The organism is Methylocystis sp. IM3, from assembly GCF_038070105.1.
In the GTDB taxonomy this organism is placed as follows: domain Bacteria; phylum Pseudomonadota; class Alphaproteobacteria; order Rhizobiales; family Beijerinckiaceae; genus Methylocystis.
The window spans coordinates 2772501-2828835 of the sequence record NZ_JBBPBZ010000002.1 but is presented as its reverse complement, the minus strand read 5'-3'; the positions used below and the strand labels follow the sequence as shown (position 1 = coordinate 2828835).

The 56335-nt window shown below is 62.4% G+C and carries 53 protein-coding genes, 1 tRNA gene, 1 pseudogene and 1 riboswitch (2 of these 56 only partly in view); of the genes and pseudogenes, 23 read left to right on the top strand and 32 right to left on the bottom strand.

The window, feature by feature from the left end:
- A protein-coding gene (locus tag WOC76_RS15720; protein WP_341431488.1) for an oxidoreductase crosses the window boundary here: on the bottom strand, window positions 1-474 show its 5' portion. It extends 1560 nt beyond the left edge of the window; the window shows 474 of its 2034 coding nt (coding positions 1-474); its start codon is at window positions 472-474; the stop codon falls past the left edge of the window.
- 439 nt (window positions 475-913) lie between these two features.
- On the opposite strand from WOC76_RS15720, the gene WOC76_RS15715 reads away from it, so the two are divergent.
- The gene (locus WOC76_RS15715; protein ID WP_341105545.1) at window positions 914-2167 is read left to right on the top strand and encodes a 3-hydroxyacyl-CoA dehydrogenase NAD-binding domain-containing protein; all 1254 of its coding nucleotides are present in this window, start codon (window positions 914-916) and stop codon (window positions 2165-2167) included.
- Between the two features lie 240 nt (window positions 2168-2407).
- Here the strand turns inward: WOC76_RS15715 and WOC76_RS15710 are convergent, their stop codons facing one another.
- Together WOC76_RS15710 and WOC76_RS15705 are read right to left on the bottom strand one after the other, a co-directional pair.
- Window positions 2408-2839: a DUF1269 domain-containing protein gene (locus tag WOC76_RS15710; RefSeq protein ID WP_341105546.1), complete on the bottom strand. Its 432-nt coding sequence runs from the start codon at window positions 2837-2839 to the stop codon at window positions 2408-2410.
- A gap of 215 nt (window positions 2840-3054) precedes the next feature.
- Entirely contained in the window at window positions 3055-4707 is a 1653-nt protein-coding gene (locus WOC76_RS15705; RefSeq protein ID WP_341431487.1) for a carbohydrate porin, read from the bottom strand.
- Between the two features lie 518 nt (window positions 4708-5225).
- On the opposite strand from WOC76_RS15705, the gene WOC76_RS15700 reads away from it, so the two are divergent.
- Window positions 5226-6449: a hypothetical protein gene (locus tag WOC76_RS15700; RefSeq protein WP_341388946.1), complete on the top strand. Its 1224-nt coding sequence runs from the start codon at window positions 5226-5228 to the stop codon at window positions 6447-6449.
- 446 nt (window positions 6450-6895) lie between these two features.
- Here the strand turns inward: WOC76_RS15700 and WOC76_RS15695 are convergent, their stop codons facing one another.
- Window positions 6896-7231: a hypothetical protein gene (locus WOC76_RS15695; protein ID WP_341105550.1), complete on the bottom strand. Its 336-nt coding sequence runs from the start codon at window positions 7229-7231 to the stop codon at window positions 6896-6898.
- A gap of 285 nt (window positions 7232-7516) precedes the next feature.
- On the opposite strand from WOC76_RS15695, the gene WOC76_RS15690 reads away from it, so the two are divergent.
- Complete coding sequence (locus tag WOC76_RS15690) at window positions 7517-8176, top strand: hypothetical protein (protein WP_341105552.1); 660 nt, start codon at window positions 7517-7519, stop codon at window positions 8174-8176.
- Window positions 8177-8200: 24 nt separating this feature from the next.
- Here WOC76_RS15690 and WOC76_RS15685 read toward each other — a convergent pair whose 3' ends face one another.
- Both WOC76_RS15685 and WOC76_RS15680 read right to left on the bottom strand, forming a co-directional pair.
- Window positions 8201-8359 (bottom strand): hypothetical protein, encoded by a 159-nt coding sequence (locus tag WOC76_RS15685; RefSeq protein WP_341105553.1) that lies wholly within the window; start codon window positions 8357-8359, stop codon window positions 8201-8203.
- 48 nt (window positions 8360-8407) lie between these two features.
- Entirely contained in the window at window positions 8408-8548 is a 141-nt protein-coding gene (locus tag WOC76_RS15680; RefSeq protein WP_341105554.1) for a hypothetical protein, read from the bottom strand.
- 52 nt (window positions 8549-8600) lie between these two features.
- On the opposite strand from WOC76_RS15680, the gene WOC76_RS15675 reads away from it, so the two are divergent.
- Window positions 8601-8813, top strand: coding sequence for a hypothetical protein (locus tag WOC76_RS15675; protein ID WP_341105555.1), 213 nt, complete (start codon window positions 8601-8603; stop codon window positions 8811-8813).
- 38 nt (window positions 8814-8851) lie between these two features.
- On the opposite strand, the gene WOC76_RS15670 is transcribed toward WOC76_RS15675, so the two are convergent.
- Window positions 8852-11248 (bottom strand): TonB-dependent receptor, encoded by a 2397-nt coding sequence (locus WOC76_RS15670; RefSeq protein ID WP_341105557.1) that lies wholly within the window; start codon window positions 11246-11248, stop codon window positions 8852-8854.
- Window positions 11249-12020: 772 nt separating this feature from the next.
- A complete protein-coding gene (locus tag WOC76_RS15665; protein WP_341105559.1) occupies window positions 12021-12230 on the bottom strand; it encodes a hypothetical protein in 210 nt (69 codons plus the stop codon).
- 266 nt (window positions 12231-12496) lie between these two features.
- Between WOC76_RS15665 and WOC76_RS15660 the strand changes: the two genes are divergently transcribed.
- Complete coding sequence (locus WOC76_RS15660) at window positions 12497-13906, top strand: MFS transporter (protein ID WP_341105560.1); 1410 nt, start codon at window positions 12497-12499, stop codon at window positions 13904-13906.
- A 71-nt stretch (window positions 13907-13977) separates the two neighbouring features.
- Here the strand turns inward: WOC76_RS15660 and WOC76_RS15655 are convergent, their stop codons facing one another.
- The 7 genes from WOC76_RS15655 to yajC all read right to left on the bottom strand — a co-directional run bounded on the left by WOC76_RS15655 (window position 13978) and on the right by yajC (window position 20492).
- On the bottom strand, window positions 13978-14580 hold the full coding sequence (locus WOC76_RS15655; RefSeq protein WP_341105562.1) for an ActR/PrrA/RegA family redox response regulator transcription factor: 603 nt from the start codon (window positions 14578-14580) through the stop codon (window positions 13978-13980).
- A 73-nt stretch (window positions 14581-14653) separates the two neighbouring features.
- Window positions 14654-15976: an ActS/PrrB/RegB family redox-sensitive histidine kinase gene (locus tag WOC76_RS15650; protein WP_341105563.1), complete on the bottom strand. Its 1323-nt coding sequence runs from the start codon at window positions 15974-15976 to the stop codon at window positions 14654-14656.
- A 26-nt stretch (window positions 15977-16002) separates the two neighbouring features.
- Entirely contained in the window at window positions 16003-16821 is an 819-nt protein-coding gene (locus WOC76_RS15645; protein ID WP_341105564.1) for a phytoene/squalene synthase family protein, read from the bottom strand.
- The gene (locus tag WOC76_RS15640) at window positions 16821-17195 is read right to left on the bottom strand and encodes an Mth938-like domain-containing protein (RefSeq protein ID WP_341105565.1); all 375 of its coding nucleotides are present in this window, start codon (window positions 17193-17195) and stop codon (window positions 16821-16823) included. Before WOC76_RS15640 ends, WOC76_RS15645 begins: the two co-directional genes overlap by 1 nt.
- A gap of 16 nt (window positions 17196-17211) precedes the next feature.
- Window positions 17212-18306 carry a protein translocase subunit SecF gene (secF, locus tag WOC76_RS15635; protein WP_341105566.1) on the bottom strand — a complete coding sequence of 365 codons (1095 nt, stop codon included), beginning with the start codon at window positions 18304-18306 and terminating at the stop codon, window positions 17212-17214.
- Between the two features lie 15 nt (window positions 18307-18321).
- Window positions 18322-19911: a protein translocase subunit SecD gene (gene secD / locus WOC76_RS15630; RefSeq protein ID WP_341105569.1), complete on the bottom strand. Its 1590-nt coding sequence runs from the start codon at window positions 19909-19911 to the stop codon at window positions 18322-18324.
- Window positions 19912-19967: 56 nt separating this feature from the next.
- Window positions 19968-20492 (bottom strand): preprotein translocase subunit YajC, encoded by a 525-nt coding sequence (yajC, locus tag WOC76_RS15625; protein WP_341105571.1) that lies wholly within the window; start codon window positions 20490-20492, stop codon window positions 19968-19970.
- A gap of 243 nt (window positions 20493-20735) precedes the next feature.
- On the opposite strand from yajC, the gene WOC76_RS15620 reads away from it, so the two are divergent.
- Together WOC76_RS15620 and WOC76_RS15615 are read left to right on the top strand one after the other, a co-directional pair.
- Complete coding sequence (locus WOC76_RS15620) at window positions 20736-20999, top strand: hypothetical protein (RefSeq protein ID WP_341105573.1); 264 nt, start codon at window positions 20736-20738, stop codon at window positions 20997-20999.
- A gap of 37 nt (window positions 21000-21036) precedes the next feature.
- Window positions 21037-21492: a hypothetical protein gene (locus WOC76_RS15615; RefSeq protein WP_341105574.1), complete on the top strand. Its 456-nt coding sequence runs from the start codon at window positions 21037-21039 to the stop codon at window positions 21490-21492.
- 22 nt (window positions 21493-21514) lie between these two features.
- On the opposite strand, the gene argE is transcribed toward WOC76_RS15615, so the two are convergent.
- Both argE and apaG read right to left on the bottom strand, forming a co-directional pair.
- Window positions 21515-22672 (bottom strand): acetylornithine deacetylase, encoded by a 1158-nt coding sequence (gene argE, locus WOC76_RS15610; RefSeq protein ID WP_341105576.1) that lies wholly within the window; start codon window positions 22670-22672, stop codon window positions 21515-21517.
- Window positions 22672-23064: a Co2+/Mg2+ efflux protein ApaG gene (gene apaG / locus WOC76_RS15605; RefSeq protein ID WP_341105577.1), complete on the bottom strand. Its 393-nt coding sequence runs from the start codon at window positions 23062-23064 to the stop codon at window positions 22672-22674. Before apaG ends, argE begins: the two co-directional genes overlap by 1 nt.
- Before the next feature lie 185 nt (window positions 23065-23249).
- On the opposite strand from apaG, the gene WOC76_RS15600 reads away from it, so the two are divergent.
- The 5 genes from WOC76_RS15600 to WOC76_RS15580 all read left to right on the top strand — a co-directional run bounded on the left by WOC76_RS15600 (window position 23250) and on the right by WOC76_RS15580 (window position 27552).
- Entirely contained in the window at window positions 23250-23618 is a 369-nt protein-coding gene (locus WOC76_RS15600; protein WP_341105578.1) for a hypothetical protein, read from the top strand.
- Between the two features lie 153 nt (window positions 23619-23771).
- Window positions 23772-26207 carry a TonB-dependent receptor family protein gene (locus WOC76_RS15595; RefSeq protein ID WP_341105579.1) on the top strand — a complete coding sequence of 812 codons (2436 nt, stop codon included), beginning with the start codon at window positions 23772-23774 and terminating at the stop codon, window positions 26205-26207.
- 147 nt (window positions 26208-26354) lie between these two features.
- Entirely contained in the window at window positions 26355-26711 is a 357-nt protein-coding gene (locus tag WOC76_RS15590) for a DUF2946 family protein (protein WP_341105580.1), read from the top strand.
- A gap of 112 nt (window positions 26712-26823) precedes the next feature.
- Complete coding sequence (locus WOC76_RS15585; protein WP_341105581.1) at window positions 26824-27033, top strand: hypothetical protein; 210 nt, start codon at window positions 26824-26826, stop codon at window positions 27031-27033.
- Window positions 27034-27045: 12 nt separating this feature from the next.
- Entirely contained in the window at window positions 27046-27552 is a 507-nt protein-coding gene (locus WOC76_RS15580) for a hypothetical protein (RefSeq protein ID WP_341105582.1), read from the top strand.
- Between the two features lie 98 nt (window positions 27553-27650).
- Here WOC76_RS15580 and WOC76_RS15575 read toward each other — a convergent pair whose 3' ends face one another.
- Entirely contained in the window at window positions 27651-28844 is a 1194-nt protein-coding gene (locus tag WOC76_RS15575; RefSeq protein WP_341105584.1) for an O-succinylhomoserine sulfhydrylase, read from the bottom strand.
- Between the two features lie 88 nt (window positions 28845-28932).
- Window positions 28933-29012, bottom strand: a riboswitch (SAM riboswitch).
- A gap of 122 nt (window positions 29013-29134) precedes the next feature.
- Between WOC76_RS15575 and WOC76_RS15570 the strand changes: the two genes are divergently transcribed.
- Window positions 29135-30268, top strand: a complete 1134-nt coding sequence (locus WOC76_RS15570; protein ID WP_341105585.1) for a 2'-deoxycytidine 5'-triphosphate deaminase — start codon at window positions 29135-29137, stop codon at window positions 30266-30268.
- Window positions 30269-30319: 51 nt separating this feature from the next.
- Window positions 30320-31744, top strand: a complete 1425-nt coding sequence (locus tag WOC76_RS15565) for a sensor histidine kinase (RefSeq protein WP_341105586.1) — start codon at window positions 30320-30322, stop codon at window positions 31742-31744.
- A 32-nt stretch (window positions 31745-31776) separates the two neighbouring features.
- Here WOC76_RS15565 and WOC76_RS15560 read toward each other — a convergent pair whose 3' ends face one another.
- Together WOC76_RS15560 and WOC76_RS15555 are read right to left on the bottom strand one after the other, a co-directional pair.
- Window positions 31777-32160 (bottom strand): hypothetical protein, encoded by a 384-nt coding sequence (locus WOC76_RS15560; protein ID WP_341105587.1) that lies wholly within the window; start codon window positions 32158-32160, stop codon window positions 31777-31779.
- A 99-nt stretch (window positions 32161-32259) separates the two neighbouring features.
- Entirely contained in the window at window positions 32260-33972 is a 1713-nt protein-coding gene (locus tag WOC76_RS15555) for an APC family permease (RefSeq protein ID WP_341431486.1), read from the bottom strand.
- A 221-nt stretch (window positions 33973-34193) separates the two neighbouring features.
- On the opposite strand from WOC76_RS15555, the gene WOC76_RS15550 reads away from it, so the two are divergent.
- The 4 genes from WOC76_RS15550 (at window position 34194) to WOC76_RS15535 (ending at window position 39496) form a co-directional block, all read left to right on the top strand.
- Window positions 34194-35864 carry a hypothetical protein gene (locus WOC76_RS15550; protein ID WP_341105591.1) on the top strand — a complete coding sequence of 557 codons (1671 nt, stop codon included), beginning with the start codon at window positions 34194-34196 and terminating at the stop codon, window positions 35862-35864.
- Window positions 35865-36155: 291 nt separating this feature from the next.
- Window positions 36156-37439, top strand: a complete 1284-nt coding sequence (locus tag WOC76_RS15545; RefSeq protein ID WP_341105594.1) for an ABC transporter permease — start codon at window positions 36156-36158, stop codon at window positions 37437-37439.
- The gene (locus WOC76_RS15540; RefSeq protein ID WP_341105595.1) at window positions 37436-38845 is read left to right on the top strand and encodes an ABC transporter ATP-binding protein; all 1410 of its coding nucleotides are present in this window, start codon (window positions 37436-37438) and stop codon (window positions 38843-38845) included. The genes WOC76_RS15545 and WOC76_RS15540 overlap by 4 nt, the downstream gene beginning before the upstream one ends.
- A gap of 576 nt (window positions 38846-39421) precedes the next feature.
- Window positions 39422-39496: transfer RNA gene (locus WOC76_RS15535), tRNA-Gly, on the top strand.
- A gap of 78 nt (window positions 39497-39574) precedes the next feature.
- Here the strand turns inward: WOC76_RS15535 and WOC76_RS15530 are convergent.
- From WOC76_RS15530 to WOC76_RS15495, 9 genes and pseudogenes are all read right to left on the bottom strand, one after another.
- A complete protein-coding gene (locus WOC76_RS15530; protein ID WP_341105597.1) occupies window positions 39575-40795 on the bottom strand; it encodes an integrase in 1221 nt (406 codons plus the stop codon).
- A 549-nt stretch (window positions 40796-41344) separates the two neighbouring features.
- Window positions 41345-42496 (bottom strand): phage major capsid protein, encoded by a 1152-nt coding sequence (locus WOC76_RS15525; RefSeq protein ID WP_341431485.1) that lies wholly within the window; start codon window positions 42494-42496, stop codon window positions 41345-41347.
- Window positions 42497-42721: 225 nt separating this feature from the next.
- Window positions 42722-43177 (bottom strand): annotated as a pseudogene (locus WOC76_RS24370) (HK97 family phage prohead protease); the annotation flags it as partial.
- Window positions 43178-43187: 10 nt separating this feature from the next.
- Window positions 43188-44690 (bottom strand): phage portal protein, encoded by a 1503-nt coding sequence (locus WOC76_RS15520; RefSeq protein WP_341388923.1) that lies wholly within the window; start codon window positions 44688-44690, stop codon window positions 43188-43190.
- 1 nt (window position 44691) lies between these two features.
- Window positions 44692-45414, bottom strand: a complete 723-nt coding sequence (locus WOC76_RS15515; protein WP_341105604.1) for a hypothetical protein — start codon at window positions 45412-45414, stop codon at window positions 44692-44694.
- Window positions 45415-45522: 108 nt separating this feature from the next.
- The gene (locus WOC76_RS15510) at window positions 45523-45732 is read right to left on the bottom strand and encodes a hypothetical protein (RefSeq protein WP_341105606.1); all 210 of its coding nucleotides are present in this window, start codon (window positions 45730-45732) and stop codon (window positions 45523-45525) included.
- On the bottom strand, window positions 45729-46070 hold the full coding sequence (locus tag WOC76_RS15505; protein WP_341105608.1) for a hypothetical protein: 342 nt from the start codon (window positions 46068-46070) through the stop codon (window positions 45729-45731). The genes WOC76_RS15510 and WOC76_RS15505 overlap by 4 nt, the downstream gene beginning before the upstream one ends.
- Window positions 46067-46285: a hypothetical protein gene (locus WOC76_RS15500; RefSeq protein WP_341105609.1), complete on the bottom strand. Its 219-nt coding sequence runs from the start codon at window positions 46283-46285 to the stop codon at window positions 46067-46069. Before WOC76_RS15500 ends, WOC76_RS15505 begins: the two co-directional genes overlap by 4 nt.
- Window positions 46278-46511, bottom strand: a complete 234-nt coding sequence (locus tag WOC76_RS15495; protein WP_341388919.1) for a hypothetical protein — start codon at window positions 46509-46511, stop codon at window positions 46278-46280. The genes WOC76_RS15500 and WOC76_RS15495 overlap by 8 nt, the downstream gene beginning before the upstream one ends.
- A gap of 250 nt (window positions 46512-46761) precedes the next feature.
- Between WOC76_RS15495 and WOC76_RS15490 the strand changes: the two genes are divergently transcribed.
- Window positions 46762-46986, top strand: coding sequence for a helix-turn-helix transcriptional regulator (locus tag WOC76_RS15490; RefSeq protein ID WP_341105613.1), 225 nt, complete (start codon window positions 46762-46764; stop codon window positions 46984-46986).
- Window positions 46987-47842: 856 nt separating this feature from the next.
- On the opposite strand, the gene WOC76_RS15485 is transcribed toward WOC76_RS15490, so the two are convergent.
- Both WOC76_RS15485 and WOC76_RS15480 read right to left on the bottom strand, forming a co-directional pair.
- Window positions 47843-49447: a DNA primase family protein gene (locus WOC76_RS15485; RefSeq protein WP_341105615.1), complete on the bottom strand. Its 1605-nt coding sequence runs from the start codon at window positions 49445-49447 to the stop codon at window positions 47843-47845.
- A gap of 193 nt (window positions 49448-49640) precedes the next feature.
- Entirely contained in the window at window positions 49641-50006 is a 366-nt protein-coding gene (locus WOC76_RS15480) for a hypothetical protein (RefSeq protein ID WP_341105616.1), read from the bottom strand.
- Between the two features lie 181 nt (window positions 50007-50187).
- Between WOC76_RS15480 and aroA the strand changes: the two genes are divergently transcribed.
- The 4 genes from aroA (at window position 50188) to WOC76_RS15460 (ending at window position 54362) form a co-directional block, all read left to right on the top strand.
- The gene (gene aroA, locus WOC76_RS15475) at window positions 50188-51525 is read left to right on the top strand and encodes a 3-phosphoshikimate 1-carboxyvinyltransferase (protein ID WP_341431484.1); all 1338 of its coding nucleotides are present in this window, start codon (window positions 50188-50190) and stop codon (window positions 51523-51525) included.
- Window positions 51522-52154, top strand: coding sequence for a (d)CMP kinase (cmk, locus tag WOC76_RS15470; RefSeq protein ID WP_341105618.1), 633 nt, complete (start codon window positions 51522-51524; stop codon window positions 52152-52154). The genes aroA and cmk overlap by 4 nt, the downstream gene beginning before the upstream one ends.
- 92 nt (window positions 52155-52246) lie before the next feature.
- Window positions 52247-53137 (top strand): tRNA glutamyl-Q(34) synthetase GluQRS, encoded by an 891-nt coding sequence (gluQRS, locus tag WOC76_RS15465; protein WP_341105620.1) that lies wholly within the window; start codon window positions 52247-52249, stop codon window positions 53135-53137.
- Between the two features lie 130 nt (window positions 53138-53267).
- Window positions 53268-54362: an acyltransferase family protein gene (locus WOC76_RS15460; protein WP_341105621.1), complete on the top strand. Its 1095-nt coding sequence runs from the start codon at window positions 53268-53270 to the stop codon at window positions 54360-54362.
- A 19-nt stretch (window positions 54363-54381) separates the two neighbouring features.
- On the opposite strand, the gene WOC76_RS15455 is transcribed toward WOC76_RS15460, so the two are convergent.
- Window positions 54382-56335 carry the 3' portion of a M23 family metallopeptidase gene (locus tag WOC76_RS15455; protein ID WP_445730616.1) on the bottom strand. Its footprint extends 98 nt past the window's final position, so 1954 of the gene's 2052 nt are visible here — the last part of the coding sequence; its start codon lies beyond the right edge, outside the window; its stop codon occupies window positions 54382-54384.

Here is a 56335-nt window from a genome sequence, read left to right as displayed (position 1 = left end):
GTCAGCCCCGGCTTGTTGTGCGACCATTGCGCCAATCACGAAGGCTTGTCTGATTTTCTCGATCTCGGGGATCGTAAGAGCGCGGGGCGCTGGACCACCGCCGATGCGCTCAACCGCTGAAGCGGAGACAGCCTGCTCGCTTCCTAACGCGCGACCAGGATGCTGGAGCTGCAGGAACATCTTGGCGCCGTATTTGTGCACCGTGTCCATCAGCCTCGCGAGCCCGACGACATCATCACGGCCCCTTGCGGCGAGCTGGCAACACTCGCTCGCGCCCGCTCCATCCATGACGCGGCAGACGCCACTGATGATCAGTCCGACGCCGCCGCGCGCGCGCGCCTCATAGAAGGCAATAATGTCGTCATTAACGCCTCCGCCCCTAGCTGCGAGCTCGACGCCCATAGCTGTCATCGCAACGCGGTTCTTGATTTCAAGGCGCCCGATGCGCACCGGGCTGAAGAGCTTTTCATACATTTCTCTTCCTCACATGAACTGAAAGAAAGCACTCGTGGGATTAACCTACTGTAAAATCAAGCATGGCGACTCCTACTGCAGATGTCCGCTGAATTGAGTCTTCTTTAGCCATTACCGTCTGACCGGGTTCTGCACCTAAAAATATAAGTTATGGTGCCACGCGCTGCAGCCCTATACGAAAAGAAACGAGAAACAGCGACCTTTCGCCGCATAGTAAAGCGCGGCTCCGTTGCATCAAAGTGCTTCTCACTTTTGCAAGTCGTTCGCTGCCCGTCTCGCTTTTTGCTCCCGCCGCTTTTTTGTCGCGGCGCGCCTGCAACTCTCGTCGACACGATCGCTTTTTTTGGCAGACAGCAGAGTTGGCGACCCTCTGCAACACAGAGTCGAAGCCATTTGAGAGCCCGCACAGCCTACTAACTGGGAGAAATCGGAGAGCGTCATGAACATCGATGATATTCGTCACGTATTTGTCATTGGCTCCGGCACGATGGGGCGACAAATCGCGCTGCGTTGCGCCTCGGATGGCTATCAAGTAACCGTCTATGATATCTCGCCGGAGGCTTTGCAAAAGGCTGCCGAACAATTGCGGAAGGATGCTGCCGAGGCAGTAGAAGAAAAATGGCTAACCGCGGATCGTTCGGCGGCCGCCCTCTCCCGCATCCGTTTCACGAACAATCCGCAAGATGCCGCGAACGCCGATCTTGTAAGCGAGTCCGTTCCCGAAGATCCCGAGGTGAAGACGAAGGTGTTCGCGCAATTTGCGCAGATTTGTCCGCCCCGTACGATCTTCACCACCAACACGTCCACATTAGCCCCGTCTCTCTATGCGAGCGTCACCGGTCGGCCTGATCGCTTCGCCGCAATGCACTTCTATAACGTGTGGATGGCGAGGCTTTTGGACATCATGCCACACCCTGGAACGAGTCACGAAACGATTGAATTGCTTCGGGTCTTTGCCAAGAAGATCGGCCAAGCCCCCATGGTCTTTAAGACCGAATTCCCCGGCTACGTCGGCAACAACTTCATGGGGGCGTTTAGCGGCGCGGCAAACAGGCTTGTTCTACAGCGGGGCGTCGCGTTTGAAGACGTCGATCGCGCAGCAATGGGCATCCTGGGAATGAGGATGGGACCATTCGGAATTTTCGATTTCGACGCCTTGGATTTCATATTACACCAAATGGAAAATGCGGCCCAAGCCGGCGATTCGCTCTCTCGCGCCGCCGCAGACTGGCTCAAGAGGGAATACGTCGACAAAGGGCTGCTCGGCAAAAAGAGCGGAAAGGGATTTTACACCTATCCGAACCCAGCTTTTAAGCAGCCTGGATTTCTGGATTTCGATAAGGAGCGCCTTCGCGGTGTCGCAGATGCGTTGATAACGCCTATGAAAGAAGTCGCTCTCAAGGTCGTCAACCGCGGCATAGCGTCCGTTGAAGACACTGATCGCGCGGTGATGATCTTCTTTAACATGCCGATGGGCTGCTTTGGGCTTTTCGACCGCGACGGCCTCGATTCCCTCCAGCGGGATCTTCAAGCCAAAGCCGAGATGACCGGCGAGTCGGAAGACCAGGCCATCGCTCGCTGGCTGAAAAAAGACTTTGTCGACAAGGGGCTGCTGGGCAAGAAGAGCGGGCGCGGGTTCTATACCTATCCTAATCCGGCTTTCTCCCGACCGGATTTCTTGACCGGCGATTGAGAAGCCGACAAGGCGCAAGGCGCGGCGTGTTTTCCAACTACCGCGCCATTTCGCCGCGGTCGTCGAGGTGCGAGCCAAGGCTTCCGTTCGCACCGCGTCTCGCTCGGAGTGGGGGCGGCGTTTTATCTCAAGCCGCTCAATGGGGGCGCTGGCGAAAGACGGCAGACCTGAGATTCTCTTCTCAGGTCGAAGGGCAGCGTCGCCAGCGTCAACTCGCACGCGCTCTGTTGGATGCGAAGGTTATCCCGCGAGATCCACCCGGATTGTGTTGTCGTCTGGTTTGCTGAATGAGCTCGCGACCAACGACCCACCCGTGCCTCTAAGGATCGGAAGGAACTTGTCGAGCTTTGTTTGCTTGACCAGGACGAAGATAACCGCGCTTCCTGCTGGAAGCTCGGTGATAACTTGATTCAAAGCGTTCTCGTCAAACTCGACATTCTGCCATGCTACGGAGAGCTGAGTGAACCAGTTTGGAGCTGGGTAGCCCATCACAGATGTCAACAAATGCCACATTCTCCCAGGTTCAAACAAGTGAATAAGTTTCAGTGTGCCATCAGATCTTTTGGCGACGATCAGCGCGTCTGACAGAGTTATGGCGTGTTCGCCGGGGAGTTGTAGCATTTTATCGCGAACGCCTTCCGCCTGTTCTTCCGTGGCGAAACGAATTACCAAGAAGTTTCTTTAACGTCCTTTGTTGCTAGCATGTAGGGATGCGATGATACGCGAAACTTGAAGACACCAACAGACGACTGGCGCCAACCTGCCTGCTAGAGGGATCTCCGGGCAGTTCCTGATACGGATTAATGCCTAGCGGAGGCGTTCCAAGAGGATGGCAGGAATTTAGACGAAACTCCGCGAAGAAGGTCGCGCCTCTGAGTGCTACTGTGTCAGAAGACCACAAATGACCTGAGCGTGACGGCGTTCGCCCAAGGAATGTTCGGGCGGTAGCCCGGATTTGGAATGGCCGTGTAACCGGCGTCGAATACGATCTTTCCTGGGATCAGAACGAACCGGTAGGTGATCTGGTACATCCGCTCCGTCGAATTCAGGCGCGTCTGCGATACATAAGGAGAAATCGGCCAACCCCACGGAGCAGGGAGGGGTGAGGCGAAAACCGTACCGGCAATCGCACCTTGGTTCAGTCGGCTCCAGGCGAAGCCGAAACTGATCGTGTCCTGGGGCCTGATCGGGACGAGACCGAGCGCCGTGACGCCGCCTCCGAGATAGTGTTGCACCGCGCTGGTCTGAGACGGGGAATATCCAAAATTCGCCCAGCCGACGAGGCCTCTCGGATCCGTGTCGTTAAGATACCAAAGCCGTTGGTTAGCGACCGCAAAAAATCCCCTGGCGCCGTGCTCCAACAGGACCCCTCCTTTAATTGGGTCCAGCATGCCCGTAGCCATTAATCCCGATTGCTTCCAGAAGCCCCCCGAAATGCGCCCCGCCTTTCGTTCCTCGCCGAGCTCCCAGGAGAGGCTGGCCTCGGCGATTTGAAAGGTGTTCTCGTTGAGGTTCGGACCAATTCTAGGACCCGTCTCGTAGCGGATGCCATTTCCGTCGAAGAAGCCGTACTTTGCATAAATGGCGGGCGTGGGCTGGACCGTCACGATCGCGCCCCAGGCCGTGTTCGCATATGTGGGGAGCTTGCCCTGGAAGATCGGGAGGTAGCCAACTGGGACAAAGAAGAGATCACTGATCGTCCATGCCATCCTGCTTGGATCTTGGGGGATCGTAGGAGGATAGTTCGGCTGGGCGAATTCCGCGGCGCCCATGATCTTGCCGACCTTGATAATTAGTCTGTCGTCGAGCAGCCTCTGCCGCCAGTAAACCTCGTAAAGCTCGAGACGATGTCGTCCGTATTTCTCGCTCCAAGCATTGACGGAATCGTACCCCTGGATTGAGCCCGCGTATTGCGAAGCTTTGCCGCCTTCGTATTGAATCATCGAGCTGAAAAGCTCTCCTCCGGGGATCGGGGCGAACGGGAAGAGCCGTTCCATGTCGAGCGCGGCGTTGAAACCAAACACCCGCTCGCCGGAACTCGTATTCGGCTTGAGCCCCCCTGATGTAAGCCTGTTGCCGATAAAACTAGCTATTCCACCAATTTGAAGCGGCGCGTCGGCGGGTAATCCGAGGGACTTCTGCAGAACGCCGGACGATACAAGGCCAGAAATCGTATTCAGATTGGCAGGGACGTTAAGTGCCGGCTTTGGCAGCGCGGCTTCCTCAGTCCTTTGTGCGCCGCCAGCGTGCTTGCCGCCAGATGCGGGCTGGCAACCTGGTTGTGGTTCATGGAAAGTCTTGGGATCAAGGAACCACCTGCAGCTCTCATGCGGCGGGCTCGTCGGCGCTGAGGAGTCAACAACGGCGCCTCGCTCTTGGGAGTCCTGACCCGCATTCGCCTCCTCGGCAAATGCACTTGAACCATTCAGCCCCAAATACGGAGCGATGACAAATGCAGAGATCACAAAGCGCGATAACGTTTGTAATGCGCCTCTTGGTTTCACGCTTTGCAAGGCGCGCAGAGGAATCGAAATGCCCATCGGGTTGCCTCAAATGCTACGCGCAAAATCAGTAATCCGACAATCATTTTCATAAGCTTCAAGGCTAGTAAAGGGCGCTGGTTGCGTAAGTTCTCATCACGCATCTAGGCAGATGCAACGATGCGAACGTTTCAAACCGCCTAAGCCGCTAATATCCTTAGCCGGTTTTCAATGGACCCCCAAAGTCCCCAGAAATCTGGGAGGAAGGACAACGGGCGGAGGTGTGTCGGAGATGCAACAAGGTGCGGCTCAAACGTAGGGAAAAACTTGCTTAAAAAGAAGCGTACTCAACCGTCTGAAGAGCAAGGGTTCCGGAAAAAGAGCCACATTGAAGCCGACGCATGCTTCGACTGGGAGTAGATGTGTCGGTGCGTGTTTTCGCCGCACACGCACGCGGCGGCGCGGCGCTTGTCTTTTATGAGAACACGCATAGCCTTACTTATAATTTCGAGATGGAAGAACCGTTACCATACACAGGTAAAGTAGCTGCTAGCCGGCGCTTTTTTTGAGGCCAAAAAATGCAACAGGAATCAGACGTTTCAGTAGACGTCGCTATACTGCTCGTTCTGGGAATCTTCAGTCTCGTTCTGGGGGCGCGCATTTTTTCCACGAGTTCATGGCCTCCGCAAAGTGCATATGGGCTTTTTATTGTAGTTTCCGCCACCCATTCATTGACTTTAGGCAAAACCCCGTTTGGGGATCTGCGACGCTCCTGGAGCCTGATAACTTTAAGTTTTCTTGTGGCGGCCTATGGAATGTACGTTGCCTGGGTGCCGGCCAATCCAGATTTCGTGCGGAGAGTCGTTGGGGCGATTCTCTTTATCGGGGGATCGGTCCGTCTCGTCGGGCTATTCGTGGATAGGGCCGCCGCCAGGAATTGGCTTTCAATTGGGGGGGTCCTAATCTCGCTCACAATTGCCTGCTCGATCGTCTACGCTTTGACCGCAATTCTGGGAGCCTTGACACTCTTGGGGATCTTAGCTCCGACGACAACAGCGATCCTCCTTCTTCTTTTTACCATGAGTCTCTTTTACGTCGCCCACTGCCTGGAACAGGTCGATCGGCTCTATCCGATGGATGAAGGTAGAGAAACCGCAACTGGCGACTTTGGTTGGGTCAGGCAAGCAACTCTCTCAAACTCTCAGGCGTTCAGTTTTCTCATGGGAACGTTCTTCCTATGTCTAGGATTTCTTCTTTCATTGGTGTCGGTAGGGTTGCTGCCATTTTCCCCAGACGGCCAAATAGCGACGATACTCACCGTCGTCGCTGTTCAGATTATGTCGACGAGGGACGCAAGACATCCGGACGCCAAGCAGTCTGGCAGTGTGCTAATAATAGGAGTAGTTCTCGCGGGATTAGGGGCCGTCTCAGCAACATTCCCCGGCGCACTCACCGGCGTCCTTTCAGCTTTATTTGCGATCGCGAACTTGATTAGTGGAGCGATTGGGCTTGCGGCTGGATTCCGCTCTGGAGCAGAAGCGGAGCGCTCTGTCGTGGCCTCTGAGTTGCGGCGCGTGCACGCAATTCAGACAGTTACTAGCTTCCTTATGTTGTTGCTTGGCCTGAGTTTCCTAGCTAAAATCGTATGGCCATCTGTTTTTGGTCATCCATTGCTGTCGTTGGCAGCGGCCGGGATTCTCATGGTTACCGGCTTTCTATATTTTGCGCGAACAGTGCTTCTGATGCGCGTCGAACGACATCAGTCCCGCCGTGTTGCAGAAGCCCAGTTGGCTCAGGCGTAACACATATATTCTTGAGCCCAGGCTATTCGCCGTCGAACCGGCCGCCGGAATATCGCGCAGGGATTTCTAATGCACTGGGGTTATCGAGTTGAATCTTCGCCGCATGCAAAAAGTAAACCCTGGCACTTATCCCAAGCGTAATAATGCTGAGCGGAACCCCTCACACGAGTGACAAAATCTGACGCTTGAAGTGCTGTTTCGGATTCCCTGTTTCTGATTTGCGTGCGAGTCTGGCGCATGCGCACGGGAATTTTCATCAAGGTTTCGGCCGCTGATAGCAAGCGTCTGCAGGCTATCGTCAAAGACCGCAATGCTGCGCAAAAGCATGCGTAGCAAGCCAAGATGGTCTTGTTGTCCGCTGCCTAACAAGGACCGAAGCGTCGCCGAATTCGCCGTAGTGCTGCTTGTAGACGACCCACACTTCACCCTTGGGCGCATACGGCTAACTAATGGTGGCAATCATGCCGCGCGTTCGCGAGCGCAGGCTGAAGAGCCGCGAGAATTTCTCTGTCGGGGTTCGCAAGGCTGTCGGATCGCCAATAGGCAACCTCGTCGCAAATCGCAGCAATCACAGTCCCACTGCGAACCGTGCGGAAATTGGCAGGGCGGACCTCGATCGTCACGCGCGTCGAGAGGGTGATCGAGTCCTGTGTCAGCCCCACAGCAAGCTTTTTGACGGAATGCTCGACTTTGCAGCGACATTTTCGAGCCTGCGACGAATAGCGTCGCTGTCGTAACGCTTGCCACCATGCAGGACCGGACAGCATGGCGTCGGTCAGCACATCAAGCCGTGCGGTGGTCTGCTCTGCTTCAACGACATATTACAGCGAAGCGTCACGTTGATGAGAAGCGCGGGCAAGCGGGGGGCGAATTCTTCGGCCGGTCGCCAAATTTTCTTGTTTCAATTCCGAAGTTTGTGCGACCTTTTAGTTGAGGTCGGCTTTATATGTCCGAGCTTCTGTAAGCAGTTGCACAACATTAATTGCTAGACTGCCTCTGAGACATTGTCTAGAATGTATCAAGTTGTGTATTGATCCTAACCTTGGCTGTATTTTACGGAGGCGACTATGGCGTCTTCACGACTGGTTTGTGCATTAGCTATTGCTTCTGCTTTTATCAATCCACCCCGCGCCGCGGAAGCAACTGATCTTCCCACGTTCGGCGGCAATGGAGGGTCGCCGTTCCGCGCCGTATGTCCAGGCAACAGTTTTCTGGCTGGATTTGACGGCCACGTTGGCGCCTTCATCGATCACTTGCGGCTTGTATGCGTACGGTGGGACCGTTTCACCAGCAGATTGGGACGACCCGGCGTATATCCGCCTCAGATCGGCCTTTCCAACGGAGGCGCTTCCCAGCAGGGTGTGTGCAATTACAATAGTGGATACGTTGTCGTCGGAATGAGCGTCAGCACTTTGGCCTCTGACAATCGTCTGGCGCAGATGCTGGCGCTGCGATGTGATTATTTCAATCCGCCGATCCGTGCGCAGTTCGTTGCCGGCTTTGCGGACGCCAGCTTCGGCACATTGGGTCCCGCGCCCCCTTTGTTTCAGGAGTCGGCAGGCATGCAGGACTACATGCGGCTATGCCCAAATGGACAAGTCGCCAAGGGCGTCTATGGACGGTCTGGCCTTTTCATTGATCGGATTGGTCTGGTTTGTGCGTCGACGGATAGCGCATGGCCACAGTTTGGCTCGACAAGAAATAGAGCGTCGATTTATCCGCGATGAATGGAGCCGTGGCGTCATTGCTGATCACCGGCAATGCTCCCGCCGCAGCTGTTTGATCGACGCCAGCCCGATCTCTCCGGTGCGGTTGGAGACCGCCGTGAGTCGCGAGGAGCCGTTCTCCAGCCATGCTGGCCCATCCTTTTGATGGCGCGCCAGGGCGCGCTCCCCAAACTTGGCCGCCATCGCCGCTATCTGGATCATCGGCCTTCAAAGCCGCGTCCTCATATGCGATCATTCAAGATGATCATTCGAAGCGAAATCAGTTACGCCATCATGCTGTCTGTGCTCGTCGCGGCGCTCGCGATCGTCCTTTGGTTGGGCGGCGGCTGAGAAATTGCCGATCGGGCTGCGCCAGGCGGTCTTCCACTTCACGGATCAAAAAGCCCTCCCAAATGACATGGGCGGCTGAGTGGGGGAGGAAGCCATGCGCAAGATCATGTTTCTCATCGTGGCGCTACCGCTCGCGTCGAGCCCTCAGGCAATGGCGCAGACTTACCGCAGCCAGGGCGATGAACAGGACGTGGGCGGCCATTACCGGCATATGCATCGGGATTGGAGCCAACAGAAAGGCCGGCACGCTCACAACGTCTGTTGGGAGTGGGATCCAGGACGCGGCTGGGTTTGGGCCTGTCGCTGACGTCAGGCGTTCTGCGCCCGAGCTTCGTTTCCGGTCCATCAGAACGGCCTCAACAGCGCGCTCTCCAGAACAGCCATGGGTCCGCTCAGCGTCACGCGTACAGACGGCGGGTCGAGCGGTTTGAAGTGTCGGTCCATGATGCCGACGCTGCCGCCGGGGTAGCCCGGAAAGCCCAAGAAATCCGACCGGGCAAACGACCCGTAGCCATATGAAATGGCGTCGCCGCGATTGTTGGTGACGTTGAAGGCGTCAATCTGGAACTTCCACCCGCCGTCGAAGCGGTAGCCGACGCGTGCGTTCAGCGTGCCGGCCCCGATCGACCTGATCTGGCCATCCTCCGTCAATGGTCGCGGTCCGAAATAGCGATATTTCAGCGCGCCGAACCAGCCCAGGGCTTCGCCGATCTCGACTGTGCCGGTCGCCACGACAGTCGGCGCATTGATCAGATAATTGCCCGGCGAATTCCCAGGAACATTCAACGGGTACAAGGGATCGTTGAGGCCGGTCGTCAGAATGCTCTGGTAAGCGGCGGCCTGAACCAGGTCGGAGCCTCTGAAACGGGCATGGGTCGCAGAAACGTCGCCTTCGAAGAGCGCCCAGCTCGTCGGCGTATATTTGTTCGTCAGTTCGAATCCATAGCGCCGGCTGGGCCGCCCGAAGACCGTCGTGCCGCTGTCGCCCTCGAAAAGATTCTCCGCGTCGAAATCCTGCCACCACAGCGACAGGCTCTGATCCAGACCGTCGAGGATCGCCTTGCTGCGAACGCCAGTCTCTGCGCCGCGGGTTTTGACCAGCAGCGGGACGGGGAGGATGAGCCCGGTGTCTGTAAAGCGAGAGCCGTCGGCGGGGTTGAGATAGGCGACCGTTCCACGGGCGTCGCTGCTTTGCAGACCCTCGCCGAAGTTGAGGAAGAACTCCGTGTTGTTGAAGGGGCCGAGGACGAGGCCGGCCTTGGGGCTGCCCATGGTCTGCGCTCTCGTGCCTGTGTTGAACGTCCCTGTGTAGGCGAAGCCGTTGAAATTGCCGTCATCGTCCAAAACGAGCGGCGTGACCCAGGGATTCTGTGGATTTTTTACGGTTGCGTTCCAATAATCGAAGCGCGCGCCCAGCGTCGTGCGGAACCAGGGCGTCCATCGCACCGTCGTATCGGTCCAGAGCCCGATGCTACCTTCCTTGATGTAGTTATCCTGGATCGAGTCGTAGGTTTGCCGGAAGATGGAGTCGCCGAAACCGTTTCGAATAAGATCGTAGCGGCCCTGCAATCCGACGCGCGTTTCGGCAGGATGACCGAGCAGGTCGTAAAGCAGCGCGTGCTTGGCGTTCAGCCCGAAGATCGAGCGATGGTCGTATTGATGGGCCTGATCGCCTGTGATCGGATTATCCAGAAAGAAAGTGTAATTGTTGTAGAGATTGAGGTCGTTGCGGATAATGAAGCCTTCAACGCGGGAGGCGCTGTTCGTGTCCGCCTGGCTCCAGCGCGCCGAAAGGCTGTAGCGCGCGGCGTTGCCGCCGTCGGAGGGGTCTTCCGTGCCCCAGCGCGAGAGGAGGCCCTGCTGCACGGCGCGCGCCGGAATCTGGTCGGTAGCCCACCAATGGTTCGAATAGGCCATGGCGGTGATGGAGGCGCCGTTCTCTTGCGTGCCTCGGCTCCAGCGCATGAACCCGTTTATCTTCTTGGCGTCGTCTGGTCTGATCCAAGGCCCGTTGTAGTGATTGAGTTCGAGCGCGGCGATGAGCGTGCCGCCTGCAACGTCCCACGATCGGGCGCCGAGCGTCCGCACCCAGCCAAAGGCGCCCGCTGAGCCCAGAAGAAGACCGCCCTTGAGGCTGTCCACATATTGCATGTTGATCTGACCGGCGGACGCAAAGGCGCCGCCATCCGCGAAGTAAGGTCCCTTGCGAACCTCTACCCCGCTCAACAGCTCAGGGATCAGCATGTTTGCGTCGGCGTATCCCTGGCCGTGCACATGCGAGGGCATATTGAGGGGCATGCCGTCGAGCCAGAGCGCGAGATCGTTGCCGTGATCGAGTGCGAAGCCTCGGAGAAAATACTGGTTGGCTTTGCCCGCGCCGCTGTGCTGCGTCACGACGAGGCCGGGCGTGATTTCGAGCGCCTCGGCCGGTTGCGCAAAGGGAACGGCGTTGACTTGTGCGCCCGTGAAGGTTCTCGTGCTCGACGCCGTGTCGGGCGCCTTCGGCTGCGTCAAAGGCCCGCTCGCCTGCACGGATCCGACAGGCGCCGGTGAGGCTTCTCCCGCCGTTGTCGCGGCCGGCGCAGCTCTCGCGGCGCGAGCCCCTCCCACCGCCTTGTTGGAGACGCGGTGCCTCGCGCCTCCGATGTCAATGGTGGGGAGGCGTTGCTGAGCGTTGGAGGGGCTGACGGCAAGCGTAAAGGCGAGGACGCCCACGCCCGTCGCAAGATGGCGGATGCGCATAAATTTTGCTCGTTTCAAACGGGTGGGAACGCGGGCCTCCCGCGAGGGCGGCGCGATGAAAACCTTGGATGCACGGCGACTCGCCGCAGCCTTACCGCAAAGGGAGATTGCCGCTTTACGCTGCGGATGGCGGCGCCCGGGCTCTTCGCCCTTCGGCAGAGCAATAAGCCGATGGCGGCAGTGAACTAAAAAACCAATGACTTCGCTCGCGCTCGGCCGGGAGCGCTTTTACATATGCGCAATCATCCGGGAGGGGCCCCATGGATGGCGTGCAAAGCTGGCAGATCGAACAGTCTTTACCGTGTCCGTTGTGATGATCCGGCGCGCCATGATGCGCGACGCCGCCGAGCGGCGCGCAATAAAGCGGCGCCTCAGCCGGGCCGGAAACCAAAGGTTCGGCAAAGCCCCGGCCCGCAACAATCATTGCGAGCGCCAAAAGGGCGAATGAAAGCCTTTGAACCAAGCGGCGCATGGAAAATCTCTACGGTCCCGCTTCGAAAGCAGGGCAATGGATGATCCTGATTCAAATGAAGGCGGTCAAATTATAAAAGCTAATTCCAAACATAATAGAGAGGGCCATCTTGCAAGTGTGACCCGGCGGACACGATTTTTCTGTCTGGCTCACATCGGCTTTTCTGTATTATTTCATTGGTCCCGCTTTATTTTTCTGGAACATTTCCGGCAAAGTCCCGGCGGGACTGGAGCGAAGCAAAACGCCTCGCGCCGGTTATGGCGTGAGGCGCGTTCTTGTCGCCGGCTGTTTGGTTGGGCGTCAGTGCTTTGTCACGACAGCGAAGCCCTCGTCCTGAAGGTCCTCGGTCAAGGCCCCAGCGGTGAGGTAGTCGACCGCAAAGCGTTCACCCTGCCACAGCCACTCATCGAAGTTCAGCTTCTCGCGAACGAACCGCTGCGCAGCTTCGGTAAGGGGCTCGAACAACCATACGCTCGCCTGATCCGTGATGATGAAATCCTGCGTCGCCATTGCTCTCCCCTTTCTGTCGCCTCCTTGGTGTGTTTGTCGCCGCTCGCGGCGCAAGCGACGGATTGAGGCTAATATAAGCGCAAAGCTTCGCAAGCCCGCATATCGCCGCATTAGGCATACAGCCAGCCGCCAGGCGGTCGTGCGGCGCCGTGGCGCTTATGAGAGAGCAAGACCAAAATGAACCGAACGAGGCTCGCCGCCGCGCGTTCGGACTTGGCTCGCGTTTCGATCCGCGCGTATCCGGAACAAGCGAAAAGGCCGAGCGTATGGACGAGAGGGCGATCAAGCGTTCCTTGCCCTGGGTCGTTGCAACGGCGCTTTTCATGGAGCAGCTCGACGCGACCATTGTGAACACGGCTGTTCCGGCAATGGCCGCCAGTCTGCAGGTCACGCCCTTGAGCCTAAAGGCCGTCGCCGCGAGCTACATTCTCAGCCTCGCGGTGGGCATTCCGGTGAGCGGCTGGATTGCCGATCGCTATGGTTCGCGGCGGGTCTTCACGCTCGCCATCGCCGTCTTCACGCTCGCCTCGGTCTGTTGCGGTCTGGCGCAGAGCGCGGGCCAGATGGTCGCGGCGCGCATCCTTCAGGGCGCGGGGGCGGCGCTGATGACGCCGGTGGGGCGCATGAGCGTCGTGCGCACCTTCGAGAAGTCGGAGCTTCTGCGCGCCATGAACTTCGTCATCATTCCCGCGCTGATCGGGCCGTTGCTCGGCCCGACCGTCGGCGGATTGATCGTCAACTGGCTTTCCTGGCGCTTCATCTTCTTCGTCAACGCGCCGGTCGGGCTCGTCGCGCAATGGCTGGCGTATCGCTACATGCCCGACTACCGCGAAGAAACGCGCCGCCCGTTCGACTGGATCGGTCTCCTGCTTTTTGGCTCTGGCGCCGTGCTTTTGTCCTGGCTACTGGAAATTTTCGGGGAGCATCGGATCGATCTCCAGGCAGGGGCGGGGCTTCTTCTCATCGCGCTCGCGCTGCTCGGCGCTTATGGGCTGCATGCCCGCCATACGCCTTTTCCTTTGCTCCAGCTGAGGCTTTTCCAAACGCGAACATTCCGCGTGTCGATTGTCGGCGGTTTCATCACACGGCTGGGGGTCGGCGGCCTGCCGTTTCTGACCCCGTTGCTCTTCCAGGTTGGCCTGGGGCTGCCGGCCTGGCAGTCCGGGCTGCTCATGATGCCGACGGCGGCCGCCGCCATGGGGATGAAATTCGTCTCGGCGCCCATTCTAGCGCGATTTGGCTACAAGAGCGTGCTGGTGACGAACACCCTGATGATTGGCGCGACGATCTGCCTTTATGCGCTGGTTTCGGACAGAACTTCCTATTTCGTCATGGTCTCGATCGGCCTGACGCTGGGCTTTTTCAATTCCCTCCAATTCACGAGCGTCAACAGCATGGCTTATGCAGACGTCGAGACAGGCGATTCCAGCATGGCCGCGACGATTGCAAGTTCGTTTCAGCAAATTTCGATGAGTTTTGGACTGGCGGCGGGTTCGCTCGTCGCCGGTTGGTTTCTCGGCGACGCGCCGCAAACCGACCGCGTCGCCATTACGACAGCCTTGCATCGAGCCTATTTGACGCTCGGCTGCTTGACGGCCGTGTCTTCGATCGCCTTCTGGACTTTGCGCGCCCGCGACGGCGCGAATGTCAGCGGGACGGGAGCGGCGCCGACGTGACCGGCGTGCAAAGTCGCTCCATCACTCTTAGCGTCGCGGATGAAACCCCACGTCAAAGATGGGCGCCGATTTCAGCGCGGCGCGCGCTTGGCGAGAATGCGCTGGAGGGTGCGGCGATGCATGTTGAGGCGGCGGGCCGTCTCGGAGACATTGCGATCGCAGGACTCGAACACGCGCTGGATGTGCTCCCAGCGCACGCGGTCCGCGGACATCGGATTTTCCTGCGCATCCGGCCGGTCGACCGCCGTCGCCATCAGCGCATGATAGATTTCATCCGCGTCCGCCGGCTTGGCGAGATAGTCGAAGGCGCCGAGTTTGACGGCGGTGACAGCGGTGGCGATATTGCCATAGCCGGTGAGAATGATGCCGCGCGCGTCGGGACGCGCTTCCTTCAGTTTCTGGATGACATCGAGGCCGTTTCCGTCGCCGAGCCGCATGTCGATGATCGCGAAGGCGGGGGGCGCGCTGGCGAGCGCCTCCAGACCCTCGGCGACCGTCTCACATTGCGTGACCAGGAAGCCGCGAGACTCCATGGCGCGCGCGAGTCGATGCAGGAATGGCTTGTCGTCGTCGAGAATCAGGAGCGAGCGGTCTTCCGGGAGCGCGGAAGCCGTCTGAGAGTCCGGGTGCGACTGCGCCGCATCCTCGGATTGCACGTTCTCTTCCGGGTTCATCCGCCTGCGCTCCCCTTGGTGATTTTAGTCAAAAATAGCCCAAGGTTCTGCGCCAGTCGAGCTTCTATGCTTCCTATGACGCGAGCTTCGCCATTGGCATTTCGACCGCCGCGCGTGGCCATGTCACCTTGACCACGGCGCCCGTGCGGGGCGGCGAGACATTGAAGGTCTCAACCGTCGCCCCCGAGCGTTCGAGCAGAGTCTTGGCGATGAAGAGACCGAGGCCGAGGCCGGACTGGCTGTCGTTTTTGGTGCGGCGCTCGGTGGGCCGTCCGCGAAGATAGGGGTCGCCCAGCTTGTCGAGAATTGCGGGCGAGAAACCGGGACCGTCGTCTTCGATGGAGATGGTCACGAGATCGCGCGACCACCAGGCGTCGATGCGCACGCGCGAATCGGCGAAGTCGATCGCATTCTCGACCAGATTGCCGAGCCCGTAGAGGATGCCGGGATTGCGCTCGAGCGCCGGCGGCGCCGCATTGCCGTTGGCGCGCTTGGAAATCTCGAGCTTCACGCCGAACTCGCGTTGCGGGCAAACCACTTCCTCGATGAGCGTGTCGATCGAGAGAACATTCATCATCGTTCCCTGGTCGGCGCCGAGCGAGGCGAGCTTGCCGAGGATTTCCCGGCAGCGCCCCGTTTCCTGCGCCAGCAGATCGAGGTCGTCCTTCAACCCCTCGGCCGTGTGCTTCTGCGACTTCTGCAATTCGCGGATGATGAGCGTGATCGTCGCGAGCGGCGTGCCGAGTTCATGGGCGGCGGCCGCGGCGAGTCCGTCGAGCTGCGAGAGATGCTGCTCGCGCTCCAGCACCAGCTCCGTCGCGGCGAGCGCGGTGGCGAGCAGACGTCCTTCGTCCGAGACGCGCGCGGCGTAGATTGCGATGAAGGCGGCCGAAAGCGCCAGAGACGCCCAGATGCTCGCGCGATAGAGCAGGGGAAACTTCAGCGATTCGTTCTCGTACCAGGGCAGCGGCTCGAATTCCATGCACAGGAAGGTCGCGGCCACCAGCATGACGATGCCGAGGAAGAGCGTCAGATTGCGCGGGAGCGAGACCGCCGAGATCGTCACGGGAGCGAGGAGCAGCATGACGAAGGGATTGGTGACGCCGCCCGTCAGATAGAGAAGAAAGCTGAGCTGCACGAGATCGTAGCACAGCAGCACCACCGCCTCGAGGTCACTGAGTCGGAAGGTGCCCGACGTGCCGAAGCGCAGGCCGAGATTGAGCGTGGCGGAGGCGACGATGAAGACGAAGCAGAGACCGACCGGGAAATCGAACTCGAGAAAGAAATAGACGAAGAGACAGGCGAGGCTCTGGCCGACGATCGCGATCCAGCGCAGGAAGATGAGCGTGCCGACGCGAAGGCGGCGGCTGTCCTCGTCGTAAACGTCGGGTTTCATTTTTGTCCTGCCCTTGGTCGCGGGGCTTAGAGGCCGGCGCCGCGCGCGGCGCGCCACAGCCGCCATTGTCGACGCAGTGGCGAAAGCTCTCTCGCGCCGCGCAGAGGATCGTAATCCGCGCCACTCATCCGCGCCACATAAAGAGGAACGGTCGCGGCCGGCAGCAGGGCCTCGCGGCCCTTGCGGAGCGTCTGCGCCGTGCGGCGGGCCGCCTCGTAATGCCGGAGCGCCTCCCGGCGCAGTTCGGCATGGGCCGCCCGCAGGCCGGGCGAATCGGCGTGAATGTCGGCCTCGTGCCGCGTCAGGAGATCGAGAGGGATGAAGGCGCCGGCGGGGGCGCGCAGGATGCGCATGAGCCCAAGCGCCAGGCCCGCCTCCTCGAAAGCCGGGGAGGGGTCCGCGCCCAATATCCGCGCCGCCCAGCGCATTGGCCCGGCGCTGGTCAGGCGGCAGTAGTGCTCGAGCGTGACGAGGTCGGGCGTCTGATCGTCGTAGAGATCGGCCACATGGGCGTCGGCGAGGGCGGTGAGTTCGTCTCGCGGCAGGTCGAAACGCGCCACGGTGTCGAGCAGCGCGTCGGCGACCGGATGCGCGCGCATTCCCTCGGTGTCGCCGCTCGTGAGCGCGTCGCTCCACCAGCGCAGCCGCATTTCGCCCAGGAGCGGCTGCGAGACCCGCGCGCGCACATCGGCGGCCTCGATCGCATAGGCGTAAACGGCGTGAATGTGCCGGCGCGCGGGCTGCGGCGCGAAGAGACAGGCAAGCCACAGATCGCGGTCGCGCTCGCGCAGCAGCGTCTCGCAATGAGCGTAATGTTCGTCGCTGGCGGGGGAGGGGTCTGCCATCAGACGGCGATCAGCAGCGCGGCGACGCGGCGCCCCTCGTCGACCAGCATGTTGTAGGTGCGCACGGCGGCGCCCGTCGACATGATCTCGCTGCCGACGCCCGCCGCGCGAAGTCTGGCGCGCAGCGCGGAGGCGACCGGCATGAGGTCCTTGCCCGTGCCGAAAATCAAGAGATCGAGGTCGCCCCCCTCGGCAAGCGCGAGATCCACGCACGCGGCGTCGATCTCGTTCCAGGCAGCTGGCGGAATGGCCCTGATGCCGGTAGGGAGGGCGAGGATCGAGCCGCGATGCGACATGTCGGCGAAGCGAAAGCCGCCCCCGCCGTAATCGTCGATCCTGTGGCGGCCCGGGACATAGCCTTGCTGGGCAGTCATCTGATGCGCCCCGCGATTACCTTGGCCTGCGGCGCGCGCTCGATTTGGACCTCGCGGCCGGCTTCTGCGTGGGGCGCTTTTGCGCCGGCGCGGCGGGGACCGGCGTGTCGCCGACATCGTCGTACATGGAGGCGAAGGCCGCCGGCTCGGAGTGATCGTCGGTATCGGTTGCGACGTCCGACTCCGGCTGCTCCGTCTCCGTCTTGCGGCCCTGCTCGTCGTTGCGCAGGCCGAGATAGATCAGCATGGGCGAGCAGATGAAGATCGACGAATAGGTCGCCACGAAAATGCCCCAGATCATCGCCAGCGAGAAGGAGCGGATCACCTGTCCGCCAAAGGCGACCAGGGCGATGAGGGCGAGCATCACCGTCGTCGCGGTCATGATCGTGCGCGGGAGGACGGCGTTGATCGACATGTCGATCATCTGGGCTGTCGCCATCTTCTTGTATTTGCGCATGTTTTCGCGGATTCGGTCGAGCACCACGACTGTTTCGTTGAGCGAGTAGCCAACGATCGTCAGGATCGCCGCGATCGAGGTGGTGTTGAATTCGAGCTGCGTGATCGAGAAGAAGCCGACCGTCAGCAGCAGATCGTGCATAGTCGCGATCACCGCGCCGATGGCGAATTGCCATTCGAAGCGGAACCACAGATAGGTCAGGACCGCGATGATCGAGAGAACCACGCCGAGCGTGCCGGACTGAACGAGTTCGTTCGAGACGCGCGGACCCACGACCTCGACGCGGCGCAGGTCATATTGGGCGCCAACGGCGCCGCGAACCCGCTCGACGGCGTCCTGCTGCGCCTTGTCCCCGCCGGGCTGGAGGCCGAAACGCAGCGTGGCGTCCGCGGGATTTCCGAAGGCCTGCACCTCGATGTCGCCGAGCTTGAGGCTCTCGCCGAGCGTGCGCAGCGAGCCCACCTCGGCCGCGCCGGACTTGGCGCGCAGTTCGATCACCGTGCCGCCGGCGAAGTCGATGCCGAAATTCATGCCCTTGAAGATGAACAGGGCGACGGCGATGAGCGACAGCAGCGCCGAGAAGGGGTAGCTCACGCGCCGGAAGCGCATGAAGGGGAATTTCGTGTTCTCCGGAGCGAGGCGCAGGAGTTTCATCGGTCTTTTCGCCTCTTAGATCGGCAGCTTGGTCGGGCGCGCATAGTGATACCAGACCGCAATCATCATGCGGGTCATGGTCACGGCGGTGACGATGGTCGTGAGGATGCCGAGCGCCAGCGACACGGCGAAGCCGCGCACGGGGCCGGACCCCAGGAAATAGAGAATCGCCGCGGCGACGAACATCGTCACATTGGAGTCGACGATGGTCGCGAAGGCGCGGTTGAAGCCCGCGTCGAGCGACGCGATTATCGAGCGCCCGGCATGGTTTTCCTCGCGAATGCGCTCATAGATCAGCACGTTGGAGTCCACCGCCATGCCGATGGTGAGCACGATTCCGGCGATGCCCGGCAGCGTCAGCGTCGAGCCGAGGAGGACCAGGCCCGCGAAGATGAAGGCGATATGGACGAACAAGGCGAGATTGGCGAAGACGCCGAAGACGCCGTAGGTGATCAGCATGTAGATCACGACGAGCCCGGCGCCGACATAGGCGGCGCGCTTGCCGGCGTCGATCGAGTCCTGGCCGAGGCCGGGGCCGACGGTGCGCTCCTCGACGATGTTGAGCTTGGCGGGCAGGGCGCCCGCGCGCAGCAGGATCGAGAGATTATTCGCCTGCTCGACCGTGAAATGGCCGGAAATCTGGCCCGAGCCGCCGGTGATCGGCGTCAGGATGCGCGGCGCCGAGATGACCTTGTTGTCGAGCACGATGGCGAAGAGGCGGCCGACGTTCTTCGAGGTCACGTCGCCGAATTTCTGCGCGCCGCGAATGTTGAAGCGGAAGTTCACGACCGGCTCGCCGCTGCGCTGCTGGTCGAAGCCGGGCTGGGCGTCGGTCAAATCCTCGCCCTGAACCATGACCTGCTTCTCGATCGGCAGTTTGCCCTCGCCCTCGACCTGCTCCAGCTCCTCGACTTCCGAAGGGTTCTGGCCGGGCTCGGCCACGAGGCGGAATTCGAGCTTGGCGGTCTGGCCGAGAATCTCCTTGAGCGTCTGCGGGTCCTGAAGGCCCGGAACCTGAACCAGCACGCGGTCGTCGCCCTGGCGCTGGATCGACGGCTCGCGCGTGCCGAGCGCGTCGACGCGGCGGCGGATGACTTCGATGGACTGCTCCACGGCCTTGCGCGACTTGTCGCGCACGCCCGCATCGGTGACGGTGACGCGGATCAGCCCCTCGGGAGTCGATTCGACCTCGAGGGGCGGCTGGCCGCCGAGATTGTTGCTGAAACTGTTGCGCAGCAACCGCAGCTTGGGAAGGATCTTCTCGCGATCCGCGGCGTCGGCGACGCGCAGCTGCACGCCGCGCGGCGTCGCGCCGATGCCGCCCGTGATCGCCACCTTCTCCTCGCGAAGAATGCGGCGCACGTCGTCGCGCAGATTCTTGACCTGGGTGGACACGAGGTCCGCCTGATCCACCTCGAGCATGACGTGCGAGCCGCCCTGGAGGTCGAGGCCGAGCACGATGGTCGGCGGCACGAGCCAGGACGGCAGCCGGGCCTTCAGCGCTTCGTAATGCGCGGGCGACAGCATGCTCGGCGCCACCACGAGGACGGCGGCGAGCGTCATCGCCACGATCGCAAAGAATTTCCAGGTCGAGAATCGCAGCATCGTGTCGCTATTTCGTCTCTAGGGGGGCAGGCGAAAGGCCGGAGAGCTCCGGCCGATCAGGATTTCGCCTTGGCGTCGGGCTTCGGAGCCGACTTGGCGGGCGCCTTGGATTCGTTGGCGGGCTTCGCCGGCGCGGCCGGCTGTTCCTTCACCGGCTCGCCCTTGGCGCGCACTTCGGCGATCGCCGTGCGCAACAGGCGGATGCGGGTGTTGGCGGCGATCTCCAGCTCGACCTCATTGTCGTCGATGGATTTCGTCACCTTGCCGACAAGGCCGCCGGTCGTCACGATGGTGTCGCCGCGGCGCACGTTGCGCAGGGCGGCGAGCTGCTCCTTCTCGCGGCGGGCGCGCGGGCGGATGACGAGGATGTAGACAATGCCCATCACCACGAAGATCGGGACGAGCTGGGCGACAAGATCGGAGATCGACGGAGGCTGAGACGCCGCGTCCGGCGCGCCGCTGGCCGCCGTCCCCGTCTGGGTCGTCTGCGCGGGCGTGCTCGGCGCCGGCGTGGCGGGCGCGGGGGGCGTGACGGCGGCCGGCTGTTCGGTTTGCGCCAGGGCGTCCGGGATCAGTTTCATCGCAGCGTCTCTGTTTGGCGGCGCGGCGCGCGCATTCGCGCGTCGGGCGGGCTCGGAATGGGCGCGGACTATAGCCGCTCGACTTACGAAAGCAATGCCGATAGCGCGTTTGGCGGGCGGGAGCGGGCCGCCGTCGACAGGCAAGCCGGTTCGCCCACAATCCGCCGCGGAGGCGGGTCAAGACGGGAACGGCGCAGCTGGCGTATGCTCGCTCACGCGCCGGGCGCTTTGCGTGGAGAAACGATGATCAGAAAGATTTTGTTGGGCGCGCTCGTCGCCGGCGCGCTGCTCTCGCCGCCGCCGGCCCTCGCCTGGCGCGGCTGGGGCGACGGCGATTGGCATGGAGATCGGGGCAGGCATGGCCGCTATTGGGGCGGCCGTGGGGCCTGGCATGGCGGCTACGGCTGGCAGGGAAGCGGCTACTATACACCGCCCTACGGCTGGCCTGCCGGACATGGCGGCGCCTGTTGGCGCTGGTGGTATGGTCAGTGGGTCTGGTCCTGCTGAGCGGATCCCTCACGCTCGCGAAAAAGGAAGGGTGACGATGATCGGGGTTTGGAAAATGGCTCGGGCGGCCGCGCTCGGGGGCGCGCTCGTCCTGCCGGCGGCGGCGTCGGCGCAGGGCTGGAGCGACGGCGATCGCGGCTATGTCGGTCGCGGCGATAATGACGGCGGCCGGGGCGGGTACGGCCAGGATAGCGGCGGAAACTGGGAGCGTCGCGGGGACCGCGACCGCGACGGCGGAGGCGGCTGGAGCGACGGCCGCCGCGGCGACGGCGATCGTCGCGGCTATGACGATCGCGGCCGCAACTGGGACGGCCGGCGCGGCGATTATGACCGTCGTGGCTGGGACTACGACCGGCGCCGGGGATGGGGCGGCGGCTATGGCCCCGGACCCGGCGGACAGCGTTGGTGGAACGGCCGCTGGTGGGGCTACGGCGTCGGGCCGTGCTGGCGCTGGAGCCAGTGGCGCCAGAACTGGAAGTGGGTCTGCGACTGACGGGAAAGGAGCCGGAGGCCGCTCAGGCCTCCAGTTCGCGCGCCAGCGCCCGCATGAAATCGACGCAGGCCGCCAGCTCCGAGACCTCGATATATTCATCGGGTTGGTGCGCCTGATCGATTCGACCCGGCCCGCAGACGACTGTCGGCGCGCCCGCCCGCTGGAAGTGTCCGGCCTCGGTCGCGTAGGGCACGGCGATGGTGCTGTTGCGTCGCGCCAGACGCAAAGCCAGCGTCTCGGCGCTGGAGCCGGGCTCGGGCGCAAGGCCCGGCACTTTCACCAGCGTGTCGATGTCGATTCCGCATTGCGGGAAGCCGGCGAAGACGGTCTTGCCGAGTTCCGCCGCATAGGCCGCGAGCCGGTCGTGGGCGAACAGGGGATCGGAGTTCGGCAGGCCGCGAAACTCCCATTCGAACTGGCAGTCCCTGGCGACGATGTTGCGCGCCGTGCCGCCCTTGATGACGCCGACGTGAATGGTCGAATAGGGCGGATCGAAACGCCCGGAGGGATCGCCGGCGCCGCGCAGCTCCTCGGCGATCCGCTCCAGCTCCACGACGAGCCGGCAGGCGACATGCACGGCGCTGACGCCGCGATGCAGATTGGCCGAGTGAATCTCGAACCCCCTGACGCGGGTCAGATGCGTTGTGACGCTCTTGTGCGCGTCGGCGACCTGCATGGAGGTGGGCTCGCCGACGATCACGGCATTGGGCCGGGGCAGATCGACGCCGAGCCGCGCGATCACCTCGAGCGGGCCGAGACAGGTCGTCTCCTCGTCGTAGCTCAGCAAGATATGGATGGGCCGCGACAGCGCCGCTTTCCGGAATTCCGGGATCATCGCCAGCGCGACGGCGCCGAACCCCTTCATGTCCACGGCGCCGCGGCCGTAGAGGCGGCCGTTCTCCCGGCGCAGGGTGAAGGGGTCCGCGCTCCATTCCTGCCCCTCCACGGGCACGACGTCGGTATGGCCAGAGAGCACCACGCCGCCCGGCGCCATCGGCCCGATGGTGGCGAAGATCGCCGCTTTGTCCCCGGCGGCGTTGGGCGCGCGTACGAAGGAGACGCCCTGTTCGCGCAGATAGGCTTCGACGAAGTCGATGAGCGGCAGATTCGACCGGGAGCTTTCCGTGTCGAAGGCGACGAGCCGCGCCGTCATGTCGATTGCGCGTTCGAGTGCGTCCATCAGTTCAACGTGGGGTTGGAGAGGGGGCTGTCGAGTGAAAAGGCGGGGATTTCCACATCGAACGCCTCGCCGGCGTCGGTCACCATCCGATAGCTGCCCTGCATCATGCCCGAAGGGGTCATCAGCGGACAGCCAGAGGCGTAGCGAAATGTTTCGCCCGGCTCCAGCACCGGCTGTTCGCCGATGACGCCAGGCCCGCGCACTTCCTCGCGGCGGCCGTTGGCGTCGATGATGATCCAGTGCCGCGACAGAAGCTGCACGCGCGTACGACCGAGATTGGCGATCTCGATCGTATAGGACCAGAAGTAGCGCCCCTGGTCGGGGTCCGAACGGTCCGGCAGGAAATCCGGCAGGGCCGTGACCTGTATGTCGTTGGTGATGGCGATATACATGGCGTGGAATCTTAGAACGCTCGTCGCGAAAGGGGAATGTCTTTCTCGCCTGACCGGATATGCGTTGCGCAAGCGGATGTGGCAAATAAAGCACAGCTTCGAATTTTGAGCCCAAACTCGGCGCAGGCGCTTGCTCACACACGGCAGGCTGCGCAATTGTCGTCCGAAATAGTTCGGAAACACCGATGAGTCCGTCCTCGCTTCGCGCGCTGCTTCTCGCACTTGCTCTGGCCATACAGACGATTGCCGGCGGGGTCGGGGTTGCGCGCGCGACGTCAGCGGAACTTGCGTTGAAGGCGCACTGCGCCGCAATGACCGGTCAGTCCGAGGGTGCGGCCGATAGCCGTCAGGATGGCCGCCATCAACATTGCGACTCCTGCTTCCTGTGCGCGGGGCCGCCGGCTGTCTCACTCGCGGCGTTCAGTTCCTTTCCGATTGCGCCGCGAGCCATGCGCGTCGCTGGCCATATCGCCAATGAAACCGGCAGGATTCCGTCGCGCCTGGCGCAATCCCGATTTGCGCGCGGTCCGCCGCCTGGCTTCGACCGCGCCTGACGCCCGACCGGGCGAACGTTTCCGTCCAGATAACAAGGGCTCGCGGTCTCGCCCGCGCCCTGTCTCCGCTTGTTCCGCGATCCTGCGGCCGTTTGCGCGCGACCCCGCGCGCGGCGCCGGGGCCGCATGCAAAAATCCCAGAAAGCCAGGCACATGTCCCGTCATCATCTCATGGGCGCCGCCTCGATCCAGGCGCTCGCCCTTCTCGTCGCCTCTTCCGCCGTCGCGCAGCAATCGCTTCCCACGATCGAGGTCGGCGGCGCGCGGGCCTCCGCCGCCCGGCGCGGCCCTGCGACGGCCGCCCGCGTCAATTCGGCGCCGCGTGTGACGACTCCGGCCGGGTCTCTCTCCACCTCGGCGAATCCCGATCTCGCCGCGGCGCCCGGCTTCAGCCCGGAGAAGCTGAACCTCCCGGTCTATCGGCAGCCGACCGGCCAGACCTTCACGACGGTGCGGGGGACCGACTTCAAGAATCAGCCGCTCGTGACCGTCCGCGAGATGTTGCAATACAGCCCCGGCGTCTCGTTCAAGCAGGGCAACGGCCTGCGCGACGTCGTGATCTCGATTCGCGGCTCCTCCGCCCGCAACGGCTTCGGCGTGCGCAACATCGTCATGCTCGAGGACGGCTTCTCGGTGACGCAGCCCGACGGCCTGTCGCGCACCGATCTGACCGATCCGCACGCCTATGCGGGCGTCGACGTCTATCGCGGCCCCTCTTCGGCGCTCTTCGGCAATTACGCCAATGGCGGCGCGATCAATTGGCGCACCCGAACCGGCGCCGAGATCGACGGCGTCGATTATGGCGTCGAAACCGGCTCCTATGGCTATCTCAACAATTTCGTCGCGGTCGGCAAGAAGCGGGACAATTTCGACATCGCCGTTTTCGCCAGCGACGTGCGCCAGCAGGGCTTCACGCTCCATACGCGCGGCGATACGCAGACCGTGAACGCCACCGCCAGATGGCAGGTGACGCCCGACGACCTTCTGACCTTCAAGTTCATTCACAATCAGCTCTACAGCGATCTTTCGGGCCGGCTGTCGCTCAACCAGTACTATCTCAACCCCTATCAGTATGGCTGTTACGCCGCGCCGCAGGCGGGCGCCGCGACGACGTTCTTCACCAACCTCTGCGCCACGGCGCAGGTGCCGATCGACGGCCTCAACGCCCGGACCGGCCAGATCAATTACCGCACCACGGCCTGGCTCGCGGGCTTCAACCGCAACGACCGGCGCGACATCGTCGGCCTGCGCTGGGAGCATGATTTCGACGTCAACACCAAATGGCGCACCCAGGTCATCTACGACGACAAGAACATCATCCAGCCGACGGGCGCCCAGGCGGCCCTGCAGGACGAGCCGTCCGTCAACGCCACGACCGATGTGACGAAGGTCGGATCGCTGCTCGGCTACGAGGCGCGGCATTTCGCGGGCCTCTATTTCAACCGCACGCGCTACACGAGCTATACGAACAACACGCTCCCGGTCGGCGTCGGCGCGACGGGCGCGCTTCAGGCGCAGCAGAACGCCATGATGCAGAATCTCGGCGGCCGCGGGCGCGAGGAGGTGGCGCTCTCCAAGGACGTGACGATGGTGCTCGGCCTCGCCGCCGAAATGACCAAGATCGCCGCGCTCCAGCAGCAATACACCTATTTCCAGAGGGGCGTGCAGATCGGGCAAATCTCGTCCTATCAGGACGTTGGCGTCAACAAGACCTATTGGAACTTCGGGCCCGAGGCGTCGGTGACCTGGCGCGCCATGCCCGACCTTCTGACGCATTTCCGCGCCTCGAGCGGCTATGGCACGCCCAATCCCGGTCAGCTCTTCGTCAATCAGCAGGGCAGGCCCGGCGCCAACACCGACCTGAAAACGCAGCGCAATACGGGCATCGACATGGGCTTCGACTGGAAGCCGCACGAGACGGTGCTGCTCAGCCTCACCGGCTTCTACGAGTGGTATCAAAACGAGCAACTGACCCAGTCGCCTGGCGTGGGGCTCCTGAATTACACCTTCAATGCGCCGGGCTCCGTCCATCGCGGCGTCGAGGCGCTCCTCGACTGGCGCCCGCTCGAAGGCGTGCGCGTCATGGCGAATTACACCTACAACAACCAGATCTTCACCGAATTTGTGGAGCAGATCGGCACGGCGGCCCGGACCGGCTATTTCGACCGCGCGGGTTACAAGATCCCGGGCGTCGCGCCCCATAACGCAACCGGGCGTCTCGCCTATGACGTGCCGTTCGGCGATTTCAGGGGGCTCGGCGCTTTCGTCGAATATACCTATCAAAGCTCCTATTACATCGATAATGGCAATGTTCTGACGATTCCCAGCTATGGCCTCGTCAGCGCCAACGTCCATCTCGACAGGGACGTGGACTTTCTCTGGCTGAAGCACTTTTCAGCCTATTTCGAGGTGCGCAACATCTTCGATCGGAACTGGATCGCTTCGGCGAACAATATCCAGAACCAGGCTGGCCTCGTGAACGGGCAGGTCGTTCAGGCCGGCTATACGACGCTTGCGCAGAACGCGACGGGGTCGATCTACGCCGGCAATCCGCGCCTGTTCCAGGGCGGCGTGCGGTTCAAATTCTGAGGAACGGGCCTCTTCCCCGCGCCGAGAGTCCGGCGCGGGGTTACTCCAATAATTGAGCCGCCAATTGATGTGATCGCTTGCGGCTGACTGCTTATTTTGCTTCTATAACGACGTTCGCGTTTCCGGGTTCGAGATCAAGGCGCCTTCATGCCGCGGTGGCTAACAGTTGCTCTCTTCGCTCTGGCGCTGGCCGTTCAGGCCATCGCGCCGGTCGCGAATGGCGTCGCCGCCGCGCATGACGCGACTGGGCTCTTTGAATTCTGCCAGAAGGCGACCGACGCCGCGCCGCAACAGTCGCCGGGTCACACGCATCGCCATCATCAGGACTGCGCGCTTTGCCAGGCCTTTTGCGATGGCGTCGCGCCTGTCGCGGGCCGACCCGTCGCGCTCGCCTTCGCGTCTCTCCATTGGTCGCGGCTCGCATGGGCGGCGGTCGACTTTGCGCCGCTGGCGACGGCGCGCGATGTCTCCCGTCAGGCCCGCGCCCCGCCACGTTTCGCCTGATCTTCACACGCTGATGGCAACACTGCGCCGATCGCCCGTCTTCGGGCGTGCGCATACGCTTGACCACACGCAATAGAAGGCCGCGCGAAGCGGCGATCGGGAGAATAATGCGATGGGCATCGAGAAACCGCCGAGCGGGCGGCGTTGCGCCTTGGCGCAGGCCGCGCTCGCAAAGCTGAAAACGCGCGAGAAGCAGGAAAAGGACCATGCGACCGCGGCCGCGACGCTCGCCTCGCTGGGGCTCTGGCGCGACATGCACGGCCAGGCCATCCGACTGATCGATCTCGAACGACGCGCGCGCTTTCCGCGCGTCGCCTCCTAGTCGGATGCGGATGTGACGCGTCTGGTCTCCCTATCGTCCCTGCGCGCCGGCGCGGCGGGCCTGTTCGGCCGTGTCCTTGGACAAGCGGTCGGGCATGTCCTGCTGATGGCGGCCGCGCTGCTGGCGAGCGCGCCTTTCGCGGCGCCGCTCGCGGCGCGCGTCGCCGCGGGACGGACGGAGACGTTCGCGTCCTTCTTTATTTGTTTCGCATCGGGCGCGCCCCTGTCCGATGCGCAGAAGGGGCGGCCGGGCCCCGCCAACGATCGCGGCATCGACTGCGTCCTCTGTCAGACGCTCTGCCGCGGCGCCGCACCCCCAGCGGCGTGGCCCGGTCACGCCGGCATGGCGCCCATCCAGCCTGCTAACCTCCCCTGGATGGTGGCGGACCACGCCGCGCCGGCGCCTCGGCCCCGGCTGTCGAACCGGGCCCGCGCGCCGCCGGCGTTTTTCTCCGCAGCTCACGCAAACGCCCGCGTCGACGCCGATTGCCTCCTTGCGGCGACGACGCGGGAAGTCTGAAGCGATTTCCTCCGAAGTGGGAACCGGCTCGGCGGTAGAAAGCGCGACAAAACAAGACGCTGGCGCCTCGATCCGATTTCCTCGGATCAAACCAGGCTTCAACGCCGGGCGGCCGCCAGGCCTTCGGCGAGATCCTCGATCAGATCGTCCACATCTTCGAGGCCGACCGAGAGGCGCAACATGCCGTCGGTGATGCCGAGCGTGGCGCGCGCCTCCGGGGTGAGACGCTGATGCGTCGTCGTCGCCGGATGGGTGACGAGGCTCTTGGCGTCGCCGAGATTGTTGGAAATCTTGATGATCTGGAGCGCGTTGGCGAGCCGGAACGCCTGTTCCTTGCTCTCGAGATAAAAGCTCACCAGCGTGCCGCCGCCGCGCATCTGCCTGCGGGCGAGCGCCGCCTGCGGATGGTCGGCGCGGAAGGGGTAGAGCACTTTGGCCACGCCCTTCTGCTCGGCGAGGAAATCCGCGATCCGCCCCGCGCTCGCCGTCTGCTGGCCGACGCGCAGGGAAAGCGTCTCCAGTCCCTTGAGCATGACCCAGGCGTTGAAGGGCGACATCGCCGGGCCGGTCTGGCGCAAGAAGTTATGAATGCTTTCCTCGATGATCGCCTGCGAGGACAGAATGATCCCGCCGAGGCAGCGGCCCTGGCCGTCGATGTGTTTCGTCGCTGAATAAACGACGACGTCGGCGCCGAGCTCCAGGGGCTTCTGCAAGAGGGGCGTCGCGAAGACATTGTCGACGACGAGGCGGGCGCCCGCCTCATGGGCGAGGTCGGCGATGGCTTTCAGATCATAGACCTCGAGGCCCGGATTGGTGGGGCTTTCCAGAAAGAAGAGCTTGGTTTCCGGGCGAATGGCGGCCTTCCACTGAGAAAGATCGGCGCCGTCGACGAGCGTCGAGGCGACCCCGAGCCGGGGCAGGAGATCCTCCACGACATAAAGACAGGACCCGAAGAGGGCGCGCGCCGCGACCACATGGTCGCCGGCCTTAACCTGCGCGAGCAGGCTCGCCGTGACGGCGGCCATGCCGCTCGCCGTGGCGCGGGCGGCTTCCGCGCCTTCGAGCAGCGTCATGCGCTGTTCGAACATGGCGACGGTCGGATTGGAGAAGCGCGAATAGATGAAGCCCGGATCATCGCCCTTGAAGCGCGCCTCGGCCGCCTCCATCGTCGGATAGGCGAAGCTTTGCGTCAGAAAAAGCGCCTCCGACATTTCGCCGAAGGGGGAGCGCGTCGTCCCGCCATGGACGAGCTGGGTGGCCGGCCTGAGCTTGCGCGGGGCGTCTTTGGACATTCTTCTCTCCCTCGGGGCGCGCGCGTGGCGCGCGCCGATCATGCAGCGGCCTCTAAAAGCGCGCCGCGGTTGGCAAAAAACGGGTTTCCGAGCGGGAGACCCGGCCTTTTAGCCCTTTGGTTTAACGTGGCGGCAAGCCGGCCGGCTCAAATAACCACGACTCAGTAATCCGAAAAGCGGGCGGGCGTGTCAATCGCATCCTGACGCCGGGCGGCGCGCGATTTGCCCTTTTCGGGGCCGGGCGCTATCCCGTCTGGAGAGCTTTATCGGCACCGGAGTTGTGGCGCGGCATGACGCCTTTGGAACATTCGCAGGCCGGCGTGCTCTCCAGCCGGCAGATCGCGGCCATGGCCGAGGCGGGGGAGATCCGCGTGGCCGCGCCGCTGGCCAAAGGCCAGATACAGCCCGCGAGCCTCGATCTTCGGCTCGGCCCGACGGCCTATCGCGTGCGCGCGAGCTTCCTGCCCGGCAAGGATCGCGGCGTCAAGGACATCCTCTCGGCGCTCGCCTATGACGAGATGTCGCTCGAAGGCGGCGGTGCGATACTAGAGCGCGGCTGCGTCTATGTCGTGCCGCTGATGGAGCGCCTCACGCTGCCCGAAAACGTCTCGGGCGCCGCCAATCCCAAGAGCTCGACGGGACGGCTCGACATCTTCACCCGCCTCATCACAGACCGGGGCGAGCGTTTCGATGAGGTCGCGCCCGGCTATCAGGGGCCGCTCTACGCCGAGGTTTCGCCGCGCAGCTTCTCCATCCGGGCGCGCATGGGCTCGCGGCTCAACCAGCTTCGCTTTCGCGCCCGTGGGGGACAGGGACACGGGCAAGGGCAGGGGGCGCTGGCGCTCTCCGACGCCGCGCTGGCCGAACTGCATGCGCGCCTTCCGCTCGTCGACGGCCCGCTCAACCTGCGCGACGGCATGGTGCTGCGCGTGGCGCTCGGGGTCGAGGCCTTCGGCGGGGTCGTTGGCTATCGCGCCCAGAAACATACGGATGTGATCGACGTCGACCGCGTGGGGGCCTATCGGATCGACGATTACTGGGACCGTCTTCCAGCGCGGGACGGGCGGCTGATCCTCGATCCCGGCGATTTTTATATCCTCGCGTCGCGCGAGCGGCTCGCCATACCGGCCGAGCTGGCCGCTGAAATGGCTCCGATGGACGCCGCCATCGGCGAGTTCCGCGTCCATTACGCCGGCTTCTTCGATCCCGGCTTCGGCGCTGGTCCGGACGGCCGCCCGGCGGCGCGCGCCGTGCTGGAGGTCCGCTCCCGCGAGGTGCCCTTCGTGCTGGAGGACGGCCAGTTCATCGGCCGCCTCGTCTATGAGCGCATGGCCGAGATCCCGGAATCCCTCTACGGGGAGGGGGGCGTCTCAAATTACCAGGGGCAGGGCCTCAAGCTCGCCAAGCACTTCGGGGCCGACTGAGGCGCGAGGCGCTTTTGCGGCGTCACGCCGCCGTCTTCGAGGAAGCGGATAATGGTCACGCGGAGGAAGCCCGGTATGGTGTTGTCGGATATTGCGCGCCGCCTGCGGCCGGACCATCTCCTCGGCCAGATCTCGCTCCTCATCCTCGGCTCGGTCATCGCCTATCAGCTCGTCATCATCCTGATGCTGCACGTCATGGAGTCGGAGGGGCGCCGCCATTACGTCTCGGAGGCGGACTTTCTGACGGGCGTTCTGATCGCGCTCGACGCTGCGCAGCCCTTGGAGAGGGACGCGCTCATCCACAAGATCCGCTATGCCACGCCCTATACGAACATTGTCATACGCGCGGACAGGCCTGCGCCGGTCCCCACAGATGAGCCCGTTTTCGCGGCCGAGATCAGTCGCATCAACGCCCATCTGACAGGCGCGTCGAAAGCCTATGCGACGACGCCCTTTCACGCGACGCATGACACGCTCGCGCTGGAGCTGGAGAAAGGCGGCTATGCGCTCGTCTCCGTGGCGCAGCACAGGAAGCCGCCGCGGTTGCTCTGGCGCTGGCTCTGGGAGCCGGAGCCCAGCTATCCCTTCCTCCTGACGCGCTGGGTTCGTATGGGTTTTCTCTTCTTCATCAGCGCGGCGGCGGTGATGATCTTTCTGTCGAATTACATCATCGCCCCGCTCGCGGAACTGGCGCACCGCGCCGAGTCCTTTCCCACCCGCGAGGGCCTCAAGGGGACGCTCGTCGATCGCGGGCCGCGCGAGATCAGGGATTTGAGCCGCGCGATCCGGGGGATGAAGGAGCGAATTCTGGGAATGATCGCCGAGCGCACGCATATTCTGGCGGCGGTCAGCCACGATCTGAAGACGATCATCACGCGCCTGAGCCTGCGAACGGAATTCATCGCCGATCCCGAACTGCGGCGGAAGATGCAGAACGACATCAGCCTGATGGATCTGATGCTGCGCAAAAATCTGGAATATCTGCGAACCGAGACCACGGACGCCGACCATTCCCTGATCGAACTCGGCAGCGTGATTCAGACAGTCGCCGACGAGTTCAACGATCTCGGCCACAAGGTCGCCTATTCGGGCGAAGGCAAGTTCATGATGCGGGGCTCGCTCTCGGAGATGCTGCGGGTCTTCACCAATCTCGTGGAAAACGCGGTGAACCACGCGGAGAATGTGGAGATCACGGTCGCCGAGGACCCCGATGGGCGTCTGCGGGTCGAGGTCTCGGACGATGGGCCCGGCATTCCGGAGGAGATCAAGTCGAAGGTCTTCGACCCCTTCGTGCGCGGCCAGGCCGGTCGCACCATGGGGGACAAGGGCGGCTTCGGCCTCGGCCTCTCCATCGTGCGCTCCCTCGTCGAGAGCCACGGCGGCGCGGTCGCGCTCCTCGACCGCGCGCCCAGGGGGCTGATCGTGCGCGTCCTGCTCCCGGCGGCGGAAACGGAGGCCGAACGGGAGGCAGCCTGATCCTGAAACGGCCGTACGCGATTGACGCTCGCCTATTCGGTCAGGTGTTTCAGTTCGCCAGCAAATCTCAGCCCGCGGGTGAGGCCGCGCTCATAAATCCCTTCTAACGCCTCGCGCACCGGGATGCGTTCGCCATCGGAGACGATCCGCCAAGCCCTATTATCTGTTTGCTCCAGCCATCCGCGCTCTTGGGCAATGATGAGTTTGCGGCGAACGGTCTGGCGTGGGAGCCCCGTGATGTCGGCCAAACGCGATGCGCTTATGGATCTGTCGAAGACGTCGAGGCCGCCTTCGGGCGCATGGACGAAACGCTTCAGAGACGCCTGACCGACGACGGCAAGAATAAGCGCGAGATGCAGGTCGCCGTCGAGCGCGCGAACGCAATCGATCAGATGCTCGATGACGAATTCTGTCATCCGATATTGAATCAGCGCTTTCTGTGGCAGACTGAGATTCGATGGCTTGTTTCCCACCGGCGTGGCTCCGTACACCCGATCGCCAAGCGTAACGTTTTTCTATTTCTTTCTTTTCTTGCGCGGCTTCGAGGCGGCTCCCGCAGCGCGTGCTTCGCCCGCCTTCTGTATTGCGGCCGGCGCGGCTGGAGCAGTCTCCGCTGGCGATGCTTTCTGCGGTTCAGGAGCGACGACCCGGGCGGGGGCGTTTTCAGCGGCAGGCGAAGTTGCTGGCGCAAGGTCGACCGGTTGCAGCGCCTGGTCATTTACTGGGGTCGGCGCGCCCCCCTTCTCGGAAAGAGCGTTTCTGACGAGGGGCAATGCGCCAATCGCCACAACTGCGAGGACAGCCGCGGCGATGGCGGGACCTTTCCAGGCAAAGGCCGTGGCCTCGCCAGCGGGCGCGGGCGCGGCGCCCGGCTGGTTCGCATCGGGCGCTCCCCGGTCCGGCCAGAAGGCGCAGAACGCAAATTCCGACGCGATTGCGAGCAGGGCGATCGCCAGAATCGCCAAGGCCGAACTCATTGTCGCGGCGCTTCGGGTGAAATCGTAAATCGTCACCCCGAGCGCCACGATGCAGAAGAGCCCCGCGAGAATGGGAACCCATTCGTGGCTGCGGGTTTCATGCGCCAGTTTCGCATTTGCGAAGTTCACCACGGCGTAAACAATGAGAAAGCCGCCGCTTGTCGCAGCCGACAATTCCGATAATCCGACGAAATTCACGCAGAGGAGGGCGATCGCCCCGACAAAGACCATGCTGACGACGTGTTTGCCGTTGATCTCTCGCGAAAATCTGGACGGCATCTCGCCATGCTCCGAAAGCATGACCGGTAGCTTGGACGCGCCGAAGAAATCAGCGTTGATCGCGGAAGCGGATGCGAGAACGGCGCCGAGCGTCATCAGCGCGAAACCGAACGAGCCCATGAACTGCTGAGCCGTGGCCGACAAGGCAAAGTTCTGGGCTTCCTTCATGGCGTCGAAGGGCATGTGGCCGATGGCGACCACGATGGCGAGGACATAGATGACGATCGCGGACGCGACGCTCCCGTAGAACGCGATGGGCAGGGTCTTTTCCGGATTGCTGATTCTCGCGGAAGCATTGGAGATGAGTTCGAAGCCTTCATAGGCGAGGAAAACGATCATTCCGCTCGAGACGATCTGTGTCGTCGGCACGAAATTTTCAGCGCCGAGTCTGCTCCAGTCCGGGCTGCCGAGCAGAAAGCCCGCCCCGATGAAAACAGCAAGGATCGCAAGCTTGCCGATGTTGAACAGGCTCTCGAATTTCGCCATCAATGCTGCGCCTGCGAAATTGATATATCCCAGTAATAAAATGCCTGCGGAACTCAGGAGATGTAGCCAAGCCGTCTGATGGTCAGCGGGCAAATAGGACGCCGCATAGGCGGCGAGCGCATGCGCATAGACCGCCATGATGGCGATGTAACTATAGATGAGGAGAACATTGACGCTTGCCGGCAGCAGCGAGCGCCCGAACGCGCGCCTGACGAACCCGGCGGTGCCGGCGGGTCCGGGATACCGTAACGTCAGCCGGACATAGGAATAGGCTGTGAGAAGCGCGAGCACGCCGCCGAGCAGGAACGAAATATAAGTCGAGCCGCGCGACCCAACGACGGCAAGGCCGAACGTCGCAAAGAATCCGCCGCCAACGATGCCGCCGACCCCGATCGACAATGCGCCCAGAACGCCAATCTGGCCCGATCCCGCCCCACCATTTTGTGCAGTGCCGAGATCTCCATTCTCAACTTCGCATGAAGACACGATCGGGCGCTCCCTGAAATTTCAATTCAGGGAAAAGTCTGATCTTTTCGAATTGAGGAAGTCAAACCCATGAGTGCTCATTTTGGCCACGTGCGGCTTGACGGCATCTCGGCCGTGGGCGCCTATGCGCCGATAGCGGCAGCAGGGAAATGGCGTATGCTGGCCTTGGGGAATTGCGCCAAGGGCGCGTGCGGCGCCTTTGCCATGATGGGGAAAGTGTCATGTCCAATGATGAGAATATGAACAAGAACGCGGACGCCTCGGAGGTGAACGCGCCAAACGTGACGCGGCTCTATAATCAGCGGGGGCCAATTGATCGTCGCAAGCTGCTGGCCGCCGCCACGACCGGCGTCGTCGGGACGATCCTCGGCGCTCGCTCCGCAAGCGCGAAGGGGCTGCTTTCAAGCCTGATGGGAGAGTCCAATCCGCTGGTTCCGACGGCCTCGGCGGCCGAGGCCAATGCGCTGCGCCTCGCCACCCTCGGCGACTACGTATGGCTCACGCCCACGAAACTCGGCGGCGGCGCGCAGGCGCAGGATCTCGCCACCGGAAAGACGATGGCCTGGATCGAATATTGGAACTATGGCGACAGCTGCCCGATCGCCCACCATCTCGCGGCCTTCCCCTCGGCCGATCCGCGCAAGGGCTTCGAATTCCTGAACTCCACGCAGGGCGCCCAGAACGTCCTCATCTACGGAATCCCGACGCAGATCCGTGAACATGGCATGCTCGATCCGTTGTGGGGCCAGGGGAACCAGATTTATCGCGTCGGTTTCGATGGGCAGCAGATGAACCTGCTGGAGAATATCGCCGAGACCACAGGCATCGGGCTTGGCGTGCATACGGTGATTTTCCCGGACGCGTCCGGCTTCTCCGTCTCCGACGGCCAGAAGGACATCGTCGCCTTTTTCAAGCGCGCGACCGGCTACGACAAGACCGAAGTGATCGACGCCTTCCGATTCGACTGGATCGGCGCCGAGCCCAATGGTCTGCTTCAGGACAACTGGTTCAAGGGCGGCAAGGTCCGCATCAGCCGTCTCGTCAAGGCGCCGGAAACGGGCCTCTATGATTATCGCGGCGTCAAGGGCAACAAGCTCGAGTGGGAAATGGTGCCGATGGGCGAATATCTCGCCTATACCGGCCAGCTCCCCGGCAGCGACGTGAAGGCTTTGACCGGCGCCGATAACTGCGTCCATCATCCCATTCATCCGCTGTCGCTCGTGACGCTGCGCATGTTCGCGGTGGGCGTTGTCTTCGACCGTACGACGATGGAGCCGATCGCCGCCATCTCCTCCCCGGATGGCACGACAAAGGACGCGCTGCCAATCAAGAAGATCGCCGACGGCATCTGGGAGCTGGCGCTCGACAATGTGGTGACCTCGGGCCACGAATGCGGCTTCAGCCCGGACGGCAAGTGGTTCACCATGACGAACAATACCCGTCAGAACAGCATGGGCGTGTTCAATTGCGAGGACCGCGATCCGCGCAACTGGAAACGCGTCACCGTCTTCAAGGATTCTCATTGGACGGGATCGACGCCGAGCCCGTTCCACATCACCTTCTCGATGGACGCCTCGAAGATGTTCGTCTCCGAGCTGCACCAGAAGCCGGCGAAAAGCTCGATCGTGGTCGTCGACACCAAGACCTGGACGACGATCAAGCGCTTCGAGAATGTCGGCGTCGATACGCAGACCATGCATGTCACCTACGATGGCAAGTATGTGCTGGCGATCTTCAGCGGCTTCCAACGGCTGGAGGCGGGCACCTTCATCTTCACCCAGGATACGCTTGAGCCGGTGGGGTACATCCCGAACTTCGGCGGACACCATGACTGCGTCATCATTCCGCGCAATAACCAGGAGTTGATTCACAGCCGGTCGACGACGGTTTGAGTACGCAGGGGAAAGAAATGGCTGATTTCGAACATCGCCTCGCTTGCGTGATCAATGCGATGGCTCGCGTCATCGGCAGCGCGGCTTATGAGTCGGGTGGAGCCCGGGTTCTGCACGGTTGGTCTTCTGGATTACCCGATGCAGATGCGTGTCTGCGCCTACGATGTGACGGGCAAGCCGTCGCGTCGGTCGTTCCACCTTGCCTGCTTCAGCGATCAGTAAGCATCCCTGCGACACTGGCGGCCCGGCTTCAAAGTCGGGCCGTATTTCCGAGTAACGCCCGAGCCAAGCATGTCCTTCCGATCCCGCGCGCGCTTTCTTCTGCTGCGACTCGCCGCACAAAATGTCGCCCGGAGGCTGCTTCGCAGCGTCTTTCTGGGTATTGCGATCATGATTGCTGTCGGCGTCGGGTTCTCCGGGGCCATCCTCGGCTGGTCGCTGCGTGACGGCATTCTGACCAGTTTCTCCCGGATGGGAGCCGATCTCGTCATCGTGCCGCAGGGAACCCTCGTCAATCTGACGAGCACGCTGCTCACCGTGCAGCCGACGGAACTCGAACTGGACGACTCGCTCGGCGAGACGCTTCGTCAAGTTCCAGGCGTCGCCAGGGTCGCGCCCCAGCGTCTCGTGCAGGCGGGCGTCGAGGGTCGCGCCATACGGCTCATCGCCTATGATCCGTCCGCCGACTTTACCGTCGAGCCCTGGCTCCCCCAGGGTCGGCGCCCTTCTCTTGGCGCCACGGAGCTTCTTGTCGGCGAACGCGTGACGCAGAGGCCCGGCGAGACGATTTCCATCTGCGGTAAGACCCTGACCATCACAGATCGCCTGGGGCATACGGGCGTTGGGCCTGTCGATGAATCCTACTTCCTCACTTTCGCGGGGCTCGATCAGCTGATCGCCTCAGCTCGGCAGATGCGCCCGGCCGGCTCTCCGTCCCCGCATGAGACGGCCGGCGACCATCATCATCGCCACATGGCGCCCGAATGTCTGCCGGAGCTCGCGCCGCGCAGGGTCTCGGCTTACCTGCTGCAACTGGCGCCGGGCGCTTCTCTCGAACAGGCGCGTTTCGCCATTGGACAGATTCCACAAATCAAGGTCGTATCGGGCAATCCAATCTTCACCTCGGCGCGGCAATCGCTCGGCAGTCTTGTCTGGGGAGTCGGCGTTTTCGGGGCTTTGCTATTCATGGCGTTGCTCTTCGTTGTCTCGCTTTTGTTCTCGGCGATCGTGCAGGAGCGCTATCGTGAGATCGGCATGCTGCGAGCGATGGGGGCCCGGCCCCGGCAGATCATCACGCTCACATTGTTCGAGGCGTTCATCATCACCGGAATTGGCGGGATCGCCGGCATCGTATTCGGCATTTCGCTGATCTTTCTCGCTGCGCGGTCGCTAGGGTTTTACTTCGCCTCGCTCGGCGTGCCCTTTGAGGGTCCGCCGGATGGCTTCGTCGTCGGCGCCGGCGCAGCCTCTCTGTGCTTCGGCCTCGCGCTGGGCCTCATCGGCGCCCTGTTGGCGAGCCGCCGAGCGTTGCGCCTTGAGCCAGCTCGTATGATCCAGATGGAAAGCGCGCCATGATTCTTCGCGCGACGGGTCTGCAGAAATGCTACCGGGACGGCGAAAACCGCGTCGACGCCGTGGCGGAGGCCGATCTCGTCATCGGCGCCGGAGAGTTCGTCGCAATCGTCGGCCGCTCTGGCTCAGGCAAATCGACGCTGCTTGCCATGATCGGGGCGTTGACTCGCCCCACAGGCGGCGAGATCGCGATCGGCGGCGTGGACATATGGACGCTTCCGGAGGCGCGTCTCGCCGACGTCCGCCGCCGGGAAATCGGTTTCATCTTTCAGTTTTCCAGCCTGTTGCCGAATCTGCGCGCGATCGACAATGTCGCGCTGCCGGCGCTACTCGGAGGCGAAGCCCAGCCCGAACAGATTTATGCGAGAGCGCATGATCTGCTGACGCGGGTCGGCCTGTCTCGTCGGCTGTCTGCGTTCCCTGGCGAAATGTCGGGCGGGGAGCAGCGGCGCGTCGCCATCGCCCGCGCGCTGATAAACGCCCCGCGCCTGATTCTGGCCGACGAACCAACGAGCGATCTCGACGAAGAAACAGAGGAAGAGATCGTCTCCTTGCTCGAGGCGCTCCGGGCCGAAGAAGGTTTCGGCATGGTGATGGTCACGCACAATCGCGACCTCGCGGGGCTTGCAGGCCGGGTTCTGGAAATGCGGCAGGGCGTCCTCACGCCCCTCGATGGCGCGCAGGTCGAGGCCTCGCCGCGTCCTCTTCGGGTGATTTCGCTTCCCGAGCCAGCCCGACACGAGCCGCCGACCCTCGCCGCGGCCGAAGGCGCGCAGGCGTTTCAAAAGCTCGGCGCCAATCTCTGGATGGCCATTCGGCGTGCGGGCGCTGCGGCTGCAGTTTTGTTCGCCCTTGCTTTTCTTCTGAACGAGGGCGTGGCGCGTTACCAAAGTTATGAGATCGAAGCGCGTCGGGCGCGCCTTGCCGCTCTCGAGGAACTTGCAACCTCGACCCTGCGCAGCGACATCGCCTCGATCGCCAGCCTCGGCGGCAATCGTTACGAGGTGACGATCTATATCGAAAACACCCGACAGGAACCGCCGATCTATGTCATGTCGCCAAGCGTGCAGGCCTTCATCCAGGTCGGAACCGGATGGCAGGAGGCGCCGCTCACGCCGATTGCCGACGCAACCGCCGCCGTGCTGAAAATCACTGGCCGGCAGCTTTATCGGTTCACGCTCGAAGCGCGTGCCGAGAAGTTTACGGAACTGCTTCCCCATTACATGCATGTGCGCTTCGCAAACAACATGCTGATCAGCCCGGAAAGCACGCCCAAGGACGAACTGTTTCAACGCAATGACAATTATTACATCTATCTCAAGCCGGACAATGTGTCGGACGAGACGATCGTCAAGGATGTCCACTTCCCTGGCGCGCCGCCTTTATGGATCTGGATGCCGCCGCACTGAGCGTCACAATCCTTACCTTCGAGAGGACCGCTCTATGGGTAATATTCGCGAAGCAATCAAGGACGCCGGATGAAAGGCGTTATTGTCTTCGGGATCACGACCGGCTTCATATTCGCATCAGCTTTCAGATTGCATGGAGCGACGTAAAACCTGCTTATAATCAAGGGCGCAAGCCGTTTCGATAACCGCAAACCGGTTTCTCGCTCCATCTCAAGCTTTGAAATTCATGGGCGTGTCGAGGCGCCTGCTGGAGCTGCGCGTCCTGTGCGCGTCGCCTCCCGCCCTGCCGCAGAGCCGACAGCCGCAATCTCGGGCTTGTGCGGGAGCTTCTTCGCAGGCTCGGTGAGGCGTTCCGACAGGCTACGTGACAGCGGATTGGACTCATCGGCGTGGCAGTTTTGGCGTTTGACGAGCGCATGAACGGGACGTGAGCCGAAGCCACCGTTGGGGTTTTCGTGGCGCTTGCCGTCGCGCAATGTCGGCTTCGATCGCGTTCTGTTCCGGTCGGCGAAAGATCGACGGGCTTGCGGAGCCCCCGGAGTTCCGCTAGAAATTTCGGGCGTTTCGACGCGACTCGCGGGCGTAGTTCAGTGGTAGAACGACAGCTTCCCAAGCTGTATGTCGTGGGTTCGATTCCCATCGCCCGCTCCAAGTTTTCTCTTGGATTTCAGCTTGGTATCGTCCTGCCGCTGATCTAAACGTTCCCCGCGTTCCCCAAGGCGTTCCCCATCAATCGTTCGGCTTGCGTTCCGCGCGATGCGCGGCCCTGAGCTTGGCGACTTTCCGAGACTTTCCAATCGTGCCGCGCACATAGCCGGCTGTTGTCGAGGCCAGCGAATGCGCCGCGAGCGACCGGAGGTCGTCTAGCTCCGCTCCCGCCTCGTCACCTTCCGAAATGCCGCCAGCGCGCGCGTCCATATTCCACACGCCCCGCGGGATCCCTGCCGCATCGGCGATGATGCGCCACTCGCGCGCGTAGGCGTGTTCGGCGTAGGGCCGGCTTGAGATTTCGTCGATAATCAGCGGCCCAACGCGCCGCTCAGGCGGGACCATGGCGAGGACGCGCATGACCAGCGGACACAGGCGAAGATCGTGTGCGGCTACCGCGCCCGTTTTGGTCGTGACTTTGTAGAGCTCCAAATCTTTCGAAAGGTCCGCCCAGGTCAGCCCATTGGCCCAGCGCCGGCCGCGCAGGATGATCCCCGAGGCGTCCTCGCTTTCGGCGATTGGAACCCACTCGCCAATAACGTCGCGCTGGCGCAGCGTCGTCTCGAATTGCAGCGCGGTTCCGAGCGCCAAGGATAGCCGGCCGCCCGCGATCGCCACCGGCAGGAATGCTTCAACGTGCTCGAGCGTCAATTTCTGTCGCCGCCGGGGCGATTGTTCGAATTCGGCGACTTCTAGGATTTCTTTAAGACGCTTGCACTGGGCGAGCTCAGCCGCGACTCCATAAGAGACGAGCCGACGGATCATCGTGATGATCCCGTGTGCCTTGCGAATCCGCTGCGGGCCGCCCGGCGTTTTCGCCTGCCGCGCGGCGTCATACCAGCGCCTAAAATCTTTCAATCCGAGACAGGCGAGTGAGCGTTCTCCGAAAGCATTCTCGATGATTTCGCAAACCTGGTCATATGTGCGCTGAGTGTTCCATTTCAGACGCTTATACGGGCTTTCATCGTCGGTTTGGTATCGGCGAACGAGAGCGCCTAGTGTGCCGTCGAACGGCCGGCGCGTATCAGTCCGGCCCGCGAACCACTCGAGCATTTCCGCTTGCAGTTTCATGCAGGCGGTAGAAATCAGGGGATGCTGCGCGGCGTCATCCCACTCGTAATGCAGAGGAACCGTTGCCGGCCGATAGCCTGCCGTTCTCACATCAGTCCGCGCCACCCAATAAAGGCGGATTTTGCCATTCTTGTTCTGCCTCTTTTTGAGGCCGGGGAAATCATAACGCATCGAGATTTTCCTTTCCGTCCGGCTGGGACGGCTCGATGCTATTGAGCCCATAGAGGCGGCGCCAGAAGGCTTCGACGGCTGGCCAGAACCGGCCGCCCATGATGGGATCGACCCTCGGGAGGCCTTGACGCTCCAAAACGACGGCTTTCGCGGCCCACTCGGCCGGCGTTTGCGAATGCCGTCGCGCAATTTCCGTTTCCGAAGGGAAAAGCCCCTGAGAACGCACAGCATTGCGCCCCTTGTCGGATTTTGGCGATTGGGTTTTTGCGCCGGCCATCGTGTCTTCAGTCTTTAAGACAGGTATGATGCTATCTGATAGCACACATTATATTTTGTATCAAATATCTAGTTACTCGTATTTAGTCCTGCCGACGTAAAAATAGGACACTCCTGCGCCTTGAGAGCCAAGGCGCAGGAGCGACGGCTGCACGGGATTGACCCGATGATTCGCTCCGCCCAGAGTGGAAGCGGGTTTTTGGGGCTCGGGATCCCGTTTTCCGTTTTTCGGCTTACCGTTTCACCGTCAGAAGACGCCCCAAAAATTCGTGATTAAGCCGCGCCCGGGTTTTTCCAGCACCCGCGAAAATCAACTGGGCTGGCGCCGATGTGCCAGTGGACGCGCCAAGACATGCCAAGCCGATTAAATCCGCGGTCCTCTTCGAAGACCGGGCTCTCAAATCCCGCGAGCGTAGCAAACCTCACGCAGGGGTAGACCGCCGGATCGGCAAACAAATACCATTCATTGCCGATGATCCGCGGCTCCACGGCGAGGCGTAATTTGCCGCTGAAGACATTCACGTCGGCCGACGCGGTCGGGTTGATCGTCGCAATCACAGTTTCGGCCTTCGTTTCCATCGAAGGGCCACAGAGGATGATGGCCGGCGCTAGGCCCAGGATGGCTTCGCCGCCAACCGCCTTTTGGACCCGCATGGCTTTGCGGCCCTCCGTAATTGTTGTCACGGAGGGTTCCGCACCGGAACCGGCGAGATTGGCGTGACTGGAATGAAACAGCGTCTGGCCGTCGCTCATCGTCGCGCCAACCGCGGTCATGGTAGTCGTCGCTTTGAGATTTGAGGCCGAGACGGCACTCGCACGAATGCTGGCCTGTAAGCCCCCAAGATCATCATTGACGATGGCCTGATACGACGCCATCACGATACGGCCAAACGAATCAATCTTGATCTTCTCGGCCGACTCATCGATGTATCCGTATTGGAGCTCTCCGCCTTCGCCAACCTTCTTGAGCTCGGGAAAAGTCGACGCCTGGATTTCGGTGACTTCGCGAAAATTGGCGACCGTCATAGGCGCGACGATCGCCGAACTGCCGCTCTCCATCGACATCATCAAATGCCGGAAGGCGCGCTCGCCGGCATTTTTCGTCAGATTGGGCAGATCGCTCGTTGTCATCATACGAGTCGAGAGCTGCTCATTTTTCCACGCCCTCGAACGACGCTCCCCGCGCATCTCAGCGAGCACGTCGTCATAGTCGGCGAGCTGGACGTTCATGAACCGGAGCGCCCGTTCCGCCGGCTTCGTATTCGTCAGCCGCGCAAACATCGCATCTTCGGCCGCGCCCCTCGCGAACTCCGGATTTTCAAAAGTGTCCCCGCGCGTGTGCTGGTGGACAAGCGAGCCCGACGCGCCGATGGAGTGGAGGCGCTGGCCTTCGACCGACGCCTGAGCGCGGGCGCCGGCCCACACCGCGTTCATTACTTCGTCCTCGCTCTTGCCGGCGCGAATTTCTCGCTCGGCGATTGATCGCTGCCCGAGCAACGTTGCGCGTTCGAGCAGTTCGAAGGCGCGAGTGGCTTCCATCCCAACAGGCGGCGTGGGCGGCGGGGCATTTGTCGTGTCGGGGCTGGGATTAGGCATGCTTCTATTCTCCTTTTCGAGATGAATGCGAGGGAACACGCCCCTCACTGCGCAATTCTGATCGGCGGGAATCGAAACGATGCTCGTTTCGAAAACTTTGGGCCCCACGCCGCGCAAGACCGGCTTGCCGTCGAGTTCCCCGACGTGCTCCCATCGCTCGACCGTATATCCGACCGATAGCGCCCTCGCCCGACCGCTGGCGATCTCGGAAGCAATGGCGCGCGCCTCATCCGTCTCGGCGAGCTCGAATTTGCCGAGCAATCCACCCTGAACCTTCGTGAGGCTGAGCACGTTCCCCAGTTTCGCCTTCAGGGTCGAGCCGTTATGATTGTCGAGGAGGGGCATAACGCCCTGGGCCGCCCGCGAAACATCAGCGTCTGCCCAGTCGATTTGCTCAAAGTGCGAACCGCGGTCGATCGGACCGTTAGAAGCGGCGTTCCCTTCAAATGTTCGCGTATCGGCGTTGTAAGAAGAAACCGCGAAAGTTTGGCGGCGGGTGTTCAAGTCCATCGCTCTATCCCTATTTATTGCCGGCGACGTTCGTTATTGCTTGCAACGCCTGCATCGCGCCGGTGCGGTCGACCTGGCTCGGGTCCGTATCGAAGACGAGGCCAGCCGCTTCCGTTGCGGCAACCCACTTCTCGATTTCGGCGATTTGCTTCTGCCAACTGACGCCACGCTCAGCGAGCGCGTCCGGCATGGATTGCAAACCAGCGCGGAGCTCGAGGATTTTCGACGTGATATCCTTGAGCGGATCGACCCAAGGTCGAATGGGCATAGCGAGTTCGCATCGCACAGCCAGAAATTCTCGCCGCCCGGTGAGCGCATACTCGCGCTGCATCACGCGCCGCCAAGCCGCCTTGATGCGGGGCGCAAACACGAGCCATTGAATCATGTCAATGAGCACATCGCCGGCGATCTTCGCCGCCCGCATGGATGAGTAATTAGCCTGCGACGCGTCGCCCGTGATTTCGTGATAGGAAACACCCACGGTCGCGCAGAATGCGTAAAGCTCGGAGCGCAGGAATTCCATTGCGTCGCCGCTCGGCGCCGGATCGAGCGTCGTCACATCCTCGCCCGGACCCAGGCGAATAATTTTTCCTGGCGCTAGTTCCTCTTCGACCCGACCCTTACTGTCGGTGCGTTGCCGGCCGACTATTGGGGCGGAGCCCATAGTCTCGGGCGAGCGCACAATCAGCCCTAGGCATGCCTCCAGCCGCTTGCGCCAGATGATCGCTTCTTTCACATCGTCGCAGCCACGCAAGCCGACGATCGACGGCGCGAGCCAGGACACGCCACGAAGCTGGCCAGGCCGCGCGACGTGAAAATAATGATCAATCAGCGCGGCCGGCACACGCTCCGTTTTGAGCCCGACCCCGAAGGCGTCGGCCTCGCCGGGGTGCGCCTGATGGAGCACATAGGCGACACGACGGTTCCATGCGTCGAATTCAATACCGGCCACAACGCGCCGGCCCTGGCCAGGAAAATTCCCAACCTGCCGGTCATCCAGCATGTCCGCCTCGAGGACCTTGATTTGTGCGTTCGGGCTTCCGTCGTGATCGGGAAGCCACATTTGCAGACATTCGCCGTCGATAAACATCGAGCCGGCGGTTAGCGATTGAAGGCCATAATAATCCTGTTGCCCATCGGGGTCGCAGCTATCGACAAAGCGCGCCCACGCATCCTCGGCCGCCTGCCGCGTCGGCTCGCCGGGATGGACGGCGCGCGGGGTAATGCCGGTTCCGACCGTCTTACCCATAAACTGCAATTTGGCCGCTGCGACCGCCTTATTATTCTGCGCCAGGTCGCGAGCGCGAGAACGGATAAGCTCACCGTGCCGTCCAATCTCGGCGTTGGGTCCTGTCGCGGAGGCGCGCCAGTTGCCGAGACGACGATCGCGCGACGCGCCATCGTAATTGCGGACGAATTCATTCGCCGCCACGCGGGCTTGAATCCTCCGCATAGCGAGAGTCGGCGCTATCGAGAGCAGGGCGCGCTCGAGAAGTGTGAGCTGGATCGACATGTTAGGCCTGCGCAGCAGTCAGTTCCGGTCGACCGTAGTGTTCGCGAAGCGCCGGGAAAGAGATGCCGCTTTCGCGCGCGCGTTTCACAATGCGCGAGAGCGCGTCGTGCACATTGAAGAGGTAGATTTGGCCGACCGATGTTTCGCCGTCGCCAGAACGCGCCAGCATCTTGCCCATGATCCGCGCAAGGCTCCCGTAAAGAGGCTCAGGGCCGTATTGCTCTTGCGCCTGCGTTTCCTTGCGGTAGCCGTAGAAATAGAAGCCAACGTAGAGATCGCTGGCGCGATCGGTCCAAAATTGCGGGCGCTCTTGATAGATTGTCCGTCTCACTGCCTCGTCTTTGACGAGTGCGAGATAATTATCCGGATTAGGCGCTTCGCGCTGCTCGATTTCCTCCTTGGAATAAAGCTTGTTGGTGTCGGGCCACGGCAAAAACACATCATCGAGGACGAATGGCAGCTCCCCGTAGCTGTCCAAGGTGATGAAAACATCTCCTGCCGACATGCCTCCAATGGCGCCATTCGTGTCAGCGGCCGCGAAGGCAATCGCAGCGGCGATGGTTTGGCTCGCACGCCACCGCCGCTTGCCGCCTTCAGTGCTCATAAAGATTCCGGCTTTCTTCTTCGCGACTGCCTCAGAGAACTTGTTAACCCGGTCGAATTTCGCGCCGGTGAGAGTTGCAAACTCGCCCGTCGATGCAGTGAAGCCTTCCGCATAAATCACGACTGTCTCTCCCAATCCGGTATGATGGGCGAACAATCACACATGGTTGGCCGTCAGTCAAGTATCAATGTATTTGAAAATTTCTTGCGGCTTCATTTTTCATCCATGTCAGGTCCAGCCTTGCTCTCGCGCCCCGTTCTGGTCCGCGATCCCGTCCTCTGCCGGGTCCCATTCCAGGTCGTGGCCGTCTTCAAAGTCGCAGTCGCCGTCGAGCTGGTCGAGCAGACCGATCAGCGTCTCGACGAGTGCCTCAATGCGGCGGCGTGTGTTGCGCGGGACTTCTAGGAAGGTTCGCGAAGGAGGGGCGTGGACGGTCATAGCGGAAACCTACGCCACGTTTCGATGATCCCGCGCGGCGTCCGGGGATCGAGATCGGCGATATAGTGAGTCGTATGGACGTTGAGCCACGCCATGGCTGGGCGGTCCCTGAAGGGCTTGACTTCGCCCGCGCCGCTGATGCGCCACCCCTTGGCGTCGGCCGTCATCTCCCGCATGGCTGCGGAGAAATCCGCCCATGCGCGCCGGGCGCGGTCTTCCGGGGAGTCCTTATTCGGCAGGATGAGCCGATGCGTCGCCAGCGCGGCGGCGGGCGCCATAACGAGGGAGCGCAGGAAGCCGCGGCGGGCTGGTTGCTCTGTCAGAAGGAGACGGGTCATTGCTGGCCCTCCCGCTCGGTCTCAAGCTCCGCGTCGAGGGAGCGGTGCAGCGATTTGATGGCGTCGACGAGCGTCTCGGCCAGCTTGTTGAGAGCGCGGCTCTCCATGGGGTCGAGGGTCGCCGAGCCTGAGATTGCCATCTCCAAAGCGCGAGCGAGCGAGACGAGGTCCCCAAGATGGTCGACAATCTGGAGGGTGGAGAGCGGCTCAGCCATTGCTCCCTCCGTCCTGTTCGTTTTCGAGCGCCAGGCAGAGCTCGCCGACATCGCAATGAGCCGCGGTGGCTATAAATTCCAACGCCTTCATGTCAGTGTCGGACAGCGCCTGAGCCTTTTTCAGGCCCGTAAGGGCGAGCTCCATCGCGCGCAGTTTTGCCATCACGGTTTTGAGCTCTTCGATGATGAAAGAGCGCTCAATGAGCGGTCGCTTAAGGTCAGTCACGGTCGCCCCCTTTCACGCGAACGGCGTCCAGCGCGCGGCGGGCTTCGGCGACACCGAAGGCCAGCCAGAGGGGCGCAAAGGGGGCGAGGGCGATAAGGGTAGCGGCAGTTTTCCATGGCATTGGACAAGTCTTTCCCGTTCGCGAAAATGGTGGTTTTCGCGTTGGTTGTGTGGTATGAAATCGAAACGACGCTACTTTTTAGCGCGCGATAATTGAAACGTCAACGCAAAATAGGTTCATTGCTTCGAAATGAATGCGATTCAGTGCAAAATGGCCAGGGTCGCTACTGGCCTTGGAATCCGAGAGCTCGCCCAGTTGGCACAGGTCGCGCCGAATACGATCTCGCGCCTCGAAGCCGGCGAAGAGTTGAAGCCCCGCACTGTGGCCGCGATCCGCGCCGCCCTCGAGACGGCCGGGGTGGAATTCATCGAAGCGAACGGGGGAGGGCCCGGCGTCCGGCTAAAACACAAGTAACTTAGAAATTATCCACGAGCCCGCTCAGAGGCCTCGAACTTTTCACGGCGAGCGCAGCCTTGGCGTTCTTCTAGCGGGCGGCCGCATCGTGGAAAATCGACGTCCCTCGCTCCCTCGCAAATTGGCGGCGAGGTGGTGAGATAGGGCAAGTTGCGCGGTCGATCAGGAGCTTTGCTCCTGCCTCGCGGGTCCCTCTCGCCGCTTAGCAACACGGAAGAGGCGGAGCCCCGGGGGCGGGGGCGAAATCATGAATTTCACCAGGGTTCGCGATCTTCGGGTTCGCGATACATCCGCAACCATAACCATCCACAACCATAACCATCCGCAACCATAACCATCCACAACCATAACCATCTACAACCCTAAAAAAAATTCCTCTTTCGTGTGGACCCCCAGGGCTTGAACTTCCCCTCTCAGCCAGGCGTGGGAAGGACCCGCGCCTTGTATAGGCCTCATCTACCGGCCCGCCCGGCTGTGCGTTTTCTCTAGATATCGTCCCTCATCCCATATCATCATCTAATGCACTGATTTTATTTACCTTGGGAGGGTTGATATTATAACAAGTAACGTCTTTGCTAGTATCTAGTTGATTTAAAACTACTTGGGAGGGTTGGGAGGGTTGTTAGTTCACATTGGGAGGGTTTAATTGTTGTTCTTAAAGGCTTTGGGAGGGTTGGGAGGGTTTTTACCTATGAATGTTCATATGCGCGCACACGCGCACGCACATGTGCGAGGCAGCGCGCAAAAACCCTCCCAACCCTCCCATTTTCCATAAAATCAAGCACTTAACCATCCCGCAACCCTCCCTAAACCCTCCCGTGAAAGCTAAAAACCCTCCCGTTGATTACTGTTAAGCTTAGTCATCGTCGCGGCCATAGGTCGCGCCATAGCTACTTTCGTCTGCCGGCGGGGTATCGGCCTGGTGATCTTGGAAGTCGCTGGCACACTTCGTGAGCCTTACATCGACCCAGTAGACGACTGAGCTCTTCGCGTTGGGTATACCCCGATCGCGCATTGCCTTTCCAAACCCCGTAGGCGTCCAGGCGCGCTCACCGTTTGCCTTGGCCCACACACAATAGAGATGGTGCATGTCTGTCGAGGCCACGCGCTCCCCGATGGCTGGCTCGGTGCACGCAGCAAGGAAGCGCCCGAGCGGATCACTGTCCTCTCGATACTGCGCCGTCGCGTCCAGCGCGCTCTGGGGCACGAGGAGGCCCTTCTCAAGCCAATCCTTCAGCCCGGCGAGGAAAAGATTGAGAATGCCAGAGGCCTCGGCGCGCAGCTTCTCGGAGAGGCTGAGGTCGCGCCGCTCTTTCGGGATCGTGACGCCCCACGGCACGAGGATGATGCGCCGCCAGATTCCTTCGTCCGTTCCTCTAACCTCAGGCCGATAATTGCCCATCGCGGTCAATTTGAGCTGCGGCATAAAGGAAAAATAGTCGCGGTTGAGGTGACGCGCTTTAACGCGGTCGCCTCCCGTAATCTGCTTGACCAGCGCCTCCGCAAGCTTTGCGCCTTTTTCCGACTCCGTCGTGGTCAGGCACCGAACGCCCGGGAGCTCGGCCAGATCGGGCGTCGCCTGGCCGCCAATCCGCGCGCGGCCGGCGTCGAGAAAGCTTTCGATCGGGAGCTCGTCGCCATAGTCACCGGCAATATATCTGAACGTTTCGACAAAGACGGACTTTCCGTTATTGCCCTTACCATAGAAGAAACAGAGCTTTTGCTCAGATGTGTTGCCAGTCAGTGAGTAACCACACCACTGCGCCAAGAATCGCCGCATAGTCTCTTCTGGCTGGACCTCTTCCAAGAAACGGTTGAATGCGTCGCAGCGCGCCTCGGGATCAAAAACAACAGGGGCAACCTTTGTGATCATATCGGCTGGATTGTGCGGCAGTAGATCGACACAAACGCCTTCGTCTCCCCGCCTGAAAACGAGTGTCCCGTTTTCAACGTTGAATCGCATGGGGTCGCGGTCGAATTCCGAAACCTGCGCGCTCATCCGGCAGGATGCTAGATCAGAAATCGCGCGCACACGCGACCTCGCCTCAGAAGCACGGCCATGCTTTCGCAGAGCCTCCGAGAGCAGAACTTTCTTTCCCTTGGCGTCTTCAATCTCATAATCGTCGCGCGTCCCCTCAATGGCGTCCGCCTCGAGCCGAATTGCTCGCACAGTTTCCTGTTCAGCCTCTTCGACGCGTTCGAGGCCGAGCGAACTGGACCAGCGCCTTCCGTCCCACGCAAGCCACCCGAGCGCCTGGCAATGCAAAAGTTGTCCTCGAAACCGTTCCTGGAACCGCTCCGAATTACCCAGGTCGGTCCGAGCGAACGTCGCGAGGCGGCGATTCAAGTCGCCTCCATCCTTCGGTGGATCGACCGGCGGCGGCCCTCCATGTCCCTTTTGCCCAGGGAAAATGATCAGTTTCGCGCCTGCGATGACGCCGGGAATCTCGTCTTTTCTCATCTGCGCGCCCCTCCGTTGGAGGAGCGGCGAAGCGTTCCGCCGACGGAGGCAGAGGGGAGGGAATTCTTGCCTTTGATCCCCTGGCGACGAAGGGCGCGTTCTGGCGCGCCCCGATCGACGCCCGCCTTCTTAGCGGCGACGTTCAGCGGCGTATGATGGGCGGACATGGATGCTATGAAAGAGTCGAGCCAACTCATCGCGCGCCCCCATTGCCGTCTCCAGGGACGATTTCGCGGAACGTCGCACAAGCGGCGCGCGTCGCTGCGATAAGCTGGCGCAGATGCGCCTCGGTGAGCCGATCATCGCCGCGCCAGGCGGCCTCGGCCAGCGAGAGGCCGAGCGAAGCGATCAGCTCGCCGCATTCGATAATCAGCTCGCGACGGAGGGCGTCGAAATGGCCAGGCGCGCTTGCGAATTGCTGCGCCCTTTGGTAGTTTTGGGTGCTCTGAATGACCTTTTCTTTGCCGTCCCGTTGCTCAAGCGGGGCGGCATTTTCTTTATCGCGTGGTGGGCTTTCCGACTTTGACGGAATTGCGGCGTCCATGATCTTGCAGGGCATTCCTCTTTCCTTTATCCACGAAGAGGAACGCGAGCGTTGTAGATCAGTGGCCTCGGCGAGCTTCCCAAGCTGTATGTCGAGGGTTCGATTCCCTTCGCCCGCTCCAGAAAAATTCCCGCGCGCTGGCCGCGGCGCCGTAGCGGCGGCCGCGACGGCGCGCTGCTTGCCAAGGGCCTGCATTTTGGACGCCTCCCATGTTCCCGCCGCGCCGCTGAGCGCCGCCGCCTCCGGCCCGCTGACGGGCCGCGTGCGTCCGCCGGGCGACAAATCCGTCTCGCATCGCGCCATGATCTTCGGGCTCCTGGCCGTGGGCGAGACCCGGATCGACGGCCTTCTGGAAGGCGAGGACGTTCTGCGCACGGCGCAGGCCGCGCGCCAGCTCGGCGCCCGGGTCGTGCGCCATGGACCAGGGAGCTGGAGCGTCTGGGGGGCGGGGCTCGGCTCGCTGCTCCAGCCCGTGGAGACGCTCGATTTCGGGAACGCCGGCACCGGATCGCGGCTGATGATGGGCGTCGTCGCCGGACACCCGATCGTCGCGCGCTTCGATGGCGACGCCTCGCTGCGCAAGCGCCCGATGAAGCGCATTCTCGATCCGCTGGCGCTTCAGGGCGCCCAGGTGCTCGAACAGGCCGAGGGCGGCCGGCTGCCGCTCGTGCTTCAGGGCTCGGCCGAGCCGCTGCCGGTCGAATACAAGACGCCCGTCGCATCTGCGCAGATCAAATCGGCCGTGCTGCTCTGCGGCCTCAACTCGCCGGGGCGCACCGTGGTCATCGAGGCCGAGGCCTCGCGCGACCATACCGAAAAAATGCTTGCGCATTTCGGCGCGAGCGTGAGGAGCGAACCTCATGGCGCCCATGGCCGCAAGATCACGCTCCAGGGCCGCCCCGAACTGATCGCGCGCCCCGTGCGCGTGCCGGCCGATCCGTCCTCCGCCGCCTTTCCGCTGGTCGCGGCGCTGATCACGCCGGGCTCCGACATCGTGGTCGAGGGGGTGATGACCAATCCGCTGAGGAGCGGCCTTTTGACGACGCTCATCGAGATGGGCGCCGATATTTCGCTCGACAACAGGCGCGAGGAAGGGGGCGAGGAGGTCGCCGACGTGCGGGCGCGCTTTTCCGCGCTCGAGGGCGTCGACGTTCCCGCCGAGCGCGCGCCCTCGATGATCGACGAATACCCCATTCTGGCTGTCGCCGCCTCTTTCGCGAGCGGCGAAACGCGCATGCGCGGTCTTTCCGAGTTGCGGGTGAAGGAGTCGGATCGTCTCGCCGCCATCGCGGCGGGGCTCGCGGCCAATGGCGTCGACTGCGCGATCGAGGGCGATGACCTCATTGTGCGCGGCGGGCCAGTCCGGGGCGGGGGCGTGGTCGAGACCCATCTCGACCATCGCATCGCCATGAGCTTCCTTATCATGGGCCTCGCGGCGCGGGACAAGGTGACGGTCGACGACGAGACGATGATCGCCACGAGCTTCCCCTCCTTCCGGCCGCTGATGGAGGGTCTCGGAGCGCGCTTTTCGTGAGCTTCGTCATCGCCATCGACGGACCGGCGGCCTCCGGCAAGGGCACGCTCGCCCGCCGCCTTGCACAGCATTACGGGCTGCCGCATCTCGACACGGGGCTGCTTTATCGCGCGACCGCCTGCGCCCTGATGGACGAGGGCCTGCCGCTCGATGACGTGGACGCGGCGGTCGAGGCGGCGCGTGGTCTGTCGCTGACCGATTTTGACGAGGCGCGTCTGCGCGGCCGCGAGATGGGCGAGGCGGCCTCGCTCATGGGCGCCATGCCGGCGGTGCGGGCGGCGCTGATCGACCTGCAACGCAATTTCGCCGCAAGGCCCGAGGGCGCCGTTCTCGACGGCCGCGACATCGGCACGGTCATCTGCCCTGGCGCCGCCGTGAAGATTTTCGTCACCGCCACCCCTGAAACCCGCGCCCAGCGGCGCGCGCTGGAGCTTGCCTCGCGCGGCGAAGACGTCGATTACGCCGCCATCCTCGAGGATGTCAGGAAACGCGACGCCCGCGACAGCGAACGCAGCGCCGCGCCCCTGAAGCCCGCCGCCGACGCGGTGTTGCTCGACACGAGCGAACTCGACCGGGAGCAGGCCTTCGCGGCGGCGCTTTCGATCTCGGAACGAGGCCGAAAAGAATAGCTCGGGACCACGCCGCCGAACGCTCGGCTGCGTCGTCCCGCCTCCCTCTGCCCGCCAGCGGCCAGAGGGACAAATCTGATCAGGGGTCGCGCATGACCTTCCCGGTCTTCCGCTTTGCGCCGTCGCCGAACGGATTTCTGCATCTCGGCCACGCTTATTCCGCGCTGCTGAATTTCACGCTCGCCCGCAAAAGCGGCGGGCGCTTCCTGCTGCGCATCGAAGACATCGACAGGGGCCGCGCCCGCAGGGAATTCGAGGTCGCGATCCATGAAGATCTCGCCTGGCTCGGTCTCGAATGGGAGGAGCCGGTGCGCCGCCAGTCGGAGCACTTCGACGATTACGCGCGCGCCCTCGGGCGGCTCGACGCCATGGGGCTGCTCTATGCCTGTGACTGCAAGCGATCGGACATTGCGCATGTCGCGGGCGCGCATCCCGGCTGGCCGCGCGATCCCGACGGCGCGCCGCTCTACCCCGGAACCTGCCGCGCCAAGCCGCACCCGCCCGCGCGGGAAATTCTCGCGCAGGGGGGCGTCGCACTGCGCCTCGACATGCAAAAGGCTGCGGCCCTGGCTGGGCGCGGGCTGAGCTGGCGGGAGCATGAGGCGCCAGGCCTCGAGCCGCACTCTCTCCGGGATGAGGATTTCGCGGCGATTCCCTGCGATCCTGCGCAATGGGGCGACGTGGTGCTGGCCCGCAAGGATACGCCCGCGAGCTACCACATCGCCGTCGTGGTCGACGACGCTTTGCAGGGGGTGACCAATATCGTGCGCGGGCGCGATCTCTTCTTCGCCACGAGCCTGCACCGCCTGTTGCAGCGTCTGCTCGACCTGCCTGAACCCCGCTACAGGCATCATGATCTGATCCGCGACGAGGGCGGCGAGAAACTTGCGAAAAGCCGTGGTTCGGCGACGCTGCGCGCCTTGCGCGAGGCAGGGATGAGTGCGGAGGCCGTGCGGCGCCAAGCTGGATTCCAGGGCGCGTAAGGAACGCCGCTCCTTCGCTCCTTCGCTCCTTCCCCTTGGGCCATGCGCTTTTCGGCGGTCACAAAAGGCTAAGGTTACGTTAGGAGCCGAGGTTCAGAATGCCACGATTTTCGCGATCGTGGAGGTTCTATTGGCTTCGAAACATTACCCCGCGCTGGACGGTCTGCGCGGCGTCGCGGCCTTGTTCATCGTGTTCTATCATGTGCCCTGGGCGACGCATTTCGTCGATACGAGGCTGGTGCGCAACGGATATCTCGCCGTCGACGTTTTTTTCATCATGTCGGGCTTCGTCATCGCCGCCAATTATGGCGACCGGCTCCGAACCCCGCAGTCGATCCGCGAATTTGCAGTACGGCGCTTTTTCCGCCTCTATCCATTGCACTTCGCTGTGCTCATGGCGGTCTTCGCGCTGGAGCTCGTCAAATGGGCGCTTCGCGCACAGGGCCTTTCCGACTCGGCGCCGTTCACGGGCGCCTTCACGCCCGGATTGCTGGTCGTCAATCTGCTGATGCTGCAAGGGCTTGGACTGGTGCGAGAGCTGGGCTGGAATCCGCCGGCGTGGAGCATTGGCGCTGAATGCGTCGCCTATGCGTTCTTCGCCGTCGTCGCCACCCACGGCGACATGCGTCCAGGCAGAAACGCACTCCTGGCGATTTGCCTGGCGAGCGGCGCGCTTGTCGCTCTCGCCGCGATTAAGCAGTCGCTCGACGTGAATTTCGGCTGGGGACTGGTGAGGTGTCTTGCGGGCTTCACGCTCGGGGTCGCCATCTGGCTTTACGAGCCGGGCGATTGGCCGTTTCTGCCGGTTGCGGCGACGGTTTCAGGGGCGCTGGCCATCATGGTCATGACTTTCGCCGATGGCGCGTCGATCATCCTCGCCATCCCGCTTTTCGTCGCAATGGTGGTCGGGCTTCGTAGCGGGCGGGGCCTCGCCGCACAGCTCCTGTCGAGCGCGCCCGCCCAGTTCCTGGGCAAAATCTCCTTCTCCGTCTACATGATCCACATGACGGCCTTTTACCTGGCCACGGGGGCGATCAAGCGCCTGATCCACCAGTCTGGGCATCCGATGGGCCGGTTCACGCTCGAGGTCGCCTCGCCCTGGATCGGCGATCTCCTTTTTGTCGTTGTTCTTGCGGCCGTTCTGTCGGGCGCGGCGGTGACATACAGGCTGATCGAAGCGCCGGCGCGCGACTACGGCAAGCGAATCGCTCGTCGCTTCGCATGACCGCATTGCATGGTTGACGCTAACGGCTCGCCGTCGGATTCGCGCCGCCGCGCGAGGCGACCTTGTTGCTGTTGGGCGCCTTGGCCATCAGCGAATCGATGCGGTCGCGCTCTCTCTTGAATTCCGCCAGCATGCGGCCTTCGATCTCGCGCGTGCGCGCGAGTTTCACGCGCATGGGGTCGACGAAATGGCCGTTGACCATGACCTCATAGTGGAGATGCGGACCGGTCGAGAGGCCCGTTGAGCCGAGGAAGCCGACAACCTGCCCCTGCTTGACCCGCACGCCCTCCGTGATGCCGCGCGCGAAACCGGACATATGATTATAAGTGGTAATGTAGCCGTTGGCGTGCTGGATCTCCACGCGCCGCCCATAGCCCGAGTCCCACTGCGCCTTGATGACTGTGCCATTGCCGGCCGCCAGAATCGGGGTGCCGATCGGCGCCGCCCAGTCGACGCCGGTGTGCATCTTGTAATAGCCCAGGATCGGGTGGCGGCGCATCCCGAAGCCCGAGCGCGTCTCGCCAATGGAGATCGGCTTGCGCACCAGGAATTTCCGGCTCGAACGGCCGTTCTCGTCATAATAATCGACAAGCCCGTCGTCCGTCGTCTGGAAGCGGTAATAACGATAGGTTTCGTCGCGCGTATTGAGCGAGGCGAAAAGCAGAGAGTCGCGCGTGGGGCCCGAGCCGTCTTCCGGCTCGTCGTAGAAAATATCGAGCGAGTCGCCGCCGGAGACGGCGCGCTGCAGATCGACGTCATTGGCGAAGACCCGCACGAGCTCATTGATGATGGGCTTGGGGATTTGCTGTTTTAGCGCGGTCTCGTAGAGAGAATCGTAGAGGCGCATCGCGCCGGGATCTTCCTCTATGTCGCCGAACTCGTCGAGAACGGGCGAATTGCGCTTGGGAGCCCCGCGCTTTGCGATGGCTGTGGGCGTAGTCGGGGTCTGCACGAAGGCGCCCTTGTCGGTCGCGGCGACGATCGATTCAATTTCATCGTCGTTGTAAACCGACAGGCGGGCAAGCTGCATGTTTTTGCCCGAACCATCGAAATCCGCAAACAGCAGCTTGACGCGCTGGCCCTCCCGAACAGGATCCCGTTTGCCCCTGTAGGCCGCGACAACAGCTGCGATTCTCGCCTTCGGCACGCCATTCGCCGCAAGAATGTCGGCAAGCTCCTCGCCGTGGCGCACGACGGCGAGCTTTTCTTCCATTTGCGTGGGTTGCGGCGTATCGCGCGGCGCGATCGTCACATTCTCCGGCACCATGCGCACTTCGATCGAGGAAAAGGGCGCAGTCAGCGAGGCTCCCGGCGTGGCGTAGGCGAGCGCCTGCGGATCGATGCCCGCCGCGCGGCTCGTGCGCGAGAGCAGCAACTGGCCGGGCAGGGGGAGAGCCTTCGGGCCGGCGGCGAGAGTGCTCTTCACCTGCTCGAGCACCTGCGCCTGCGCCTCGTCGAAGGACAGCTTCGCACTTTGGGCCTCTAAGTCGACGGACGCGAGGTCCTTCGTCACGAAAGAGACCTCCGCCTCGTCCAGCGCCACGTCTGCATCCCCGTTGCTGTCTGGCGCGCGCGCGTCGCTTACGAGCTTCAGCGGGTTATACGCGGGCACTTCGCCGGCGAAGCTCGTCGGAGAGAGGGTCAGAGTCGCCGCGACATGTGTAAAAGCGCGCGTGCGCACCACTTCCTTCTCGCCCGATTTGGAGGTCGTCGCGGCGCGAAAGGTCTGTTTTGCGGCGACCACGTCGACCGCACGCATGATGCGATCGCCTTTTTTCGGATTGACGACATTGCCGTCCGTTTCGGCCTGCCGGGCAGGCTGGGCGCGCGTGGGGGCTTCGGCAAAACGCGTCTGCTGGTCGAGCGCGGTATAAGCGGCGGCGCTGATCAGAAGGGCCCCTGAAAAGCCCGTCAGAACGGTCCCCGAGAGCCAGCGCGCCGAAACCCGGCGCCGATCGTCCGCCGTATGGCGG

What these genes read in the sequence shown, in the direction of transcription:
- WOC76_RS15715 (WP_341105545.1), top strand. Translation starts at nt 914, where the DNA reads ATGAACATCGATGATATTCGTCACGTATTTGTCATTGGCTCCGGCACG.
- WOC76_RS15705 (WP_341431487.1), bottom strand. Translation starts at nt 4,707, where the DNA reads ATGGGCATTTCGATTCCTCTGCGCGCCTTGCAAAGCGTGAAACCAAGA.
- WOC76_RS15700 (WP_341388946.1), top strand. Translation starts at nt 5,226, where the DNA reads ATGCAACAGGAATCAGACGTTTCAGTAGACGTCGCTATACTGCTCGTT.
- WOC76_RS15690 (WP_341105552.1), top strand. Translation starts at nt 7,517, where the DNA reads ATGGCGTCTTCACGACTGGTTTGTGCATTAGCTATTGCTTCTGCTTTT.
- WOC76_RS15685 (WP_341105553.1), bottom strand. Translation starts at nt 8,359, where the DNA reads ATGGCGGCCAAGTTTGGGGAGCGCGCCCTGGCGCGCCATCAAAAGGAT.
- WOC76_RS15675 (WP_341105555.1), top strand. Translation starts at nt 8,601, where the DNA reads ATGCGCAAGATCATGTTTCTCATCGTGGCGCTACCGCTCGCGTCGAGC.
- WOC76_RS15670 (WP_341105557.1), bottom strand. Translation starts at nt 11,248, where the DNA reads ATGCGCATCCGCCATCTTGCGACGGGCGTGGGCGTCCTCGCCTTTACG.
- WOC76_RS15665 (WP_341105559.1), bottom strand. Translation starts at nt 12,230, where the DNA reads ATGGCGACGCAGGATTTCATCATCACGGATCAGGCGAGCGTATGGTTG.
- WOC76_RS15660 (WP_341105560.1), top strand. Translation starts at nt 12,497, where the DNA reads ATGGACGAGAGGGCGATCAAGCGTTCCTTGCCCTGGGTCGTTGCAACG.
- WOC76_RS15655 (WP_341105562.1), bottom strand. Translation starts at nt 14,580, where the DNA reads ATGAACCCGGAAGAGAACGTGCAATCCGAGGATGCGGCGCAGTCGCAC.
- WOC76_RS15650 (WP_341105563.1), bottom strand. Translation starts at nt 15,976, where the DNA reads ATGAAACCCGACGTTTACGACGAGGACAGCCGCCGCCTTCGCGTCGGC.
- WOC76_RS15645 (WP_341105564.1), bottom strand. Translation starts at nt 16,821, where the DNA reads ATGGCAGACCCCTCCCCCGCCAGCGACGAACATTACGCTCATTGCGAG.
- WOC76_RS15640 (WP_341105565.1), bottom strand. Translation starts at nt 17,195, where the DNA reads ATGACTGCCCAGCAAGGCTATGTCCCGGGCCGCCACAGGATCGACGAT.
- secF (WP_341105566.1), bottom strand. Translation starts at nt 18,306, where the DNA reads ATGAAACTCCTGCGCCTCGCTCCGGAGAACACGAAATTCCCCTTCATG.
- secD (WP_341105569.1), bottom strand. Translation starts at nt 19,911, where the DNA reads ATGCTGCGATTCTCGACCTGGAAATTCTTTGCGATCGTGGCGATGACG.
- yajC (WP_341105571.1), bottom strand. Translation starts at nt 20,492, where the DNA reads ATGAAACTGATCCCGGACGCCCTGGCGCAAACCGAACAGCCGGCCGCC.
- WOC76_RS15620 (WP_341105573.1), top strand. Translation starts at nt 20,736, where the DNA reads ATGATCAGAAAGATTTTGTTGGGCGCGCTCGTCGCCGGCGCGCTGCTC.
- WOC76_RS15615 (WP_341105574.1), top strand. Translation starts at nt 21,037, where the DNA reads ATGATCGGGGTTTGGAAAATGGCTCGGGCGGCCGCGCTCGGGGGCGCG.
- argE (WP_341105576.1), bottom strand. Translation starts at nt 22,672, where the DNA reads ATGGACGCACTCGAACGCGCAATCGACATGACGGCGCGGCTCGTCGCC.
- apaG (WP_341105577.1), bottom strand. Translation starts at nt 23,064, where the DNA reads ATGTATATCGCCATCACCAACGACATACAGGTCACGGCCCTGCCGGAT.
- WOC76_RS15600 (WP_341105578.1), top strand. Translation starts at nt 23,250, where the DNA reads ATGAGTCCGTCCTCGCTTCGCGCGCTGCTTCTCGCACTTGCTCTGGCC.
- WOC76_RS15595 (WP_341105579.1), top strand. Translation starts at nt 23,772, where the DNA reads ATGTCCCGTCATCATCTCATGGGCGCCGCCTCGATCCAGGCGCTCGCC.
- WOC76_RS15590 (WP_341105580.1), top strand. Translation starts at nt 26,355, where the DNA reads ATGCCGCGGTGGCTAACAGTTGCTCTCTTCGCTCTGGCGCTGGCCGTT.
- WOC76_RS15585 (WP_341105581.1), top strand. Translation starts at nt 26,824, where the DNA reads ATGGGCATCGAGAAACCGCCGAGCGGGCGGCGTTGCGCCTTGGCGCAG.
- WOC76_RS15575 (WP_341105584.1), bottom strand. Translation starts at nt 28,844, where the DNA reads ATGTCCAAAGACGCCCCGCGCAAGCTCAGGCCGGCCACCCAGCTCGTC.
- WOC76_RS15570 (WP_341105585.1), top strand. Translation starts at nt 29,135, where the DNA reads ATGACGCCTTTGGAACATTCGCAGGCCGGCGTGCTCTCCAGCCGGCAG.
- WOC76_RS15565 (WP_341105586.1), top strand. Translation starts at nt 30,320, where the DNA reads ATGGTCACGCGGAGGAAGCCCGGTATGGTGTTGTCGGATATTGCGCGC.
- WOC76_RS15560 (WP_341105587.1), bottom strand. Translation starts at nt 32,160, where the DNA reads ATGACAGAATTCGTCATCGAGCATCTGATCGATTGCGTTCGCGCGCTC.
- WOC76_RS15550 (WP_341105591.1), top strand. Translation starts at nt 34,194, where the DNA reads ATGTCCAATGATGAGAATATGAACAAGAACGCGGACGCCTCGGAGGTG.
- WOC76_RS15545 (WP_341105594.1), top strand. Translation starts at nt 36,156, where the DNA reads ATGTCCTTCCGATCCCGCGCGCGCTTTCTTCTGCTGCGACTCGCCGCA.
- WOC76_RS15540 (WP_341105595.1), top strand. Translation starts at nt 37,436, where the DNA reads ATGATTCTTCGCGCGACGGGTCTGCAGAAATGCTACCGGGACGGCGAA.
- WOC76_RS15530 (WP_341105597.1), bottom strand. Translation starts at nt 40,795, where the DNA reads ATGCGTTATGATTTCCCCGGCCTCAAAAAGAGGCAGAACAAGAATGGC.
- WOC76_RS15520 (WP_341388923.1), bottom strand. Translation starts at nt 44,690, where the DNA reads ATGTCGATCCAGCTCACACTTCTCGAGCGCGCCCTGCTCTCGATAGCG.
- WOC76_RS15510 (WP_341105606.1), bottom strand. Translation starts at nt 45,732, where the DNA reads ATGACCGTCCACGCCCCTCCTTCGCGAACCTTCCTAGAAGTCCCGCGC.
- WOC76_RS15505 (WP_341105608.1), bottom strand. Translation starts at nt 46,070, where the DNA reads ATGACCCGTCTCCTTCTGACAGAGCAACCAGCCCGCCGCGGCTTCCTG.
- WOC76_RS15500 (WP_341105609.1), bottom strand. Translation starts at nt 46,285, where the DNA reads ATGGCTGAGCCGCTCTCCACCCTCCAGATTGTCGACCATCTTGGGGAC.
- WOC76_RS15490 (WP_341105613.1), top strand. Translation starts at nt 46,762, where the DNA reads ATGAATGCGATTCAGTGCAAAATGGCCAGGGTCGCTACTGGCCTTGGA.
- WOC76_RS15485 (WP_341105615.1), bottom strand. Translation starts at nt 49,447, where the DNA reads ATGAGAAAAGACGAGATTCCCGGCGTCATCGCAGGCGCGAAACTGATC.
- WOC76_RS15480 (WP_341105616.1), bottom strand. Translation starts at nt 50,006, where the DNA reads ATGCCCTGCAAGATCATGGACGCCGCAATTCCGTCAAAGTCGGAAAGC.
- gluQRS (WP_341105620.1), top strand. Translation starts at nt 52,247, where the DNA reads ATGACCTTCCCGGTCTTCCGCTTTGCGCCGTCGCCGAACGGATTTCTG.